Below are 57,302 nucleotides of genomic sequence, written 5' to 3'. Positions count from 1 at the left end.
TCGGCGGAAGATCAAAACGAATAGCCACGTCAGAAGGCAGATACTCGCGCAGTGCCGCTTCAATGGCCACGTTCAGATTGATGAGCGTGGTATCAGAGGCAACGGCGGGCGCCGTTGGAATTTCATCATCAGCAGTTGAATCAGTCATGTTCAATCTCCATTACGAAAGTGAAAATCATCAAACCACACGCCCCATCTTGGCCAACTCGCGTTGCAGCGCGCGATCGATATGTTTCTGCCCGACGTACGGTGCCTGCTGCTCCGCGGCAAGCCAGCTCGCCAGTAACGCGATATTGCGGATGTTCGCGCCGGTAATCTCGGCGCGTCGTGCGAGCGCAGAAAAGTCCACCTCTTCGGCCACCGTCACCTCTGCAGGCCAAATTGCCTGCCACATCCGCTCACGCAGGGCGGCATCCGGGAAAGGAAAGCGGATAATAAAATTGATCCTGCGGGTAAATGCATCATCCAGATGCGAGCGGTTGTTGGTGGCGAGAATGACCAGCCCTGAATAACTTTCCAGGCGCTGTAACAAATAGGAAATCTCAATATTGGCGTAACGATCGTGAGAATCGCGGGTTTCACTCCGTTTACCGAACAACGCATCGGCTTCATCAAAAAAAAGCAGACCGGAATCCCGCTCAGCGGCATCAAACACCCGTGCCAGATGCTTTTCTGTTTCACCGATATATTTGTCTACCACCGTCGCGAGATCGATTTTGATCATGTCCACGCCCAGCGTCGCCGCCAGCACTTCAGCCACCAGCGTTTTACCGGTACCGGAATCACCGTGAAATAACGCACTGATTCCGGTTCCATATGCGATTTTTTGCTCAAAACCACGCGCCAGAACCTCTTCACGAAAACGCGCCGCGACCAGCACCTCTTCCAGTTGTCTGCCCAGTCCCTCAGAAATGATCAAATCAGCAAAAGTCCGTTTAGGTTCAATGCGGGTAGCAAGCCCGCCGAAAGCCTGTTGCGAACGCTGACGAAACGCCTTATTCAAATCCTCCGCAGAAAGCCCCGCCGCCCCCCTTAGCCGTCGATAGGCATCCGCATCGCTTAAGGATTGTAAAAGCGTGTCAGAAGCGGGCCTGAAGCGACGCACCAGCATGGACGGGTCGACATCGGGCTCCAGTTGATAAGGTTTCAACAAACTGATGAGCAACCGGGTATCGTCCAGGGGAGTGCTTTTTGGCATCTCAAGGGTAACCTGAGAAATACCGGCTAACGGCGTTAATGGCGTATCGGGCTGAATCAGCCCAAACAGAGGGAATGTATGTGCAACCAGACGGTCATTGATCCAATTTTGCAATGTCGGATAGCGTTCCCAGGCGTCATGCAAACCCGGCAGGACCAGGCATGATGCGTACAGCGTCGCCTCCCTCAACGCCTCCACAAAACAGAGACGAAATGGATATTCCTCTTCCGGCGCTTGCGCCATGTCAAACACCAGCAACTTACAGCCTGCGGTACTGGCCGCATGCGCCAGTGCCATTTTCCGTACGCCTTCGGTCCCTCCGCTCAGTGAAACCAACAATCCTGAACAGGGGTTACGCATGCTCATCAGTAATTGCTGCGTTAACTCAGGAAACAGATCCCCCTGTGCAGGCGCCTCCAGCCAGCGGCACGAAGCCTGCCCAAGCGAGGAGTCCCTCCCGCACAGATAGCGAAAGATATGCGGGCTGCCATGCAGAGAGTAAGACCATCCGTTTTGGCTGCGATCGGGCCCAGAGGTTTGAACTAATGCATGCTGAACCAACGGGGCGGCACCCGACAAACGGACCTCCATTTCCAGCCTGTCGATGTTGTTCCGACACAGCAGATTCAGTATCAGCTCCGGCTTTATCCCGTTATCCTGGGCATCGTGTTGCAGGCAAGCAAATAACAACCCGGCGTTGCTGTTAGCGAGTGGCATAAGTGTCAGCAACAGCGCGTCGCGTTCGAACGGATCCAGACCAAAACGCGCAATCAACATGCCGAGGCGGCTGTCGGCGGGAATATTCGCCCGGTCAGCTTCACGAAAACTCTGACGGCACAGGGCAATATCGCAAGCCGGAATTTTGGTTTGAAAACGGGCAAGCATATCCATTTGCAACAAGGCGGCGTCTGTTTCTGGTTGCTGGCTCTGCTGCGAATACTCCTGTACCCGCTGGCGCACCACACGGAGATAGCGTTTGAGCATCTCTTCGATCCGCTCAACTTGTTGATGTAGCACGTTATAGTGCCAGTCCTCTTCTTGCGTATTCAAAAGTACATCGGCAATTTCTTCTGTCATATTCACTGTTGCTCTCTGAAATAAGAAGCGCGTTAATTTAGACACAACCGATCATTTGGCCCGTGAATTAGCGGTCAACAGAAAAATAAATGTAAAAGACAGGCTGCCGCCCTCCCTGCGTTATTTAGACATCAGAGAATTTCATGTTTTCACAATAAAGGACGCTCATTAATCAAAAGCTAGGCTTTACCGATGAAAATTACAAACCGACTGGCGTTGCGATATTGCAACCTAATTCTTTGGTTTTTTAGCGGATAGAGAGTGTATTATTGAGACGTCACCTGTTTGTATTAATTAGAAAAAACAAAAAACAGTACGACAATGATTTTTAAAAACAGGCGAATTCAGAATGCCAATAAATGCTGCTGGCGGAATATGAATCTTTGTATATTCAAGCAGATATAAAAAGCCGTGAAAAATCCCATTCATTCCACCTCAGGCGCATACCCGACTGAATGAATATTCTTAACGGCAATAACCCCTAAATAAATGTGCCCGCGCGGGGTAGCAGAGCAGATGCGCAGCACACCTTTTACTCACAGAAAGCGGGGCAACAGCGTAACGGGTGCGGCCAACGTTAAGACTCAGTTCACAAAACGGAGGACATCGTTGCAAAGGACTACCCTGATCTACCGTGCTGGTGATAACGTATCGCGTGCAGAAATCCCCGTAACGAGCTGTACTTTTCGAAAAAAGTCAGACGGTTAGTTTGCGCAGTAACGTAAGGATAACGTGAAAGCAGTATTACGATGAGATAAAAGAAGTGGCGGAGAGAGGGGGATTTGAACCCCCGGTAGAGTTGCCCCTACTCCGGTTTTCGAGACCGGTCCATTCAGCCGCTCTGGCATCTCTCCGTTCAGACAGTTGCCATGATGCCAGGTTATTTGGCATTTTAACAGACCCTGTCCCGCTAATTTGGTTCAAGTGGCGAGTTTGCGAGCAAAGCGATGATTAAGTGGCCCTGGAAAACAAAGGACTCCCTGGATGACGCAGCTTTCCCCTGGGAAGACGCGTTGAACGCCCCTGTACTGGCGAATCTTTCTGCGGATGAACAGATCAAACTGGTTCAACTTGCAGACCGTTTTTTGCAGCAAAAACGGCTGGTTCCGCTACAGGGATTTGATTTAGACGCGCTGAAAAGCGCGCGCATCAGCCTGTTGTTCTGCCTTCCGGTCCTGGAATTAGGCCTGGAGTGGCTGGACGGTTTCCATGAAGTGCTGATCTACCCCGCCCCGTTTGTGGTGGACGATGAGTGGGAAGACGATATCGGACTGGTGCATAACCACCGCGTGGTGCAGTCTGGTCAGAGCTGGCAGCAAGGTCCGATTGTGTTGAACTGGCTGGATATCCAGGATTCGTTTGACGCCTCCGGTTTTAACCTGATTATCCACGAAGTGGCGCACAAGCTCGACACGCGTAACGGCGATCGCGCCAGCGGAATACCGCTGATCCCCCTTCGGGAAGTGGCTGGCTGGGAGCATGACCTGCACGCCGCGATGGATAACATCCAGGATGAGATCGATCTGGTCGGTGAAAGCGCCGCCAGCATTGATGCTTACGCCGCAACCGATCCGGCAGAGTGCTTTGCCGTGCTGTCAGAGTATTTCTTCAGCGCGCCGGAGCTGTTTGCGCCACGTTTCCCGGCGCTGTGGCAGCGTTTCTGCCAGTTCTACATGCAGGATCCGTTAAGCCGCCTGCGCAACCAGGCGGGCAGCTATGGCGAGCGCGCCAACTCACTGCATTAACGTACTGTTGCGCTTTAATTCGCCATTTGAATCAGTACGTTAATTTTAGTGTTGACACAAAAGTACGGGGCCAGTAGTATGCGCCCCGTTCACACGATTCCTCTGTAGTTCAGTCGGTAGAACGGCGGACTGTTAATCCGTATGTCACTGGTTCGAGTCCAGTCAGAGGAGCCAAATTTAAGAAGCCTGCTTTCAAGCAGGCTTTTTGCTTTTCTGTCTCCTGCATAATGCCGCCTTTCTCTCCACCCTGCGTCAGTCAACCTTTTCAGGTATTAATATGCACTTTGCAGTAACGCCGCTTCCAGACAGTGGGGGTCAGCCCGGTGTGCTTGCGAAAGCGTTGCCGAAAGTAGCCGACATCATTAAATCCGCACTGCGTGGCAACCTCGGTGAGCGAAACCGTATGACTGAGCAGTAACTTCTCTGCGGCGCGGATGCGCTGGCGGTGGATGGCCTCAGTCAGCGTTAAATGAAAAACCCGCCGAAAGACGCGCCCTAAATAATCTGCATTACAGTGCAATTCCTTCGCCAGCAGCGAAGTGGAAAGCGGTAAATGAAAACGGCTACGAATTAACTGTTGTGCTTTCCAGGCAATAGCTTCGCCCATTTCTGTTGGCTGTTCGTCGTGCCTTCCCGCTTCGGATATTTGTTGAAGAATAAGCAGGACGATTAATTCCAGCGCGACAGTTCGCTGCAATTTTTCCTGCTCGTTTAAGAATTGCCTGAACAAAGAAATAAGGTACTGAGGATCCCCCACCTTGCTATGCTGGGGTATTAAAAGCGGCGCTATATTTTCTGTCGTTACTAGTGTTTTCTGACGTTCAAAGTGTAGCCAGTAAAAGGTTAAATCCGGCGGAAAGTCCAGCGTGCCCACATGCCGTCGCTGCGGCCAGAGCAGCAACGTTTCGCCCGCATTTACCACAAACGGAATGCCCTCTTCTTCGATCGTTAATGTCCCTTTTTCAACATAAATGATCTCCCAGGAGTGTAGCTTTCGCGCCGGATGCCTCCCCACCCCGCGAGAAATAAATAACCCGCCATTTTGTACCTTAATCGGAAGCACCATGGATAATTCAAGCATAAATATGTATTTTCTCACTCTGTTACTGCGAAATAATCGATTTAGATTTTGATTATTAATGAAATAATACAAATCATCCGGATCTAAATCACATTTTCATAACCAGGTCGGAATCCTCACCTTTTTATACTTTTCCCTTCCCTTGTCGCGCCTTTCTTTCAGTGCAGAATAAATTGGGTACCTTGCTCAGACCTTATAAAAATTCAATTAATGAGGCGTTACTCAATGACTTCCACTCCGATTACACAACGTGAGCTCGCGCAGCAGACGGTGAATGACCGCCTTTCTGTGCGCGAAAAAATAGGCTACGGCCTGGGCGATGCGGGCGGGACAGTGATCACCTGCCTGATCATGAATTTTCTGACATTCTTCTATACCGATGTCTTTGGCCTGACCCCGGCGCTGGTCGGCACGCTGTTTTTAGTGCTGCGTGTCTTTGACGCCATTTCCGATCCGGTGATGGGGGTGATTGCCGATCGCACCCAAAGCCGCTGGGGACGTTTTCGTCCGTGGCAATTGTGGGTAGCGCTGCCGATAGGGATCATTGGCGTACTCACCTTTACCGTGCCAGATGCCGGGATGGGGGTAAAAATGGCCTGGGCTTTTGGCACCTATTTGCTGCTTTCGGTAGGCTATACCGCCATCAATGTGCCTTACTGCGCGCTCATCAATACCATGACAACCCGGCATCACGAAGTGCTCTCCTGCCAGTCCTGGCGCTTCGTGCTGTGCGGGGTGGCCGGTTTTCTGGTGTCAGTCGGCCTGCCGTGGCTGGTCGCCATCCTCGGCAAGGGCAACACGGCACAGGGGTACCAGTGGGGTGTCGGTGTACTTTGTACCCTGGCGGTCATGATGTTCCTGTGTTGTTTCTTCTGGGTACGTGAACGTGTACCGCTGGCGCTGATGGGGAAATTCACCCTGCGTGAACACCTGACCGGGCTGCGTAACAACGACCAGTTGTTGCTGATGCTGGCGATGTCGTTCCTGCTGATCAACGTCTTTAATATTCGCGGCGGCGGCTATATGTATTTTATTACCTATGTGCTGGAGGGGAGCACCGCCTACATCTCGCTGTTTTTCACCATGGTGACCTTCGCCGCCATTCTGGGTGCCGTCATCGTCAATCCGCTATCGCGGCGGATCGACACAGTTAAGCTTTATTACTACACCAATTTGCTCCTCGCCGTGCTGGCGCTGGGAATGTGGTTTTTACCGACTGGCCCGCTACATCAAACGTTGTGGCTGATCGTTATTCTCAGCAATGGCATTGTGCTCGGTTTTACCCTGCCCCTGCATTTCTCATTGATGGCCTTCGCCGACGATTACGGTGAGTGGAAAACCGGCGTGCGTTCATCCGGAATGAATTTCGCGTTCAATCTGTTCTTTATCAAGCTGGCCTGGGCCTCCAGCGCCGGCATTATCAGCCTGGTGTTTATTTTTGTCGCCTACCACCCTGGCACGGGTCATCAGACACCGGCCTCATTGCACGGGATCACGACGATGGAAACCCTGTTGCCAGCCCTGTTCCACCTGTTGCTGGCGATGACCATTCGCTGGTGCAAACTTAGCAACCCCATGATGGCGCGCATTGCCACCGACCTGCGCCAGCGCCATGTTCAGTCCTGAGGAGAGAAAGATGTCTGTTATGGAACCCGACCTGCATACACTGAAAATTAGCGATCCGTTTCTTGGCCAGTACCAGCAACTGGTACGTGACGTCGTGATCCCCTACCAATGGGAGGCACTGAACGATCGCATTGCCGAAGCGGAGCCGAGCCATGCCATTGCCAACTTCCGTATTGCGGCCGGTCAGCAAGAGGGGGCGTTTTACGGCATGGTTTTTCAGGACAGCGATGTGGCGAAATGGCTCGAAGCCGTGGCCTGGTCCCTGTGCCAGAAACCGGACGCTGAACTGGAAAAGACTGCCGATGAGGTGATTGACCTGATCGCCGCCGCCCAGTGTGCAGACGGCTATCTGAATACCTATTTCACCGTGAAAGCCCCCGGTGAACGCTGGACGAACCTGGCCGAATGCCATGAGCTTTACTGCGCCGGGCATATGATTGAGGCCGGGGTAGCCTACTTCCAGGGCACCGGCAAACGCCGCTTGCTGGAGGTGGTCTGCAAACTGGCTGATCATATCGATAGTGTATTCGGCGCAGGGGAAAACCAGCTTCATGGCTATCCCGGCCATCCTGAAATTGAGCTGGCTTTGATGCGCCTGTATGAAGTCACTGCAGAACCACGCTATCTGGCGCTGGTACAATATTTTGTTGAGGAGCGTGGCAAACAGCCGCACTTTTATGACATTGAGTACCAAAAGCGCGGCAGAACCTCTTACTGGCACACTTACGGCCCGGCATGGATGGTTAACGATAAGGCCTACAGTCAGGCCCATCTGCCGCTGTCCGAGCAATCCGTTGCAACAGGCCACGCAGTGCGTTTTGTCTACCTGATGGCAGGCGTGGCACACCTTGCGCGTTTAAGCGCTGACGAAAGCAAACGTCAGGACTGCCTGCGGCTATGGCGCAATATGGCGCAGCGGCAGCTCTATATTACCGGTGGCATTGGTTCACAAAGCAGTGGTGAAGCGTTCAGCAGTGATTACGATCTGCCCAATGATACCGTTTACGCTGAAAGCTGCGCGTCCATTGGTCTGATGATGTTCGCACGCCGGATGCTGGAAATGGAAACCGACAGTCACTACGCCGACGTAATGGAACGCGCGCTCTATAACACGGTGCTGGGCGGGATGGCGCTTGACGGAAAGCATTTCTTTTACGTGAATCCACTCGAAGTGCACCCGAAAAGTCTGCCCTTCAATCATATCTATGACCACGTTAAGCCGGTGCGTCAGCGCTGGTTCGGCTGCGCCTGTTGCCCGCCCAATATTGCCCGCGTGCTCACGTCGCTCGGGCATTACATTTACACCGCGCGACCAGAGGCCCTGTTTATCCATCTCTACGTCGGTAACAGCATGCAACAACAGGTCGGCGAGGAGACACTGCAACTCACTATCAGCGGCAATTATCCGTGGCAGGAAGAGGTTGAAATCCGTATCACTTCCCCCGTCGCGGTAGAACATACGCTGGCACTGCGCTTGCCAGACTGGTGCGAAAACCCGCAGGTCACACTCAATGGTGAAGCGGCAGAGGGCGAAACAAAACGCGGCTATTTTCATTTAGCCCGCCGCTGGCAGGAGGGGGATGTGCTGCGGTTACGCCTGCCAATGCCGGTACGTCGGGTCTATGGCAACCCACGGGTGCGCCAGCAAGCCGGGAAAGTGGCGATCCAGCGTGGCCCACTGGTGTACTGCCTGGAAGAGGCAGACAACGGCACCAATCTGCATAACCTGAGCTTGTGCGAGCAGAGCACATTCCGCACGTTTGAGGGGAAAGGTCTGTTTGCCCACAAAGTGCTGATCCAGGCCGAGGGATATCAGCACGCTGCAAGCGATTCTGAAACGCAGCCGCTCTGGCAGTATGATCGCAAACCGGCAACGCAGATGCGCAAAACCCTGACGTTTATTCCGTGGTTTAGCTGGGCTAACCGTGGCGAGGGGGAAATGCGAATCTGGGTCGACGAGGCGTAATGCAACGCACCAGACGTGCAGCATAAAAAATAGCCGCCCCCTGGCAAGGGAAGCGGCTAGCTCTCTGTTTACGCGGTGAAAGTGACGGCGAAAATACCGTCGCGATGGCGGTAACGTCCCTGTTTCACTTGTCGCAGGGACGTATTCGCGGTCAGGCAACGTGCTGCTGGACGCGTTCAATACTGCTGCGGAGCGCCTGTTCAATGTCTGCTTCTTGCCACGAGGCCAGTTCAGATGAGAACGGTTCGAAAGCATAAACCCCCTGATAACCGCGCGATTCAAGCGCTGCAATCTGCCCAAGGGTATCCAGACGATCGCCCGGCGTCAGCATGATGCGCTCCTCATCGGTAAGCGCATCGATTGGGCCTGTGGCTTCTACACCGGAAAGATGCACCAGCCCAATCATGTTGATATCGACCCCGTCAAACTCGCTAGCGGCTGCGGGATAAAGCGCATGGTGGAACGTGTCAATAAGCAGCTTAAACGGAACACCGGCATCGCGGATCAGGGTTTGCGCCAGCGCGGCGGATCGCAACGAGCTTTGCGGGAAGCCGAGCGGCTCAACCAGCCCCTGAATGCCGTAGCGCTCAAACAGCGGGGAAAGCGTTTGAAGTGCGGTCATCGTTTTTTCGTTATCAATAACCGTTCCGTCATTCAACGGGCAAAGCACCAGCGCCCCCGCCCCCACCGCTTGCGCCTCTTTTAACAGGGATTCCGTTAAGGAACAAACCGCCGACGTAGGTCGGTTAAAGGGATACACCGCGTTAATGGTGACGATCTCTAAGCCATAACGCTCCGCAAGATCGCGTACCTGCTGGTGACTCAACGCATCGGTTACTTTTCCGCCGGGCATATCATTGCGCAGCTCAACTTTCGTGAGCCCTAAGCGGTTCACCAGTTTAAAAAATGAAGGAATATCCAACCCGGGGGCGATTTTACGGTTAACGCAGAAGCGGTGCAGTGCAATGGTCATCTTACTCTCCTGAAAGCAACGAAATGAAATAGCCAGCCTGCTTTTAATCAAAACATTTATTTCATAATTAGCAATATTCGAAAATGCACTTCTTTGATCAAGCTCGCAAAAAAACGCGGCGCTAAAGGTTCCACGCTCAAAAATCATCACATTCCCTTGCGAAAACAAGGCAACAGAAAGTACCCGTCGGGATGTTCTGCCCAGGCGGTGCGCGTAAATGCGACGCTGCTCACTAAAATAAAATTTCATTAAATGATTTATTGAAATATTCATTTCATTTAACCAGGATGATGACAGGCACTTTCTTCGTGAGCCGTCACGGCTCCGGCATTGACCCCCTCCAGACGACGAGGCTAAGCATGAATATCACAGGAAACTTTATCGGCGGGAAAATCTGTCTCAGTAACAGCAACCAGACCCAGGCCATCTATGACCCGGCGACAGGGAAAGCGGTGCGCGAACTCACGCAATCCACGTCCGCGGAAGTCTCGGATGCGATTCAGGTCGCACACGAGGCATTTACCGGCTGGGCAAACACGACGCCACTGCGCCGTGCACGCGTGCTGTTTAATTTCAAAATGTTGCTCGAGAAACATGCGGAAGAACTGGCGGCAATTATCGTCAGCGAGCATGGTAAGGTCTGGTCGGACGCGCTGGGTGAACTGACCCGTGGCACCGAAGTCGTGGAGTTCGCCTGCGGCATTCCGCACCTGATCAAAGGGGAATACTCTTCGGATGTCGGTACCGGCGTCGATAGTTTTTCACTCATGCAGCCGCTTGGCGTGGTCGCGGGGATCACGCCATTTAACTTCCCGGCGATGGTGCCGATGTGGATGTTCCCGATTGCGCTTGCCTGCGGCAACAGCTTTGTGCTGAAGCCCCCGGCGCTGGCACCGACCGCGGCGGTACGTCTTGCTGAACTTCTTAAAGAGGCCGGATTGCCAGACGGTGTATTCAACGTGGTGCATTGCAGCAACGAAGATGCGGAACAGCTCTACACCGATCCCCGTATCGCAGCAGTTAGCTTTGTTGGCTCTTCCGGTGTGGCTGAGCACATTTACAAAACGGCCAGCGCCTACGGCAAACGCGTGCAGGCATTTGGCGCGGCGAAAAACCACGCCATTGTCATGCCAGACGCCGACCTCGACGCAACAGTGAATGCCATTATGGGCGGTGCCTTTGGTTCAGCGGGCGAGCGCTGCATGGCGTTGCCGATTGTGGTCGCGGTGGGTGATGAAACAGCCGATAAGCTCATCGCACGGCTGACGCCTCGCATTGAAGCATTGCGTATCGGGCCGGGGTGTATGCGCCGCTCGGAAGAAAATGAAATGGGTCCGGTGGTGTCCGACGTCCATCAGCAAAAAGTGCTGGGCTATATTGAAAAAGGGATCAATGAGGGCGCGAAACTGGTGGTCGATGGCCGCCGCTTCACCCTCCCCAACTATGAAGCAGGCTATTATGTCGGCGGTACGCTGTTCGACAACGTCACTCCAGAAATGGTCATCTGGCGGGAAGAGATCTTCGGGCCGGTGCTGGGCATTGTTCGCGCGCCGGATTACGCCAGTGCGTTGGAACTCATCAACAGCCATGAGTTTGGCAATGGCAGCGCCATTTTTACCAGCAATGGCCATGCGGCACGCGAATTCGTGCATGATGTGCAAGCCGGCATGGTAGGGGTAAACGTGCCGGTACCGGTACCGATGGCGTTCCACAGTTTCGGCGGCTGGAAGCGTTCCGTGTTCGGGGCGCTGAATGTTCACGGTCCAGATGGCGTGCGCTTCTACACCCGCATGAAAACCGCCACGGTACGCTGGCCGCAGGGGCAACAAACCGTCTCTGAATTCAGCATGCCGACGTTAGGTTAATCTTTATTCCAGGAGGAGCCATGTCGTTACTGGCAAAGGCGCAGCACAATGCGCGCCAGATACAACACATCACACCGGAAAGCGCCGGATGGCGCTATATCGGCTTTGATGTCTGGATGTTGAAAAAAGGCGAAACGGTAGACTTTGACAGCGTCGATCGCGAGTTCTGCCTGGTGCTGGTGGCGGGTTTTGCCTCGGTAAAAACCCGTACTGCGGATTTCCCAGGGTTGGGCGGGCGAATGTCACCGTTTGAACGTACGCCGCCGTGGTCCGTCTACATTCCGCCGGGAGAGACCGTTCGCGTAACGGCGGATTCCGATCTCGAACTGGCGTTATGCAGTGCGCCGGGCAGCGGTGCGCTGCCCGCCCGGGTGATTGCCCCTGAGGATGTTGGCGTTGAGCATCGCGGTAAAGGGCGTAACCAGCGTCAGGTGCACAACATTCTGCCGGACACCCATCCGGCGGAATCGCTGCTTGTCGTTGAGGTTTACACCGACGAAGGGGCCACCAGTTCGTGGCCCGCCCACAAGCATGATACGCCCGTGCCGGGCAAAGAGACGCAGCTTGAAGAAACCTACTATCACCGTTTCGATCCGCCGCAGGGCTTCGCATTCCAGCGTGTCTATACCGACGACCGCAGTCTGGACGTCTCCATGGCGCCCTACAATCAGGATGTGGTGATGGTTCCACGGGGTTATCACCCGGTGGCTGCTATAGCCGGTTACAACAGCTATTACCTCAATGTGATGGCCGGGCCGGAGCGCAAATGGCTGTTTAGCTGGGAAGCGGATCACGCCTGGATCAACAGCGACGACTATCCGCGACGTTAATCCTGAGCAAAAAAACGGCCCTTGCGGGCCGTTTTTTATTGCGTTGAATAACTACTGTGGGGTTTTGGTGTTGCCGAGCGCCAGTGAGACGGCCAGCGTCTGGGCCAGGCAGAGCGACGCCACCTGAGAACGGAAACCATCCACCTGTGCTTCGCGCACCACAAAGCAAACATCGCTGAAGGCAGCAAGCGGGCTGACCTGGCTGTCGGTGATCGCAATCTGTCGCGCTTTGCGCTGCGCGCCCAGCTCCACCAGCTCCACCACTTCGCGCGAATAAGGCGAGAAACTGACGGCCACCACCAAATCCTTCGGCCCCACCAGACTGAGTTGCTCAGTGAACATGCCGCCCAGCCCGTCAATCAGGAACGCTTTACGATCGAGATGGCGCAGCGCATAAGTCAGGTATGAGGCGACACTGAAGGAACGACGCAGCCCGATAACATAGATATTTTCCGCCTCTGCCAGCAAGGCCACTGCCCTGTCCAGGTCCTCTGGCGCAATCTGCACCGCCAGTTGCTGCAGTGCCTGGGTATTGACCATGGTAAACATGCTGAGGATTTCGCCCGGCGTTTCCGGCGCTGTGGCCTCTTCGCTGGCGGTCTGGCGGAACAGGCGTGCGCGTTCGGTATAGTTCGCGGTTTCCTCCATCAGATGCTGCCTGAACATCTGTTTCATTTCGTTAAAGCCACTGAATCCGAACGCGTTAGCGAAACGAATCAGCGTTGAAGGCGGCACATCCGCCTGCTTGGCAATCGAGGCAACAGTATCGAACGCTACGCTGTTGCTATTATCCAGAATGTAGCGCGCCACCTGTTTCAGGCGTTTGCTAAGTTCATCATAACGGCGACGAATGTCATCCTGCAGAATGGAGAGCTGGGTTGGGTTATTTGCCATGTATCGCGCCTGAAAAATGGAGAAAAAAAGGAAACGGATGTCAGTGTATCAAATGAAGCGAATTTTTCATTTTTCGCAATGAAATACGCGATTCATTTCACGAAGCAAAAAGACGCAGGATGGCACAGCCATCCTGCGCGGTGATTAGCGGCGGGCTTCGCGCCAGAAACCGATAAGGGTCAGGTAATTAGTCTTCACCTCACTGATAAGTGCATTATCATCGAGTTCCCCCTGCATCCAGCGGCGCGAAGGCTGGCCGAAAATCGTCCGCCCCACCGCAAAGCCTTTGATGATAGGGTGCATCGCTGCTTCGGCAAAGCCTTCGCGCAGTTGCGCCTGCGGCGCGTCGAGGCCCAGTAACAAAATACCGCGACACCAGGGATCTTCGCGGGCAATCAGCTCGCCGATATTCTGCCAGTGTAGGCTAGTTAGCGGCGGCAACTTCCACCAGTCCGGTTTGATACCAAGCCGGTAAAAATGAGCCAGCATATCATGATAATGCTGCGGATCTTTCAGCGGCCCGTTCTCCGGCTGGATCACTTCCAGCAGCAGCTCATGGCCCGACTGGTTACAGGCTCGCCACACTTCAAGCAGCAACGCATCCTGCTCTTCGCGCAGCGACGCCGGATCGTGCGGATGATAAAAGACGAGGCATTTGACAACATGCTCCAGCGGCCAGCTCGCCAGTTGTGAGCCGATATCGCCATGTTCCAGCCGAAGCGGTAGCGAACCGGGCAGTTCAATCGGCCGACCTATCCACCATCCCTGACCGGTAATGGCGTTAAGCGCGCGCTGGCCATAGGTGCTGTCCGCCAGTATGCCGCTACGCCCTTCCAGCCCTGCTTCTTGCGCCGCTTCTTTCGCCGCCTGCAACAGCAACTGTTTCAGTCGCGGAATGCGTGTTTCATCGCAGCCCGTTTCCTGCGCCAGATCGGCCAGTTGTTTACGGTGATCGAAAGCAAAAATGCACAATTCCGGCCATGCCTGGCGTCGCGACGTAACGCGATGCAGGTGATTCAAACGTTCATCAAGATCCGGCCGGGGCACCGAGGCGTCACGGCTCAGGTAGTCATCCAGCTCTGTTCGGGTCGGCATGGCCGGAGCGCAACCGTGTCGCGACACCACCAGCGCTCCGCAGGCATTGGCGTAACGGCAGGCCTGTTCCCAGCCTTCATCATTCAGCCAGCCGCGTAACAGACCGGACATAAACGCGTCGCCCGCCCCCAGCACATTGAGCACGTCAACACGTACGCCCTGATAAAGCGGCATCGCTTCCCAGCTATCCGGCACTGCACCTTCAACCACCACACAGCCAATCGGCCCCCGTTTGCACACCAGCGTGGCGTTGGTAGCATTGCGCACATTTTTTAGCGCCGTCAGGGTATCGGTGCTCCCACCGGCAATGTGAAACTCTTCCTCTGTGCCCACCACCAGATCGAAAAGGTGCAACACCTCCTGCAACTGGCGCGTCACCTGCTCCGACTCGACGTAACGCGTTTCGCCATCGCCGGGGGAGGTCAGTCCCCACAGCACCGGTCGATAATCAATATCCAGCGCGGTGCGCAGCCCATGACGGCGCGCATACTCCAGCGCTTTTAGTACGGCGGCGCGCGTGTCCGGATGGGAAAGGTGCGTCCCGGTAACGGCCACCGCACGCGAGGAGGCAATATAGTCCTCGTTGATGTCATCAGGCGTGAGCGCCATGTCAGCGCAGTTATCGCGGTAGAAAATCAGCGGGAACGTCTCCTGATCTTTAATGCCGAGCATCACCAGCGCTGTCAGACGTTGCTTATCGGTGATCAAATACTCGGTATCCACCCCGGCCCGCTGGAGCGTTTCACGCAGAAAACGCCCGTTATGTTCGTCGCCCACGCGGGCCAGCATCGCCGACTTCAGCCCCTGGATGGCGGTACCAAAAGCTACGTTGCCCGAGGAGCCGCCGAGATATTTGGCGAAACTGGAGACATCTTCGAGTCGGGCGCCGATCTGCCTGGCATAGAGATCCACGGCAACCCGGCCAATACAAATTACATCGAGCCGCTTAACTGCTGCATTCATCGCTACGGTTTCCTTTTGCATGCCTGCTTCACGAGAGGGCCGGTACGCCGGCAGCACGCCCGCAAGCAGCCTGAGGGTGAACGGTTGAACGTAGTATGAGAAATAAATATTTCATTTACAAATTTATATGAAATTTAAAAACCAAAAATGTGAAGGCTATTCCACTCTGTGTTTGTCAAAACGCCGCGCTCATATCCGTACTTTACCTTGCCTGTACACCTGCCTCCGATAGAAGAAAAGCATAGTAGTTAAAGGGTTATCTGACGATACCGTGTTGCCGGTTTTCACCGTTTCGCGATCCCCTCCACAGAAAACCCGCCAGGATGAAACAGAGTATGATTGCCCTCACAAAATGAAACATTTCATCTGTATTCCGCTTTTATGGAAAATATGTTTGCCTATAATCCAGACAGATTCCGGTAGGCGAGAGGCCTGAAGACAGACCGTTCAGTGCACGCCTGCATGACATTGGCTGATAAAGGAAGAGAAAGATGGGCAAGCAGAGACTGACAATGGCGCAGGCGCTGGTGAAGTTTCTTGATAACCAGTATCTGGAAGTGGATGGCGAAACCGTCAAATTCGTCAAAGGCATTTTCGCCATTTTCGGGCATGGCAACGTACTGGGGATCGGCCAGGCACTGGAAGAGAACAGTGGCGAATTGCGCCTCTTCCAGGGGCGCAACGAACAAGGTATGGCGCATGCCGCTACCGGTTTTGCCCGGCAATCGCTGCGCAGACAGATCCTCGCCTGTACCTCTTCTGTCGGCCCTGGCGCAGCCAATATGATCACCGCAGCCGCCACCGCCACGGCAAACCGTATTCCCCTGTTGCTGCTGCCCGGTGATGTGTTCGCCACCCGTCAGCCCGATCCGGTGCTGCAACAAATTGAACAGAGCCACGATTTAAGTATCAGCACAAACGACGCATTTCGCGCCGTCAGTAAATACTGGGATCGCATCACCCGGCCGGAGCAACTCATGAGCGCCTGCATTAACGCCATGCGCGTCCTGACCGATCCGGCCGAAACAGGCGCGGTCACGCTGGCGTTACCGCAGGATGTGCAGGGCGAAGCGTGGGACTATCCGGACGCCTTCTTTGCCAGACGCGTGCACCGTCTTGATCGCCGCCCGCCTTCCGCTTCGCAGCTGGATGATGCCGTTGCTGCCATTCTGGCAAGCCGCAAGCCGCTAATTATCTGCGGCGGTGGCGTGAAATATGCCGCCGCGGGTGAAGCGCTCGCCCGGTTTGCCGAACACTACCAGATCCCGTTTGCTGAAACCCAGGCTGGCAAAGGCACCCTGCTCTCCTCGCACCCGTTTAATGTGGGCGGCGTGGGTGAAACCGGCTGCCTGGCGGCGAACCTGCTGGCGAAAGAGGCCGATTTGGTGATTGGCGTCGGAACCCGTTTCACGGATTTCACCACCGCATCGAAATGGATTTTTCAGCACCCGTCGGTGCGCTTCCTCAACATTAATGTCAGCAACTTTGATGCATGGAAACTGGACGGCATTCCGCTGCTGTCCGATGCGCGCGAAGCGCTGACGTCGCTGGATGCTGCGCTCAGTCATAAAGGCTGGCTGGCAGGCTGGGGCGAACAAATTGCCTGCGTACAGGATAGCCAGTTGAAAGAGACGCAGCGGGTATATCAGGCCACGTGGCAGGAAAAAGCCTTTATCCCTGAAATCGATGATCACCTCGACCGGGAATCGGTCTATCGCGAGTTTCGCCAGCTGACGGACTCAACCCTGACCCAGAGCAGCGTGCTGGGCGTGCTCAACGAGCGGCTACCTGAGAATGCAGTGATCGTTGCGGCGGCCGGTAGCCTGCCAGGCGACCTGCAACGTGTCTGGCGTACCCGCTCCACCAATGCGTATCACGTTGAATACGGGTACTCCTGCATGGGCTACGAGGTGAACGCCGCGCTGGGCGTCAAGCTTGCCGAACCGCAACGTGATGTCTACGCGCTGGTGGGCGATGGCGCTTTCATGATGCTCCATTCCGAACTGGTGACCTCCCTGCAGGAGGGGGCAAAAATCAACGTGGTGCTGCTCGACAATATGGCTAACGGCTGTATTAACAACCTGCAAATGGAGCACGGCATGAACAGTTTCGGCACCGAATTCCGCTTCCGCTCGTCTGAAAACGGGCAACTACAAGGCGGGCTGGTGCCGGTGGATTTTGCCGCCATCGCGGCCGGTTACGGCTGCAAAACCTGGCGCGTGACCACCCTTGATGAACTCAAACAGGCGCTGGAAGCCTCGCAGCACGCAACGGTGAGCACCCTTATCGACATTAAAGTCTTGCCCAAAACCATGGTGCACAAATATGGCAGCTGGTGGAACGTGGGTGTCGCACAACAGGCGCTGTCCGCACGCATTCAGCGGGTTGCGCAGCACATTAACGAAAAACGCGCCCAGGCGCGCAATTACTGAAGCCGGGCAATGCCAACACACTTTTACCTCAACCCTGATATTCCGGAGATTATTACTATGTCGCTTAAATTAGGCGTTATTGGCGCAGGCGCCATTGGCAAAGAACATATCCGCCGTTGCACCCAGGTTTTGCAGGGAGCACGCGTGGTCGCCGTGTCTGATATTAATCTGGATAACGCTCACGCCGTGGTCCGTGCGTTAGGACTGGAAGCCGAAGTCTACGCCGACGGGCAGGATGTGATTAACGCGCCGGACGTTGAAGCGCTGATTGTCACCTCCTGGGATCCGACCCATGAAGCCTTTACGCTGGCGGCTATCGAAGCGGGTAAACCGGTATTTTGTGAAAAGCCGCTGGCGATGACCGCTGAAGGCTGCCGCCGCGTGGTCGACGCGGAGATGAAAGCGGGTCGCCGACTGGTACAGGTAGGCTTTATGCGCCCTTACGATGAAGGTTATCAGGCGCTGAAAGGGGTTATCGACAGTGGCGAAATCGGTGCTCCGTTAATGCTGCATTGCGCACACCGCAACCCGGAAGTCGGCGAGAATTACACCACCGACATGGCGATCACCAGCACGCTTATCCACGAACTGGACGTACTGCGCTGGCTGCTTAACGATGATTACCGTTCCGTGCAGGTTCGCTTCCCGCGCGCCACATCGCATACCCATGCCCAGCTTAAAGACCCGCAAATCGTGATGCTGGAAACCCGTAAAGGCACACTCATTGACGTCGAGATCTTCGTGAACTGCCGTTATGGCTACGACATTCAATGCGAAGTGGTGGGCGAAAACGGCGTTGCCCGCCTGCCTGAGCCGTCATCTGTGCAGATGCGCCATACCGCAAAACTCTCCACCACCATCCTTACAGACTGGAAGGATCGTTTTATTAAAGCCTACGACGTTGAGTTGCAGGCGTTTATTCGTGATGTACAAGCAGGTGAACTGCGCGGCCCGTCGGCCTGGGACGGTTATGCCGCATCAGTGGCGGCAGATGCCTGCCTGAAAGCGCAGGAAAGCGGCGCGCTGGAGCCGATCAGTCTGCCAGAACGCCCGGCCTTTTACCTGCGCTAAACGTGGCGCTGTACCCACGAATCCGACGGAGTTTTACCATGAAAATCGCTTTTGACGTCGATGTTATCAAGGATCTCGGTATCAGCCGCATGGTCCACCAGGTCGCCGATTGGGGATATAAGTACATCGAACAGTCGCCGCACCCACAAATCAATCCGTTCTATAAACATCCCAAAGCAAGCCGTGAAGTAATGGCGGAGTATAAAAAGGCGCTGCGTGAAACGGGTGTTGAGATCTCGTCGTTTATTTGCGTTTACCGCTGGTCCGGCCCGGATGAACTGCGCCGCCAGGCGGCGGTGAAAAACTGGAAGCGGTTAATCGAAATCATGCTGGAAATGGATGTGCAGGTGATCAACACCGAGCTTTCTGGCGACCCGAACCAGCCCGAAATTTGCGAAGAGATGTTCTACCGATCCATGGAAGAGCTGTTACCGATATTTGAGCGTGAAGGGATCCGCGTGGAAATCCAGGCCCACCCGTGGGATTTCTGCGAAGAGAACAACGAAACCGTAGATATCGTGAAGTCGTTTCGCAGCGATAACGTGAAATACGTTTACAGCGTGCCGCACACCTTTTTCTATGACAAAGGCAAAGGCGAAGTGGAAAAAATGCTGCGCTATGCCGGGGACGATTTATCCCACGTCCTCATTGCCGACACGATGAATCACACCAAACACTGCCGCTACATTATGAACCCTCCCGGCGTGGATGCTGCCATCCACCAGCACGTTGGCGTGGGCGAAGGTGAGGTGGACTTCCCGGCGCTGTTCAGCACCCTGCGCGAGATGGGCTTCGCCCGCCAGACCTTTAAGGTTGGCGGCGAACCCATTGTGGCGGCATCGCTGTTTGGCTACCCGGAAAAAATGAAATATCAGGCAGTTGAAACCCGTGAACTGATTGAACGTGAGCTGCTCGGCCATTAAGCCGCAGCCGCTTGCGACCACAGAGGCGCACTATGAATAAGCAACATGTCAGGCTGGCCATCGCACCGATTGGCTGGACAAACGATGATATGCCGGAACTCGGCAGCGAAAACACCTTTCAGCAAACGGTCAGCGAAATGGCATTAGCGGGCTTCACCGGCAGCGAGGTTGGCAGCAAATACCCACGCGACCCTGAAATCCTTAAACCGATGCTGGCGATCCGCGGCATTGAAATTTGCAATGCCTGGTTCAGCACCTTTTTTGCGGCGGGCGAGCGGGAAAAAACGCTCGATAGCTTTGTCAATCATATGAACTTCCTGCACGCGATGGGTGCGAAGGTGATCGGCTGTTCAGAACAGAGCGGCAGCATCCAGTGCACTACGCTGCCGGTTATGGGGCCGGATAAGCCCTGCTTTACCGAGGAAGAATGGGCGCGCGTGGCAGAGGGCTACAATACGCTCGGGCGTCTCGCAGCTGAAAAAGGGATGCAGGTCTGTTTGCATCACCATATGGGCACCGGTATCCAGACTGCGGCGGAGATCGATAAATTTATGTCGCTGGTCGATGATTCGGTATTCCTGTTATTCGATACCGGGCATGCCTGGTATTCCGAGGGAACTGAAGCGGCGATGCTAGCTATTTTGGAAAAACACCTGCCACGCGTGAATCACGTCCACCTGAAGGATGTTCGACCGGACGTGATCGCTGAGGTCCAACGTGAAGGACTCTCTTTCCTGGCGGGCGTCAGAAAAGGCACCTTTACCGTGCCCGGCGACGGCACGATCGATTTCCAGCCGGTTTTCGAAATGCTGGATAAGGCAGGTTACCGTGGCTGGATGGTGGTGGAAGCAGAGCAGGATCCTGCGTTGGCTAACCCCTTCGAATACGCTGTTAAAGCGCGTCATTACCTGCGCGAAACCGCCGGTATCTGACGATTAACCGCGTATGCAGGCGGTACGATGGTGCCGTCTGCACAGGTGATCATGCCACAGCTCTGCTCTTTCACGCAGAGAAAAAATGAAAACAATGTTTCATTCCATATGCCTTTGGTGCAGTCTGCGCTACGGGCATCACTGCCCTGCCCGCTTTACATTTGCATTCCGGCTTTTTTATCAATTTATTTTTAAATCAAACAATTAACTATTAATTCTTTTTCTTTCATGATCGCAGACTGACCAAAGAATGCATTCCTGCGTGCCGGTTATCACAAATCGATAACAAAACATGACACATCACTCAAAACTTAAATTTCATTGTTTATGCAAATGAAATATTTGATCTAAATTAATCAAGGTGAATATATCACCAACAGAGTCCGGCACTCATGAAGAGCGCCCTCTTATTTCCCTGAACGGCAGGTTACTGGAGTCTTTTATGACTAAAGAACAATATCTCACCCTTAACAGAGCATCAGGGCCTAACAGCAACGCGCCGACGTCGCCGTTTGTCAAAGTGATTGCACTGATCGCCACGCTCGGCGGTCTGCTGTTTGGTTACGACACCGGCGTTATCTCCGGCGCGCTGCTGTTTATGGGCCACGAATTGCATCTCACCCCGCTCACTACCGGCCTTGTGACCAGCTCACTGCTGTTTGGCGCTGCCTTTGGCGCGCTGCTGTCCGGGCATATGGCGAACGCTGCGGGACGAAAGAAAATCATCATTTACCTGGCGGTCATCTTCGCAATCGGCGCCATTGGCACCGCGATGGCACCGGACGTGTCGTGGATGATTTTCTTTCGCCTGGTGCTTGGCGTAGCGGTGGGTGGTGCTGCAGCGACGGTTCCGGTCTATATCGCCGAAATCGCACCGGCGCACAAACGCGGACAGTTAGTGACACTACAGGAACTGATGATTGTCTCCGGGCAATTACTGGCCTATATCTCTAACGCCGCATTTCATGAATTGTGGGGTGGGGAATCGACCTGGCGCTGGATGCTGGCAGTGGCAACGGTACCGGCGGTGCTGCTGTGGTTCGGTATGATGTTTATGCCTGACAGCCCGCGCTGGTACGCCATGAAAGGCCGTCTTGCTGAAGCCCGTCGGGTACTGGAGCGCACACGCCGCCCGGAGGATGTGGACTGGGAATTAATGGAGATTGAAGAGACGCTGGAGGAGCAACGCGCCCAGGGGACACCGCGCCTGCGTGAACTGCTGACACCGTGGTTATTTAAACTCTTCCTGATTGGCATTGGTATTGCGGTTATCCAGCAGATGACCGGCGTTAACACCATTATGTATTACGCGCCCACGGTGCTGACTGCCGTCGGTATGTCGGACAACGGCGCGCTGGTCGCTACCGTTGCCAACGGGGTAGTTTCCGTCGTCATGACGTTTGTCGGCATCTGGATGCTGGGCAAAATTGGCCGCCGTCCGATGACAATGATTGGCCAGTTTGGTTGTACGGCCTGCCTGATTTTTATCGGCGCCATCAGTTATATTTTGCCGGAAACAGTCAACGGTCAGCCGGACGCGTTGCGCGGTTATATGGTGCTGGCTGGCATGCTAATGTTTCTCTGCTTCCAGCAGGGTGCGCTGTCACCGGTGACCTGGTTGCTGCTCTCTGAGATTTTCCCCACCCGTCTGCGCGGTATTTTTATGGGCGGTGCGGTCTTCGCTATGTGGATTGCCAACTTCCTGATTTCGCTTTTCTTCCCGATCCTGCTCGCCTGGGTGGGGCTCTCCGGCACGTTCTTTATCTTCGCGGCGGTCGGGCTGGTGGGTGCGACTTTTGTCATCAAATGCGTACCGGAAACCCGCAATCGCAGCCTTGAACAGATTGAACACTATTTGCACGACTGGCTGGATAACAGCCCGGAGGGGCAGCGCCGGGCGCAAAAACGCAAAGCCTACAGCGCCGAGATGAACAAAGCACGGCTATAACACGCTGAACGGATAAAGCCGTCATCTGACGGCTTTACTTGTCTGTTAATGCAAGGCAATCCTCGCTACTTAGCGGCATCTGTTTCATCACATTGCGCCACTTCCGGCAGGCGACATGTGCGTTATTTTATGGTCTGCAGATCGATACCTGTCGCATTCGGCAGGCACAATGCAGCAGCAATCCCCAGGCAGTAGGCGACAATGGCAAGCGTCCCCATCGCATACCCCAGGGGGAACCAGGACGATGCGATCCCCACCAATGCAGGCATTAGCGAGCCAAAACCACGACCAAAACTGGCGCAAAAACCTGCCCCGTTGCCCCGGATATGGGTAGGATAAAGTTCAGAAAATGCGGGGGTAAGACCAGACGCCAGACCACCCTGAAATATACCGAGTATGCCTCCCAGCCCAAGCGTGACAGCCAGGCTGACATGCGCAAACATATAAATGCCGACTACCGTTATTTGACACAGCAAAAACAGAATGATGGTTTTCCAGCGCCCCAATTTGTCACTTAGCCTGCCATAAATAAACGGGCCAAGCAGAGAGCCCACAATATTTATCGCCAGGTAGCCAGACATAGAAACCACAGGCAGCCCTAATTCCATACGCAAATAAGTGGGTAGCCAGGTGATCATAATATACGCACCACCAAATATACCGCTGGCCAATAATGTTGCGGTTACGGTAATTCGTCGGTGCTTAACCTGAAATATGGTCGTTAAACCACCGCTCCTTTTATTTAAAGAATGTGTGGCAAATACCTCGGATTCCGGAACCAGACGACGGATAAACCACACAAGAATGGCTGGAATAATGCCAATAAAAAAGAATACTTTCCATGCCAGTGCCGGGGCGAAATAATGCAACAAAATCGGCAAAACGCTCAGGGAAATGGCATACCCAATGGCGTATCCACTCTGAATGGAGGCCCCTACGCGACCACGATAGCTGGCACGAATAACTTCGCTGATCAATACCCCGCCTACTACCACCTCGCCACCATAACCAAGGCCCTGCAAAAAACGCACAACTAAAAACTGCCAGAATTCGCCACACAACGCCGTCAGCGCGGTAAAACAGGCTACCCACAAAACGGTCAGCTGCATAACCCGTATGCGCCCCCATCGATCTGCCAGCATACCTGCGCTCCAGCCTCCCAGCGCACTCCCTATTAATGACACCGAACCTAAAATGCCGGCTTCTGATTTTGTAATAATGGCCAGGCTTAATAATATTGGCATCACTAAGGAAAAAATCGTGCTGTCCATTGAATCGAGGGCAAATCCCCCAAGGCATGCCCACCAGGTCTTTTTTTCTTTTCCGGTCAGTTCACTATACCATCCTGTTTTCATGTTCTTACCTGCGAATCGTGATCAGCAATAAAAGTGAGGCATCGTTTCTGGCAGCATCATTTATTTAGCCATGCGCGGTATTAAACGGTGCGTATATTCCACGACGAACGCTGACAGCGTGGGATGAAGGATTGCGGGCACGACGGCATTTACGTGCCCGCAAGGCGTGAGGTTTTACAGGTACTGTTTACTGCAAACGGTCAAACGCGTGCGGCCAGTAAAAAGGGATCAAATCGCTATAGCGCAAGCCGTGTTCAGCCATTTTTGCCGGCAGTGCCGCCTGAACATATTGCGTTGCCTGGCTCATGCGCGCTGTTATACCGGCATCTTCTAAGGTTTTAACAACCTCAGCCATTTCCTCTGCGCGTCTCACGCCATGCTCGGCAACCCGGCTAATCAGATAGTGTGGCAATGCGTCGTTCCACCCCAGCGAAGGAAAACTCGCATGTAATGAGGCCAAAACAGCCTCTTCGACACCATAGTGCCGCGCCGCGCTCAGACATTCGGTGGTTAATGCCTCCAGCCCTTTGATCATCACGCTGCGACACATTTTTATTGCCGAAACATCGCCAATGTTTTTACTGGCAGCGCGGGCATTACAGCCCAATGCACACAATGTCGGTGCGACTATGTGAGCGGCCGCGCCGCCTAGCAACAACGGCGTGCCGAGCCGCTGGGGAGGAACAGGCGCCATGACGGCCACATCAAGATAACTCCCGGCACCCGCCTCTATCGCGCTGGCCGCTGCGCGTTTGGTTTCAGGCGCCACCGAATTAAAGTCAAGCAAGGTCTGGTCTTTTTCCAGCAGCACCGCCGCCTGTTGAGCAACGGAGAGTGCGCTGGACGCGGTCACCAGCGACAATATTAGCGTGGCGCCATCCAGTGCCTCAGCCAGTGAACCGGCAGGATGTACCCCCACACGAACAGCGTGCTCACGCAAAGGATTAGCCTGCTCAAGAAGAAACTTCGTATCCCATACGCGAATGTCTGCCTTTTGCGCTAACTCGCTGGCATAGATTGTTCCGGCCTCGCCAAAACCGATAATCGCAATACGCATTGTTGTCTTCTCCTTAGTTGCCGCCCCATAGCGAACCCGCAATCGCCACGCGCCCGTCAAACAACAGACGTGCGGTGCGTATCAGCCCACTCTTAACCACGTTGCCTGCAGCGTCACGAGTCAGCATGACGCTAAATTCACCTCCCGGATGTTCCACTGCCAGCCGCTGTTGCCGCTCGTTACCAATCTTTGCCAGTCCTTCGGCGACTGTGCCGGGGATCAGACAAGCGGTGGCGACGCTGACCGCGCCCAGGACGCCAATCGATGCATGGCAGCGGTGAGGAATAAAAGTACGGGTTGTAATGGCGCCGTGTTGCGTCGGCGCGGCAATCAGGGTCATTTTCGGCACCGTGCGCTGTTGCACATCACCGAGCTGCATACGTGGTCCCGCCTGAAGACGTATTGATTCCAACCGCGCTTTCAGCGTAACGTCGTTATCCAGTTGCTCGCGTGACTCCAGACCGCTGCGTTGCAAGTCGGCAGCCCTGATCAACACGACCGGCATACCGTTATCAATGCAGGTGACATCCACGCCATCAAAGTTGTCTCGCGCATTGCCGGTCGGCAGTAATGCACCGCAACTTGATCCGGCAATGTCCTCAAACGTCAGTATTTGTTCGGCCGCACAACCCGGCACGCCATCAATGCGCGCATCGCCTTCATACTCCACCGCGCCGTCAGGGGTGGCTATTTGCGCTTCTGCGATTTGCCCGGTGTTGACCATAAAAATTCGTACCCGGGTTACGGGACCCTGCACGGTGACAAGGCCTTTCTCAATAGCGAAGGGAGCAACGGCGGCAAGGATGTTGCCGCAATTTTGTCCGTAGTCGACCCGTGCATTATGGACATCGACCTGCGCGAACAGGTAATCCACATCGGCATCCGGTCGGGTGGAGACGGAAACTATCGCCACTTTACTGGTCAGTGGATCGCCGCCACCGATACCATCAATTTGTCGGGCGTCTGGCGACCCCATTACCGCCAACAACACGCGGTCCCGGGTATCGTGATCCACAGGCAGATCTGACGCGAGAAAACAGGCAGCTTTCGACGTACCGCCACGCATGAGTACACAGGGAATTAACGTCTGTTTCATGATCAAAGTGTCTTGAGTTCATCCAGAGAGTCAACGTAGCGCAATCCTTTTGCCGCCAGCGCTGCCCGCATCTGATAGATATCCAGCCCCAATTCCCCGGCGGCGAGTCGTTGCCGTTTACCCTCTTCGGCAGCAATGCGTTTTTGTGCCGCCGCATCTACCGTTGCAGCCTGTTCTCGCGGCACAATCACCACGCCATCGTCATCAGCCACAACGATATCGCCAGGGTTCACCAATTGCCCGGCGCAGATCACTGGCACATTGACCGAACCAGGCGTCTCTTTAATGGTGCCCTGGGCATAAACCGCGCGCGACCAGACAGGAAAATCTATCTCACGCAGTGTCTGGCTATCGCGGATCCCGATATCGCCGACAAGCCCAATCACACCGCGTGCCTGCAAAGAGGTCGCCAGTAAATCGCCAAAAAAACCGTCGTGGCAATCAGACGTGGGGGCCACCAGTAAGATATCGCCTGGCTGGCACTGCTCCACCGCAACGTGAAACATCCAGTTATCGCCAGGCGTGACCAGCACGGTTACCGCGCTACCGGCAATGGCGCGATTTTGTTGCACCGGTCGTACTCGTACATCAAGCAAACCGCAACGCCCCTGCGCTTCATGGACTGTTGCCACGCCATATCCGGCAAAACGCTCCACCAGCTGGCGATCGGCCCGGGAAATGTTTCGCACGACCAGGCCTTTTTTATTGACCAGACTCATGACAAATCCTCCGTCACGCGTGGAAACAGGCTCTGGTAACCTTCGCCGTGGGTGATGACGTTTGGCGAGGCGATGCCGACATTACGCTTGGCCTGCACACCGCGCTGTAAGGCCACGCGGGAGTAGTATTCCCAAAGATGTTCCTGACCCGCCATGCACTGAATTGCGGCATATTTTTTCTCCCAAACGGCCGTAATATCCAACAACACGTCGGGTTTCCAGTTGCACTGTTCCGGTTGGTGCGGTTCAAAACAGTAAACAGGTGGTGCGCCAATAATGGGCTCCCCCGGACGGTAACCTTCTGCCTGCGCAATAATGCGTGCTTCCTGTGTCAGGTTGGCCGCCAGAGGATGATCGTAGTTATACGGATCCTGAACCGAATGCGTCAGCACAAAGTGCGGCTGTATTTTGCGAAATACGTCGGCAAGGCGAAAGAGCGTCTCATTATCGGCACGTAGCGGATAGTCCCCCAAATCAAAGAACTCAATGCTGGCACCGAGAATTTCAGCTGCAGCTTCCGCTTCTTGCTGCCGGGTCTGCTTGACGACAGCTTCCGTCATGTTGCCTTTGCGCCATAACCTGGCTGATTCACCACGCTCGCCGAAGGAGAGGCACACCACATGCATGTTGTAACCCTGCGCAGTATGTAAAGCGATTGCGCCACCGGCACGCCAGACAAAATCAGCGGAGTGGGCGCTAACGACCAAAGCACTTTTTTTTGTGTTCTCTTTCATCATCTCATCCTGCGTTTTGCTGTTTTTTTCATCCTGACACGGGGAGCAAACCTGGAATAATGCCTTTCATTGCGTTAGCTATGCATTTTATTTATGTTGTGATTTTGCGCTCATCCTGTTCATCGAAATTATGAAAAATAATGAAGAAGAAAATTCAATAAAAATCATGCAAATAAGGTCATTTTGCATGATTGCAGAACGCGGCACAGTTTCAGAAGCGGCAAACAAATTATTTCGTACCCAGTCGGCAATCACCCGCTCCATACGTGATCTTGAACACACTTTAGCCACGCCGCTGTTCGAACGTCATGCCAGCGGCATGATGCTAACGGAAATGGGAAAATGCGTTCTGCCGCGTGCGCAACGCGCCATTCATGAGCTCCATCAGATCCCGCCCCTGCTGGGTAAATTAAAACGACACTCCATGCACAATGAGGTTGAGCCAGTCTGGTTGTTCAACCTGCGTCGCCTGCAAATTTTCCTCGCCCTTTACCGGTTGCATCACACCCAAAGCGTGGCGAATTCACTCGGCATCAGCCAACCGGCAGTCAGCGCTGCACTGAAAGTCCTGGAAAAAGGTGCCAATGGCGCGCTCTTTCAGCGCACGCCAAAAGGCATGATGCCGACCCCTATAGGACGCGAAATGGCCCCGTTCATCAGTCGTGCGCTGAATGAAATTCGCCATATACCTGAAGATCTTGCCGCACAGCGTGGGGTGTTGACCGGTACTGTGCATGTTGGGGCACTCCCGCTGTGTCGCAGCAGTTTGCTGCCCAGGGCTATCGCGCAACTGGTAGCGCGCCATCCCGGCGTTAAAGTGGTAACCAACGAAAGCGCATTTAACGCACTGGTGACGGAGTTACGCGCTGGGGATATTGATTTTATTCTTGGTGCACTGCGTCAAAACGATGCCGTGCCGGACATACATAACCAGGTGTTGTTTGAGGAGGAGCTTATCTTACTGGCACGCCCGCAACATCCCCTTGCCGGACGGGAGCTGGTGCCTGACGAGTTGGCGCACACACAATGGATATTGCCACGCGATAATACCCCTGCGCGCCATCTGCTCGATCGTGCTTTTCACGCCCTGGGAATGCTGCCTCCCCAGCCGGTCGTGGAAAGCGGCGATTTAGCAATAGTACGTGGTCTACTACTGAATTCGGATATGGTTGCAGCAGTTTCTTCCCATCAGCTTGATTACGAATTGTGCACCGGAGCCATTACACCACTCAGGTTTACCTTGCCAGATACGCGGCGAGAAATTGGATTAACCTTTCGCCAGGGTGCGCTACATTCACCGGCTGCGAAAGCGCTGTTGCGCTGTATCAGTGAAAGCATATCCACCCTCACCTAAAAAAAATTCATATAAAGTCTTCATTTATATAGCGTCAGAACGTCTGGCAAAGGCACTCTGACGCTCTTTTTTACACGTCATAACATTGTTAAACGCATCACAATATAAAGCTAACTCATACCTCTAAAAGCCTTTTTTGACAGACACTGCTTTCCACCCCGCTTAACTTGTTACTGGATTGTTACCTTCCTCTCACCACAACGATAGCTGCCGCTTATGGCATAAAAGACAGAAGAGAGCGTACCCGATGACAGTAAACAATATGGTTAACATTAAAGAGTGGATTGATGCTCGTCCCATCTCGCCCTTTCAATGGCGTGTACTGGCGCTGTGCCTGATTATCATTATGTTTGATGGCTATGACGCTGCTGTCATGGGCTTTATTGCCCCCGCGTTAATAGAACAATGGGGTATCAGTCGTGCCGCCATGGGATCGATTCTTGGCGCAGCCATGTTTGGCGTGGCGCTGGGTGCACTCATCGCCGGCCCGATTTCTGACCGTTACGGCCGCAAGCGAGTGATTTTATTGTCGGTATTACTCTTTTCCGCTTTCAGTCTTGCCTGTGCATTTGCGGCCACTCCCACGCAAATGGCGCTGCTACGTTTTATAGCCGGACTAGGCCTGGGCGCGGTGATGCCCAACTGTGTCACCCTGCTGTCGGAATATATGCCGGAGCGACGAAAAGGGGTCATGATCACCCTGATGTTCAGCGGTTTCAACATCGGCTCAGGGCTCGGTGGATTTATCGCTGCTGCGTTGCTGTCACATTATCACTGGCCTGCTGTTCTGGTTTTTGGCGGCGCATTACCGCTTCTGTTGCTGCCTCTGATGACCTGGCTGTTACCGGAGTCCACGCTAAATCTGGTGGTTCGCAACGCGCCGGGTGAACAAATCGCCACCCTGCTTAATCGCATGGGGGGGACATTCACTGCCACAACCCTCTTTACCCTCCACTCTCCCGCAGTAAAACACCACGGCACCATTACTGAGCTGTTTCGTCATGGCTTCGCCCGCGGTACTGTCATTTTGTGGTTGACCTATTTTATGGGCCTGTTCGTCATTTATCTGCTGAATGGCTGGCTACCCACTATCATGCGTTCGGGGGGCATTTCACTGGAACAAGCCGCCATCATTGCCGGGATGTTTCAATTAGGCGGGCCGTTGGGCGGAATCATCGTCGGCGCGCTGATGGATAAGCTGCATGCCAAATGGGTGATTGGCGTAGTCTATTCTCTTGGCTGCGCCTGCCTGGTGATGCAGGGGTTCTTTACCTTTACCGGCGTGGCGCTCGGCGTGGTTATATTTATTACCGGTATGTGCATTAATGGTGCACAAAACGGCCTGCAGGTGTATTCGCCTGCGTATTATCCGACGGCCATTCGCGCCACAGGCGTAAGCTGGATGCACGGCATTGGCCGCACCGGCGCTATTCTGAGTTCAACCCTTGGCGGAGTCCTGATGGGCGCGTTTCCGGGGCAGTCTTCCATCTTCTTTATCCTTGCCCTGCCGGCGCTGTTCGCTGCAGTGTGCATTGTTTTACATCGTAACCATCAACTCACCCAGACCATAAAAAGCGCAGGGCACGGCGACATGCCTGCACTGTCGCACACCTTAAATAACCGATAAGTGGAGCTAGCGTTATGGCGAAGATCATTGGCGGCCTGGCCGTTTCTCATACCCCAACCATCGGCTTTGCCGTCGATCACAACAAACAACATGAAAGCGCCTGGGCGCCGATTTTCGAGAGTTTTGCCCCCATGCAACGCTGGCTTGCCGAGAATAAACCCGACGCAGTCGTCTATATCTTCAACGATCATGTGACATCGTTTTTTTTCGATCACTATTCGGCCTTCTCACTGGGGATCGATCACCAGTACCCCGTGGCTGATGAAGGCGGTGGCGCGCGTGATTTGCCCCCGGTAAAAGGCGATGCCGCGCTCTCACGTCATATTGGCACAAGCCTGATGAGTGATGAGTTCGACATGTCATTCTTCATGGATAAGCCGCTCGATCACGGCTTGTTTTCGCCACTCTCAGCATTAATGCCGTGTAAACCAGAGTGGCCGACACGCGTAATTCCGTTGCAGGTAGGGGTGTTGCAGTTTCCTATTCCGTCAGCGCGACGTTGTTATAAACTTGGCCAGGCGTTGCGTCGCGCAATTGAAAGTTACCCTGAAGATATTAACGTGGCGATTATCGCGACCGGGGGATTATCGCATCAGGTGCATGGTGAACGCTGCGGTTTTAATAACGTAGAGTGGGACCAGCAATTTATGGAACTGCTCGTGAACGATCCGCAAAAACTGACGGAAATGACCATCGCGGAATATGCCGAACACAGCGGCGTAGAGGGAGCAGAAGAGATCATGTGGCTGGTCATGCGCGGCGCATTGTCGTCGAACGTGGTAAAAAAACATCAGGCTTACTATTTGCCCTCAATGACGGGTATCGCCACGCTGATCCTCGAAAATCAGGCGGGGACATTGCCGGTCAATACAGTAAAACGTCACCAGCAGAAGATGGACAGCCAACTGGCAGGCATTGAAAAGCTGAGCGGTTCTTATCCTTTTACGCAGGCGCGAAGCCTCCATGCGCTGCGCCTGAACCGTTTTTTACATCAGCTAATTCAGCCCGGGCCTCGCGAACGTTTCCGCCAGGATCAGGAGGCCATGTTTGCCGAAGCCAGCCTGACCGAAGAGGAGTGCGCCATGGTACGCAACCGGGAATGGCGTAAGCTGATTCAATATGGTGCCAGCTTTTTCCTGCTGGAAAAATTAGGCGCGGTGATTGGCGGCTCTAATCTGGATATTTATGCTGCAATGCGGGGCGTTTCCCTTGAAGAATTTATGAAGACGCGAAATCAACAAGTTACCTACTCCGTGGCAGGCAAAGAGAAAGTGAACTAACCAGTATGGGGTGGGATCCCGCCACCCCTTCATTATTTGAGAATGCGCACGCCATTTGAGAAACAAGACACACGGCAGGGTTTCGCTTATTTTTATCGCCAGCCTAAAATCAACCTGTGTGCAATAACATCACCCGCAATTTTATATTTTGGCTATAGCAAACTGCAGCACTGCCCCCCTTCAGACAGGAAAACAAATCGTGGCGAAAATTCCCGTTAGCTATCCGTCAGCAATATTATGGCTTGCCTGGCATGCGGTTTAAATTTGATAATCAATCACCGTTTCATCCGGCTCCATCACCTGCCGTTTAATATCGTCAACCGACAGCCCGGCGTTGCACAGTTCGATAAAGCGCCAGACATAATTGCGCTGCAACTGACCACGCTTGAGGCCGAGCCAGACGGTATTGGCATCAAACAGGTGTTGCGTATCCAGTCGAACCAGTTTCCCTTCTTCGTTTTCACCGCTGGATTGTTCCGCTACCAGCCCGACCCCCAGCCCCAGCTCAACGTAGGTTTTTATCACATCCGAATCCTGCGCGCTTAACACCACATCCGGGATCAGCCCCTTACGGCCAAACGCCTCATCAATGCGCGAGCGTCCGGTGATGCCCTGCCGGTAAGTAATTAACGGCCAGCGGCTGATCTCTTCCAGCGTCAGCGGCGAACTTTGCGCCAGCGGGTGATCGCTGGGCACCAGTAAACTGTGATGCCAGCGGAACCACGGGAATGCCGCCAGCGCGCTGTCATTGCTTAGCCGTTCACTGGCGATGCCAATATCCGCGCCACCATTATGCAACAGCGACTCTATTTCCTGCGGCGTGCCCTGGATTAACTCAAGACGCACTTCCGGGAACAATGCGCGAAACGCTTTGATCACCGATGGCAGGCTATATCGCGCCTGGGTGTGGGTGGTGGCAATGGTCAGCACACCTGAGGTGTCGTTAGTGAAGAGGTCAGCGAGCCGGCGAACGTTACTCGCCTCATTGAGAATGCGCTCGGCAATCACCAGCAGTGCTTTGCCGGGTTCCGTCATGCCGAGCAGCCGCTTGCCGCGACGGATAAAGATCTCTATCCCCAGCTCTTCCTCAAGCTCGCGGATATGACGACTTACACCGGATTGCGAGGTGTAAAGCATATTGGCGACTTCGGTCAGGTTGTAATCCCGCCGCGCCGCCTCGCGGATAATTTTTAATTGCTGGAAATTCACCCTTCCCTCCAGACCCATCAGACATGACGCTATTGTTAAAGTCTGTGGTCTGGCAGAACAAATAATAAAAACCAGCATCTTATTCCATTAAGGAATAATCCTTAGCTTACCAGTTGCAATTCGTGGCTTTCCATTGCCGGTCTGCTCACCAGCGACAGCAAAATATCTTTCACGGCCTGCGCTTGCGGCGACAGCGAACCGCGTGCTGAGACGTTGAGCGACAGCGGCAGGTTCATTGACGGGGTAGTAATGCGCGACATCCAGCCGTTGGTCGCGCTGCACAGCGAGCGTGCGGCGGACTCCGGCAACACGGTTCCCCCCATGCCGCTGGCAATGGCCGCGGTTAAGGTGGCGATAGATTCGATTTCGCCGATGATTTTTGCGGTCAGTCGGCGCAGCGAGAAAGCTTCATCCACGCGCAGGCGCACAGCGCTGTAATCACGCGGCAAAAACAGGTTCATCTCCGCCACCGCCGCCAGATCCACGCTCTGCCCAGGGCAGTCGCGCGTCCCTACCAGATAGAGATCTTCTTTTAACAGCGGCAGGCTGTTGATCCCCGCACCGGGCGCACGTTCATAGAGCACGGCCATATCAAGCTGGCCGCTCAGCAGTTTATCATTCAGCACCGCACCGCTGTTCTCGTGGAGATAGACTGTTACGTCCGGCAATTCATTACGCACCGCCTGCAGCAGCGGCATGGTAATCGACGAGGCCGCCGTACCGGGCGCAAGACCGATGGAAACCTGACCGCGCAGCGACTGCCCGACGTTATTTACCGCCATTTGAGCCTGTTCGCACTGGCGCAGGATCATCCGCGCATGGGTATAGAGAATTTTCCCGGCTTCGGTGGGCGTCACGCCCCGTTTGGTCCGGATCAATAATTGTTGATCCAGCTCACCTTCCAACGTGGCAACTTGCTGGCTCAGCGCCGGCTGTGCAATATGCAGGACTTCAGCTGCCTGGGTCAGGCTGCCAATATCGACGATTTTTACGAAGTATTTCAGTCGCCTTAAGTTCATTTTGCCTCCTGTTACGGATTACCGGGCCAACACCGGATGTTATGTCGTCGGAGGAGTTGCAATATGCTTGCCAGTTTTTTACGACGCAATAAATCCTGCCTAACAGGCTGGATAATAAGAGTTTCTAATTACACCTGCGGTAATTATTACTGAAACAGTGGTTTGGGATCTGCCCCATAAGGGGTAATTTGCACCATAACAGTGCAAATACTGGCGTAAGTGCTTATTGGCGCAACAGATTGCCGAAATTGTCAGCAAACGATCGGGTTAGGGCAATCCAGCCTTTGACAAGCCCGGTGCCCGCCGTTAATATGCGCCCCGTTCACACGATTCCTCTGTAGTTCAGTCGGTAGAACGGCGGACTGTTAATCCGTATGTCACTGGTTCGAGTCCAGTCAGAGGAGCCAAATTTAAAAAGCCTGCTTTCGAGCAGGCTTTTTGCTTTATTGACCCCTGCCCCAGGCCACAACTTCCACGTCCAGCCACGCGATAAACCGACTGACTGCCGGTTTTTTCTCTGCGTGCAGTGGCGTCACTTGCCAGTAAGACAAGGGATAATGTGTACTGAAGTCGATAAGCTGTACCCGTTCTCCACGGGCAATGGCACCCTCAATCCGAGAACGCCGCACCTCCCCATACGAATGGCAATATCCACGAGCCCCTGATAAAAGTTGACCACTGCCTGGCTGGTCATCAGGCGCACAGTCATGTGTGGATGACGCGCACAAAACCTGGCCAGCCCCGGAACCCGTCAATGGCTGGCGAAAGAGGGCAACGTCGCAACGGTTAGCGCCTCAGCCCGCGGTTTCACCTGCAATAACCGGGTGGCGTCTTCAATACGATTCACTGCCTCGCGCCTCTGCAAAGCATGCAAGCGTGTGTAACCGGGTCTTGAGCCAGTTGGTGGCCCCCCGCTTACCGCTGCGTTTATGTGAATAGATTTTCACTTCAAAGGGCGGTACGTAAAACGGCAACGGGAAGATGCGAATTTTCGCCGCCTGCGCCAGCTTTTCCGCGGCAGAGCGCGGCAGCGCCATCAGCATGTCGCTGTCGGCAATCATAAAGGGCGCGCTGAGCATTGAGGGCGTTTTTATGGCGATCTGCCGTGTGTAACCCATCCGCGCAAGTTGCGTATCAAGCACGCCCTGCGCCTCGTTCCATGGTGTGATCACCAGGTGTCTGGCCGCCAGATATTCCGCAAGGGTCAAGGTTTTTCTGGCGAGATGGCTAATGGCGACATACTCATCGGCGCACCAGTTTATCTCATCAAGTTCCGGGTGCCGTTCATCCTCTTCGGCGCTGAACCCCAGCGCCAAATCGACTTCCCCCGCCAGTAATTCAGTCAGTGCCGGGCTGTGCGGCAGATAACGCAACTCAAAGCGCAACCCCGGTGCATCATGCTGTAACTGCTGCATTAGCGCCGGGAAAATAGTAAATGCGGTGAAATCGGTAATCGCAATCTGCAAACAGTCGCTGCTGCTGGCCGCGTTGAACTCCGCCTGTGGCGCCAGTTCCTGATTAAGAAACTTCAACGACGAGGCGATAGCTGGCGCAAGTTGCGTAGCATAAACGCTGGGGCACATGCGGTGCCCCTCGCGGTAAAACAGTGGATCGTTTAACCCACTGCGTAAGCGGGACAGAGCATGGCTTAACGCCGAGGTGCTCATTGCCAGTTCCTCTGCCGCCTGGCTTACCGAGCGATAGCGATATACGGCATCAAATACCAGCAGCAGATTGAGGTCGAGGCGTCGTAAAGCAGAATGCATAATATTCAACGTCCGGTGATTTCATTGCACTTAATTCTTTTTACGATAGCGCTTATGCTGGTCGCCATCAATTGACTCCCGCATAACAGAAGGCACGAAACCATGAGTATTACCCTCCGCCAGGCGCAGCCGGAAGACGCAAGCGCGATTTACGACATGATTTATGAACTGGCGGTCTATGAAAAAGCGCCACAGGAAGTGGTCACCACCCCGGATGAAATTCGCGCAACGCTGTTTGCTGCAGACAGCAACACCGAAGCCTTAATGTGCGAAATTGACGGTCAGATCGCGGGCTATGCGGTATTTTTCACCAGCTACTCCACCTGGCTTGGGCGTAATGGCATTTACCTGGAGGACCTCTATGTTTCGCCAGAATTTCGCGGTAAAGGTGCTGGACGGGCACTGCTGAAGCGGATTGCGCAGTGTGCAGTACAACGAAAATGCGGCCGTCTGGAGTGGAGCGTCCTCGACTGGAACAAACCCGCTATCGACTTTTATCTCAGTACTGGCGCACTGCCACAAAGCGAGTGGGTACGCTACCGTCTTGATGGCGAAGCGCTGGTGAATTTCGCCGGCTAAGCCCCGCGCGCCGCGCTTGCGCTTAAAGTTTGTGCAAAAAATGCCGATAAGATGGTGCAGCTCTGATTTACGCTGCTATCAGTTTGTTTTGTTCCATAACTAAAGGATGACTGAATGGATCCAATTCAAATCGCTTCATTAGCCAGTAGCCTTGACTCTTATCAGCTCGATAATCAGGTCAACACGCTGGTCCTGAAAAAAGCGCTGGATAGTCAGAAATCGATAGCGACCGATCTCATCCAGCAGATCCCGCAGTTGCCATCGAACCCGGCAATCGGTCGTAACATTAACACCACGGCCTAATCCGGTTTGCCCGCTGGCGCTTCGCGACATCGCGTCATCCGGTTAAACAGTGCCCAGGCCCGCCTTAGTGCGGGCCTTTTTATTTCCCTTCGCTTGCTTAGCATTCCGGTTCATCGTACCCTTATCATAATTAAAACCGATCGGTCTAAATGATGAATGGCGTAACAGAGACAATGCAAAAACCCCGGCGTGGGCGGCCGCCGAAAGTTGAACGCGCGTTCACCGACACCCGCGAAGAGCTGATTCGCTCGGGGCTGGCAGTGATCACCGAAACCGGTTATCTCTCGGCGGGCATTGATGCGGTGATCAAAACCATCGCGGTTCCCAAAGGATCGTTCTACCACTGTTTTAAGAGTAAAGAGGCCTTTGGGCTGGCCGTACTGGAAGCGTATGGCGCGTTCTTTGCCCACAAACTCGATAAGTTTTTACTTGATACGCAGCGCTCTCCTCTGCAACGGCTGGAAGCCTTTGTGCACCATGCCGGGCAGGGCATGGCGAAATACGACTTTCGCCGGGGTTGCCTGGTTGGCAACCTGCTGCAAGAAACACCGCTTCTGCCGGAAACTTTCCCCGCGCAATTGAAAGCCATCCTCAGTGACTGGGAAACCCGCGTCGCGCGCTGCCTGGATCTCGCCTGCCAGCAGGGCGAACTCGCGCCCGATACCGCCACCAAAGCGCTGGCGAGGATCTTCTGGTCCGGCTGGGAGGGTGCCGTCATGCGCGCCAAGCTTTACCGCTCCGTAGAGCCGCTCAATCAGTACTGGGCGTTTTACTGCTACAGCATAAAAAAATCCCCTGACGCACACGCCAGCAAGGGATAAAGCACCTGCACAGGACGGCCTGACACGCCGAAACTCAACCTCATCCGACGAGGAAAACGCAGTCATGAAAGCATTAGTTCTGGAACAGAATGAGAATCAAACCCTGGCGGAAGTGAAAGACGTCGACCTGCCCGCACTTGCCGACGGTGATGTCCGGGTCGATATTGACTGGTCCAGCCTGAATTACAAAGACGCGCTGGCGATCACGGGCAAAGGCAAAATCATCCGCCAGTTCCCGATGGTACCTGGCATTGATTTTACCGGGCACGTGAGCGAAAGCCGTGACCCGCGCTTTACGCCAGGCCAGGCGGTGATCCTCACCGGCTGGGGCGTAGGCGAAAACCACTGGGGTGGCCTTGCCACGCAAGCCTGCGTCAAAGGTGACTGGTTAGTACCATTGCCGGAAAGCTTAAGCGCCCGCGAGGCGATGATCATCGGTACGGCGGGGTTTACCGCAATGCTGTGCGTCATGGCGCTGCAAGACGCAGGCGTCACGCCTCAGCACGGTACGGTCGTCGTGACGGGCGCCAGCGGCGGCGTCGGCTGTACTGCCGTCGTATTACTGAAAGCGCTGGGCTACCGCGTGGCGGCGGTGACCGGCCGTGAATCGACCCATGACTTCCTGCGCGAGGCAGGCGCTGATGAGATCCTGCCACGCAGTGATTTTGAACAAACCCGCCCGCTGGAAAAACAGCTTTGGGCGGGTGCCATCGACACGGTGGGCAGCCATGTGCTGGCCAAAGTGCTGGCGCAGACCAATTACGGCGGTTGTGTTGCGGCCTGCGGCCTGGCCGGCGGTTTTGATCTGCCTACCACGGTCATGCCGTTTATCCTGCGCAATGTCCGTTTGCAAGGGGTGGACTCAGTCATGGTGCCTACTGCCCAGCGCGGCGCCGTCTGGCAGCGTCTGGCGGACATTCTGCCCGCGAGCTACTACCAGCAGGCAGCCACGGAAATCTCCCTTGAACAAGCCCCTGCCACCGCGGCTGATTTCCTGCAAAACAAGATCCACGGTCGCACGCTGGTGAAAATCAACGGCTAACCCCCGCCCGGTGCGCTGGCGTGCCGGGTTCTTGCTTTCCCCGTTTTCTCTGAATCCCTGGCATGCGGCTTTTGTTTCACAATCCTGTGACATACTATCGGGAACAGCCGTAGAGCAGACAAGGAGATAACGATGGATAATCAGGGTACAAATTTGACCCCGCAACAGGCACTGGATCAACTGGAGGCGCTGTACGACCGCTCGGTCACCGCCCTGCGTGATGCCATCGGCCTGTATATTGAAAACGGCCAGCTTCCCGACGTCGAAGCCCGTGCCGGGGGGTTGTTCGTCTACCCGCAACTGTCGGTAAGCTGGAACGGCAGCGCAACAAACCCGCCGAAAACCCGTGCTTATGCACGCTTTACCCATTCCGGTTGCTACACCACCACGGTTACCCGCCCGTCGCTGTTCCGTCCCTATTTACTTGAGCAACTGACGCTGCTGTGCCAGGACTACGGCGCGCACATTGAGGTGGGTCTGTCCGCACATGAAATTCCTTATCCGTATGTGATTGACGGTTCAGCCCTGACGCTGGACCGCTCGATGAGCGCAGGGCTGACGCGGCACTTCCCGACCACGGAACTGGCGCAAATTGGTGACGAAACGGCGGATGGCCTGTTTCACCCCACGGAGCTTTATCCGCTGTCGCATTTCGACGCGCGTCGCGTGGATTTCTCGCTGGCGCGCCTGCGCCATTACACCGGTACGCCGGTCGAACATTTCCAGCCGTTTGTGCTGTTTACCAACTATACCCGCTACGTCGATGAGTTTGTACGTTGGGGATGCAGCCAGATCCTCGACCCGGACAGCCCTTACGTGGCGCTCTCCTGCGCGGGCGGAAACTGGATCACTGCCGATACCGAAGCACCGGAAACCGCCGTTTCCGATCTGGCATGGAAGAAGCACCAGATGCCGGCATGGCACTTAATTACCGCCGATGGTCAGGGCATTACGCTGATCAACATCGGCGTCGGGCCGTCCAATGCGAAAACCATTTGCGACCACCTGGCGGTGCTGCGGCCTGATGTCTGGCTGATGATTGGTCACTGTGGCGGCCTGCGCGAGAGCCAGGCAATCGGCGATTATGTACTGGCGCACGCTTACCTGCGCGATGATCACGTGCTGGATGCCGTTCTGCCACCGGATATTCCCATTCCAAGCATTGCTGAAGTGCAGCGTGCGCTGTATGACGCTACGAAAGAGGTGAGCGATATGCCGGGCGAAGAAGTAAAACAACGCTTGCGTACCGGTACCGTTGTCACCACCGACGATCGCAACTGGGAGCTACGCTATTCCGCCTCAGCGCTACGCTTTAACCTGAGTCGTGCAGTCGCGATTGATATGGAAAGCGCCACCATTGCTGCCCAGGGCTACCGCTTCCGCGTGCCCTATGGCACGCTGCTGTGTGTGTCTGACAAGCCCTTACACGGCGAGATCAAACTTCCCGGCCAGGCGAACCGCTTTTATGAAGGGGCAATTTCTGAACATTTACAGATAGGCATTCGCGCGATTGATCTGCTGCGTGCGGAAGGCGACCGCCTGCACTCCCGCAAACTGCGCACCTTTAACGAACCGCCGTTCAGATAACCCTAAAAGGATTTCACATGCACACTCCCTCTCCACTTCAGGCTTTGCGCGACCAGCTGGTTGCGCGGGATCTGGACGGCATCATCGTTCCGCGCGCCGATGCTCATCAGAGCGAAGATTGCGCCCCGCACGACAATAAGTTGCAATGGCTGACCGGTTTTACCGGCTCCGCCGGGCTGGCGCTGGTGCTGCGCGACAGCGCGCTGCTGTTTGTCGATGGGCGTTACCAGGTTCAGGTGCGCAACGAAGTGGATCTCAACGCGTTTGCTATTCACCATTTGCATAACGAACCGCTGGATCAGTGGCTCAACACTTCACTGCCTGCGGGCAGCCGTATTGGCTTTGAGCCGCTGTTAATGGTCAACAGCCAGTACCAGGCCTTAGGTGCCACGCACTGCAAGCTGGTCGCGCTCGACGCCGATCCGTTCGAAGCCATCTGGCACGATCGCCCGGCGGCACCCTGCGGGGTGATCCGCGAAATGCCGGTGGCGATAAGCGGTGAAAGCAGCGCTGACAAACGCGCCCGTATTGCACAGGTACTGGCGGAAAAGGGGGTGGATTATCTTGCCATCACCCTGCCGGATAATATCGCCTGGCTATTGAATATTCGGGGTGCCGACGTTGCAATGAACCCGGTGGCACACGCGTTTGCGCTGCTCAGCCGCGACGGCGCAGTCGAGTGGTTTGTTAACCCACAGAAAACGGCTTCGCTCTCTGCGCAACTGCGCTCATCGCTAACGCTCAGCGATTTCGACGCCTTTCTGCCCCGCTGCCAGCAACGGGCTGCCGGGAAAAAGCTCCTTCTTGACAGCGACTTCGCGCCGGTGGCACTGCGTTTTGCTATTGAGCAACACGGCGGTACCGTAGTGTGGGGCGCGGATCCTATTACCTTTATCAAAGCGCATAAAAACGAGACAGAACTGGCCGGTTACCGCGAATGCCACCAGCAGGATGGCGCAGCCTGGGTGAACTTCCTCGCCTGGCTGGCGCATGAAGTCCCTGCGCGCGAGGCAGCAGGCAACCCGGTAACCGAACTGGAAGCCCAGCAAAAGCAACTGGCATTCCGCCAGCAGCAACCGGGGTTTATTGAGCAGAGTTTCAGCACTATTTCCGCCGCAGCGAGCAATGCGGCAATGTGCCATTACCACAGCAGTGAGCAGACCAATAAGGCGCTGAGCCGCGATAATTTCTATCTCAACGACTCTGGCGGCCAGTACCAGAACGGCACCACCGACGCCACACGTACCCTCTCCTTTGGCCCGCTGGATGCGCAGCAGCGCCTGCACTACACGGCGGTGCTGAAAGGCTTTTTGTCGATGTTCACCCTGCAGTTCCCCAGCGGTACGTGCGGTCATCAACTGGATGCTTTTGCCCGCCGCGCCTTATGGGATTTAGGTCTGGATTTCGATCACGGTACCGGCCATGGCGTCGGCCACCAGTTGCTGATCCACGAGCAGCCGCAGCGTATCGCGAAAAAAGTGAATCCGTGGCCGCTGTCTGCGGGCAATATTATGACCATCGAACCGGGTTACTACCTGGCGAATCGTTACGGCATTCGCATTGAAAATCAGGTTGAAGTGGTGGAGAGCCAGCCAGGCTTTTGTCGCTTTGCGTCCCTGACGTTGATCCCTATCGATGTCAGCCAGGTGGAGTGGAGCCTGCTCAGCGATCAGGAGCAGCAGTGGCTGGATGATTACCACCAGCAGGTACGCGACACCCTGTCGCCGTTGGTTAGCAGTGAGGCTCGCCCCTGGCTGTTCGCCGCAACCGCGCCGCTGCGCGTTCACGCAAGCTAATGCGCCCCTCGCCGCCACTTTTCGCGTGGCGGCTATTTTACGGTTTACACACTCTCACCCGACGGCATGCGGGTTGCAAAAGCGTGACAGATTACGGCATGGTGTGAGGAGAGAACGAAAACACTCCTGCGGAACAGAAAAAACCGGCCACAGGATAAGAAGCCCGACAGGCGGGTGAAGAAAAGGTACGTAATGAAAACCGTAAGCGTAAAAAATTTACTGATTGGCGAAGGCGCGCCAAAAATCATCGTCTCACTGATGGGTAACGATCTTGCCAGTATCCGTTCGGAAACCCAGGTTTACCAAAACGCCGACTTCGACATCCTTGAATGGCGCGTCGACCATTTTGCCCATGCGACCTCCGTTGACGCAGTACTGGAGGCCGCAGCGATCATCCGGGCGGCATTCCCCGACAAACCGCTGCTGTTTACTTTCCGTAGCGCTAAAGAGGGTGGCGAGCAGGCGCTTGCGGCTGAAGATTATATTGCACTCAACCGCGCCGCGGTCGACAGCGGACTGGTAGATATGATCGATCTTGAACTGTTCACCGGTGATGCGCTGATTAAACCTGCCGTGGCACAGGCCCAGGCGAAAAACGTGCGGGTCGTGATGTCCAGCCATGATTTCCAGACCACGCCGCCTGCGGAAGAGATTGTTGTGCGTCTGTGCAAAATGCAGGAACTGGGCGCGGATATCCCCAAAATCGCGGTGATGCCCCAGAGCAAAACCGACGTGTTGACGCTGCTTAGCGCCACACTGACGATGCAGGAGCAGTACGCTGATCGGCCAATTATTACGATGTCGATGGCAAAAACCGGGGTGATTTCGCGCCTTGCAGGGGAAGTGTTTGGGTCTGCTGCCACGTTTGGCGCAGTGAAAAAAGCCTCTGCACCGGGCCAGATCGCCGTGGACGATTTACGCGCGGTGTTATCTATCCTCCACCAGGCCTGACGGCCCCAGGCCGGATGCGGTGATCCGGCCTGGGCACGGCTCCCGGTTAGCCCGCTACTTAGACGGTGAGGATCGCATCCACATCGCCGTCAGGGCGGAGAGCAAACACCCTACCATCAGGTAAACTGCTACCGAATGCCACTCACCGCCAGAGAAGGTTAATAAGGCCGCGGCAATAAACGGGGTAAACCCGCCGCCCACTACGCTGGCGACCTGATACCCCACGCCTGCGCCGCTGTAGCGGTAACCTGCGCCGAACATTTCGGTAAACATTGGCTGCTGCACACAGACCACCATATCGTGAGCGATATTAGCCAGCATGAGCGAGAAGATCACCACGCCCAGAATCGAACGGGCTTCCAGCGCCATAAAAAACGGAAACGCGCTTAATGCCCCCACCAACGCACCGGTGATATAGATGCGCCGACGCCCGTAGCGGTCTGCCATCCAGGCAAACAGGGGGATGGTCAGGCAACTGATGCCGCCAACCAATAAACCAATATTGAGAAACAGTTCGCGCGGCATGCCGAGATTCTGAGTGGAGTAATTAAGCGCAAAGGCCGTCACGATATACATCGTGAGCAGCTCACACAGACGCAGGGCAATGATCTTCAAAAATGCCCCGGGGTGACGCACCAGCGCTTCAAACACCGGCAGGCGTTTTTTCGCTTTCGGCACCTGCTGGCCTTGCGCCTCTTCAAATTCAGCAGACTCTTCCATGCCGTTTCGCACCCACAGCGCGCCAAGTACCAGCACAATGCTGAACAGGAACGGCAAACGCCAGCCCCAGCTCAGGAACTGCGCGTCGGTGGTAAGCGAGCTGATTAACGACACCAGCCCGGTAGAGAGCAGCAATCCCACGCCATAGCCCACCTGCACGCCGCTGCTGTAAAACGCTTTTTTGCCCGCAGGCGCACTCTCCACTGCCAGCAACGCCGCCCCGCCCCATTCGCCGCCGACGGCGAAGCCCTGAATGGCGCGCAGCATTACCAACAGCGCAGGTGCCCACCAGCCAATGGTCGTAAAGGCAGGCAGAATGCCGATGCAGGCAGTGGCAATGCCCATCATCCAGACGGTCATCATCAACATTCGCTTGCGGCCCAGCCGATCGCCAAAATGACCGAAAATAATGCCGCCCAGCGGACGGAACAGGAAGCCCACGCCAAAGGTGGCAAAGGCCGCCAGCGTGCCCATCGCCGGATCGATCTGCGGGAAAAATTCGCGGTTAAAGACCAGCGCGGCGGTAATGCCGTAGAGTAAAAAATCGTACCAGTCGACGACTGCTCCGGCGAAGCTGCCCCAGGCAGCACGTCGGGCGCGATGAAGTGAAGGTGTCTCCTCATGAGGGCGGGGTGTAACGAGCGTGGAGTCCATAGTTGTCCTGTCCGTTTAAATTCCGAATTTTTTAGTTATTAATATTGGAAGAGGGTTACTCACATCGTGCGCGGCAAAATAAAAGCCGCAACTGAGACTACAGCGACAACCGCCTGCTGAAAACCCTTTTACAGGTACGGAAGCAGGAAAGGGGAATTTCACTCAGGGAAAGTGGATGGGCAGAAGATTATCCGGCCGCAGAAAAGCAAAAAGCCTGCTCAAAAGCAGGCTTTTCAAATTTGGCTCCTCTGACTGGACTCGAACCAGTGACATACGGATTAACAGTCCGCCGTTCTACCGACTGAACTACAGAGGAATCGTGTGAACGGGGCGAATATTAGCGGCGCCCCTGGCCCTTGTCAAAGCCTGATTTCACATTTCAGCGCGTTTGCCGAATTATTCTCCATTCTGTGCAGAACCAGCGCGTTGCAGTGGCGTTTTCTGCGGCCTGGGGTACTTCCACAACCAGCGGCCGCTGACCATACGCCAGTAGAACAACACGCCGCGTACCGCCCAGTCGAGGAACATCCCCAGCCAGACGCCAATCACACCCATGCCGAGCATGATGCCTAATACGTAACCGGCCACCACGCGACAACCCCACATGCCAATCATCGACACCCACATGGCGAAACGGGCGTCGCGCGCGCCTTTCAGCCCGGCGGGTAATACCCATGATGCCGCCCATATTGGCATAAACGCGGCATTCAGCCACAGAAGCACTTTAACGACCTCTTTTACATCCTCTTCCTGGGTGTAAAACGAAGCGAACAGCCCGGCAAAGGGGGCGGTGCCCCAGGCAATGGCAGTCAGCAAAAGGGTCGACAACCAGAACACATGCCGCAGTTGCCGTTCGGCCTGCGCGATTTGGCCTTTACCCAGCCGTTTGCCGGTAATGATCGTTGACGCGGATCCCAGCGCGTTGCCCGGCAGGTTGATAAGCGCCGCGACCGAAAAAGCAATAAAGTTACCGGCAATAACGTTGGTGCCCATGCCGGCCACGAACATCTGGGTCAGGAGTTTACCACCGTTAAACAGCACCGATTCGATACTGGCCGGGATGCCAATCCCCATCACTTCCCAGATGATGCCGAAGTTGAGCTTTTCGAAATAGCTCTTCAGCGAAATACGCAGTGACGGGTTAAAGCCAATCATCAGCACCCAGATAATCGCCACCGCGCCAATATAACGCGAGATGGTCAGCCCCAGCCCGGCGCCGGCAAACCCCATCCCTTGCCAGCCGAACAACCCGTAGATCAACACGCTACTGATCAAAATATTCAGGATATTCATGCCGCCGTTAATCAACAACGGGATTTTAGTGTTTCCCGCACCGCGCAGCGCCCCGCTGCCAATGAGCGCAATCGCGGCCGCCGGGTAGCTGATGACCGTCAACTCAAGGTAGGTGAGCGCGAGCGCTTTCACTTCCGCCGATGCCGCACCGGCAATAAAGTCGATGATTTCCGTGCCGAAATAGTGGATCACTGCTGCCAGTACAATGGCAAACAGGGTCATGATTACCAGCGACTGGCGCGTTGCCGCCCTCGCCCGCTCCGGATCCAGCTTGCCAAGACTGAAGGCTACCACCACCGTGGTACCGAGATCGATCGCCGCGAAAAAGGACATCACCACCATATTGAAGCTGTCTGCCAGGCCAACGCCCGCCATCGCCTCTTTGCCGAGCCAACTGACGAGGAAGGTGCTGAGCACGCCCATCATCAGAACGCAGGTGTTTTCCAGGAAAATAGGTACGGCAAGGGGGGTGATTTCTCGCCAGAACAGAACGCGGTAGCTGTTACGTTTTTTATACCAGGGGGTACGCATGGCGGCCTGGCGAAGGGATGTGACGAGGTTCAAAATTTTCCTTAGCCGTGAATGATGAAACCACATTTCAAATAATGGGGGAGAAACCCTGATCGTGCAAAGCTTTTCCTTAAAATTGGCGGCAATAGCGGCAAACTGTCGACGGAATCGGCAGTCAAGCGCGCGCGGCTAAAATGAGGTTTGACAAATGTTTTTTCGCCGCTAAGATAAGCCTCCACACGATTCCTCTGTAGTTCAGTCGGTAGAACGGCGGACTGTTAATCCGTATGTCACTGGTTCGAGTCCAGTCAGAGGAGCCAAATTTAAAAAGCCTGCTTTCGAGCAGGCTTTTTGCTTTTCTGCACGCCCTTCACGCCCTGGTTCAGGTAGTTGCGAGCCGCATCACGAAACCGTATGTTATGCCTCTTCTCTCCCGTTGGGTGATTTTTGCTGTACGCATTGAGGAAAAATGGACGCTTTATTTGTCTACGGTACGCTTCGTCCGGGCCAGTCAAATGCCCATATTCTGGAAAGCATCGGCGGCGAGTGGCTACCCGGTTATGTAACCGGTACGTTTTACGAACGCGGCTGGGGCGCTGCGGCGGATTTTCCTGGCATCGTGCTGGATAAAGACGGTGCAAAAGTACCGGGCTTTCTGTTTCTGTCAGCCAGACTTTCGGAACACTGGGCCATGCTGGATGCGTTTGAAGAGGGCTACGATCGGGTCGCGGTTGAGGTCACGACTGCCGATGAACGGCAGATCACGGCATGGATTTATCAGCTGCAGCCCCGTCGCGAGATACCGTAACCATTAACGCGGCGGAAAGTCTTTTTCATAGGCCTGCAAATGGTGGCGAAAAAAGGTTTCATAGATTTGCGCCGAGCGGACTAACGCCGTGACTTCAATGCAGGTTTCGCCCATTTCGGCGGAGTAATCGATGACGGCTATGGCCTGGCAGGAGACCTCTTCATGGGTGTCGCAGGTGTAGAGTTGATACACTGCATCAGACGCACCTGGCGTATAAAACGACGTCGGCTCCATGGCGCCATGCACGAAGCCCATTGGCGGATCGCCGGACTCAAGGGCGGTGTAACCAATAATATTTTCGCCGTGTTTAATCGCGTACTGCATGAGCCTCTTCCCGTTATTCATAAGGTTCAAAGCGGTAACCGCGTTTTATCGATTGCGGCTACTGTAGCTAAATCACTCTCTGAAGCATAAAGTGGCAGCCACTTATGCTATTTCCAGGGACGATATATGAAACGTTTACTCTTAACACTGTTGCTGCTTTCGCCCGCGGTGCTTGCTGATGAAACCTTATCCGCACCCGTCACTGCCGCGCTTAAATTTAATCAGTGGTATATCGGGCAGATTGAACAAGATAACTCACCGCTGGTTGATCCTGCTGCGCTGAAACCCTACGTCACACGCGATACGCTGCGGGCGATAAAAACACTCTATTCCGGCGACAGTAATGATAAAGACATGCCGGATATGGATATGTTTACCAAATCGCAGGATTTTGGCGAGGACTGGCGGCAGGTGAGCTTTGTATCCTCTGATTTTGACCCGACCTGTATCCATGTTTACGTTGCCTTTGGCGAGAAAAAAGATCACATCGTGGCCGACTGCATGGTGCAGGAAGACCATAAATGGAAGATCCGTTCGGTGACGTTGATCAAGTAGCACGCCGGGTGAACAGCCGCGTAGCGCCAGTTATTGCGGCTTGTCGGCTTGATGGCGTAACCCGCTTGCAAGCAGGGTGAAGACCTCAATCACCTTTGGCAGCGTTTGCTGCGGATCGTCGCTGGTGGCGATACAAAGGGCCGCATTCAGCGCAGCACTGTTTAACAGATGGGCCGCGACACTGGCGTCCACGGCTTTAATTTCCTGGCGTTCAATCAATGTTGTCAGCGTCTGACGCGTGGACGCAAGGCAGCTATTCTGGCTGGGCCACTGCGCGGGGTCGCCCAGAAACGCGGGGCCATCCAGCAACACGATACGCTGCACTTCCGGGTCCAGCGCCATTTTGATGTAGGCAATCCCCTCCGCCAGCAGACGCGCCCAGTCATCACTCGCACTGGCGGCTGCCGCTTTCGCACGTTGCGCCATTTCCCCGTCGACCTGAGCCACCACAGCAGCGAGTAGCCCTTTTTTATCGCCAAAGTTGTGATAAAGCGCGCCCCGGGTCAGCCCTACGCTGGCGGTCAGTTCATCCATTGATGCTGCGGCAAAGCCTTTTTCGGCAAAGGCTTTTCGCGCTGCCGCGATCATTCTCGCGCGATTCGCTTCCATCGTTTCAATGCGGCGTTTAGCAGCCATACGTCCTCCTGTGGGCAAAATGGGCCAGCTCATTTGACATACGCGGCGTATGTGATATCTATTTAACATACGCCGTGTATGTTAAATCATTTGGCGGCGTCACGCTTATCGAATTCAACGCTATTTGACCAAAGGAAGCCCTATGATCCCTCGCGAACCCGTTTTTCCTGCCAACCGTCACGCGCTGTATGAGGCACATGGTTACTCTGCTGCAATCCGTTCCGGCGACTTGCTGTTTGTTTCCGGCCAGGTCGGCAGCCGCGCCGATGGCTCACCGGAGCCTGACTTTGCCGCCCAGGTGCGGCTGGCCTTCGATAACCTGCAAGCGACACTGGCAGCCGCTGGGTGTACGTTTGACGATTTGATTGATGTCACGACCTTTCACACCGATCCGCAACAGCAGTTTCCTACCATTATGGCCGTGAAACAGTCCCTTTTTCCCCAGCCTCCTTATCCAAACTGGACCGCCGTGGGCGTCACCTGGCTTGCCGGTTTCGATTTTGAAATTAAGGTGATTGCCCGCATTCCCGCCGGGCAAAACTAAAGGCGTAACGCCTGCCAGGCTTCTGAAAGGCATAGCACGGGATGTAGAGATACCAGACTCACAGGAAAATCATCGTGAGTCTGGATTGCATCAGAACGACCGGGTCAGAGAGGTAACCTGCAAATCAGCGATACCTTCAAGCGCGCGCACCAGTTCCTTAAAGGGCGCGGCCTGGGCGTGGTTTTCGAGCATGCTGGTGGAGGCCCAGCGCTCAATCATCACAAACTGATGATCGTTATCGCAATTGAGATGCAGCTGATACTGCTCGCAACCCGGTTCCCCCTGAACATCCCGTTCAACCGTTTTCAGCGCCTGTAACACCTTTTCACGCGCGCCGGGATGTGCGGTGATGGTGGCAACAATGGTGATCGCATTATGCATGTGGGTATTCCTTTGATGGATAAACATAAGACAAGCATACGCTCACAGCCGGGACAGATAACCCCTCTTTTTTGGCTAACACCTTAACCCCGGCAGTGAAAATGTGGTCATTGCGCCTCAGCAACCGCTGAGAAACCTGCTGTGGTTTGCCAGGAACAGAGATCAGGGTCTACGGGCAAAAAAAGGCGGGGAAAGGCCTGTTCCCCGCCTTTATATTGACGACAGTATCAGCTGCCGCGATAGGTGGAATAACCATACTGGCTGAGCAACAGCGGGACGTGATAGGTCGTCGAGGTACTGGTGATATGGAACTCAACCGGAATTTCAGGGAAGAAACTCGGTTGTTTTTGATCGGCGAAGTATTTGCCGGTTTTAAAAATTACCCGGTAATCCCCCGCTTCGAAAGGTTTTTCCGGCCATAACGCCTGAACACGGCCATCCTGATCTGTGCTGGCCGTATTCAGCACCGTCCAGTTTTCCCCCTGCTTCTGCTCGAGCGTTACCGCAACGCCTGCAGCCGGGGTGCCTGTTTGCTGGTTCAGTACATGGACGCTAAGCGGGTTTTTTGCCGCGGCAAGCGTAATGGCAGGGGCAGCAAGCAGTGTGGCAAGGGATAAAGCCGCAACAGTGTTTTTCATCTTAGATTCTCCTGTGTTAATGACCCCGCTGTTATACCTGCCCGGTTACCTGTATTGCCTGTCAGCAAGATGACGATATTGTCATCTGGCGCTGAAACACTGGGGCAGCCAGAAATTTCGTGGCACACTGCCGCCATGAAACTGTTACTGATTGAAGATAACCAGAGAGCCAGCGCCTGGGTGCGGAAAGGGCTTGAAGAAGCGGGCTATATTGTTGATCACACTGCCGACGGGCGGGACGGCTTACATCTGGCGCTGTCGCACCCTTACAGTCTTGTGATCCTGGATATTATGCTGCCCGGTATGGATGGCTGGCAGGTACTGCAAACCCTGCGCACCGCCAGCAATACGCCGGTCATTTGCCTGACGGCCAGAGACTCTGTGGATGATAGGGTTAAGGGGCTGGAACTGGGTGCGAATGATTATCTGGTTAAACCCTTCTCCTTTGCGGAACTGCTGGCACGGGTCAGGAATCAGCTCCGGCAACAGACACCACACGGTACCACGCTGCGCGTAGCCGATTTGGTGATGGACTCGTCGCGCTTGCAGGTGACGCGAGAGGGTAAGCCTATCGCACTGACGCGCAAAGAGTTCATGTTGCTGTGGCTGCTCGCCAGCCGCCACGGTGAGATCCTGCCGCGAACACTGTTGGCCAGTGAAATTTGGGGGGTTAATTTCGACAGTGAAACTAACATTGTCGATGTTGCTATCCGCCGACTGCGCCGTAAAGTCGATGATCCCTTTTCGCATAAGCTCATCATGACGGTAAGAGGTATGGGCTATTGTTTGTCTGAAAAGGGGTCTGGTGATGTATAGCCCTTCACTGACGCTCCGCCTGACGGCCATTTTTACGCTGATTATGGCGCTGGCCTGCGGCGGCATTAGCCTGCTTCTGTATAACGCATTACGCAGCGAGCTGGTGTGGCGCGACGATCAAACGTTGATCAACCGGGCCGCACAATTAAGACAACTGCTTGAAGATGGCGCACAACCTGGCGATCTGCCGCTCTATTTCAACCGTATGGTGGATACCCGCCAGGATATTCTCAGCATCCGTTCGCAGCACGTGCAAAACGTCAGTATCAATCACACCGGTGTGACGATACCTCCTCTCGCCGCGGTGCCGGTAAGCAGCCCACCGAATGAGAAACAGCTACACCGTTGGATCAATGCTGACGGCACAGAAGCCTCGGCGCTAAGCCTGCAGGCCCGTTCACCAACAGGGCCGGTGATCATTACGCTTGCCCGTGTTGCGCGGGAACGCGCCGTAATGCTGGAGCGCTATCGCCAGCAAAGCATTCTGGTTTCCCTGGCCGCCCTTTTGCTGTGTGCCGTTCTCAGCCCGTTACTGATCCGCCGGGGGCTTCGCGCTATTAGCCGGTTGAGCCACATCATGGCGGAAACCGGCAGCGATCGGTTAAGTCAGCCGGTGCCGCTGCCCGCCCTACCAAAGGAACTGCTGCCGCTGGGAGCTGCACTCAATACCATGCGCCAACGTTTGTCGACGGACTTTATCCGTCTGACCCAGTTTGCAGACGATCTGGCGCATGAGATCCGCACGCCGATCAATGTCCTGTTAGGCCAGAATCAGGTAGCGCTGGGCCATGCGCGTTCCGTTGCGGAATACCAGACCCTGCTGGAAGGGAACATTGAAGAACTGGAGGGGCTGTCGAGGCTGACGGAAAACATTCTCTTTCTTGCCCGCGCCACGCATTACAATATCAAGCTCAATAAAGAGACGTTCTTACTCTGTGACGCGCTGGAAACGCTGATCGATTTTCTTGAACCGCTGGCGGAAGAGCGGGAAATGCAAATAGCGCTTAATGCCGAAGGCAGCCTCAGCGCAGACAAAATGCTATTCCAGCGAGCCATTACTAACCTGCTAACCAATGCTATTCGTTATTCGCAAGGCCCAGGGATGATAACGGTCAATACGCGTCATCACACTGAATGCGTAGTGATTGAGATAGCAAACCAGGGCGCTGCTCTGGCCGAGCCGGATAAGGTTTTCGAACGGTTCTGGCGTGGCGACAATGTGCGCCACACGGCCGGAAGCGGGCTGGGGCTGTCGCTGGTGAGCGCCATCGCCACCTTGCATGGCGGCGATGCGTATTACCGGCACGAGAGTGGACACCATATCTTTGGCCTCAGACTGCCTGTGTGAGGTGACGCTGCGGGCAAACGCGCAGGCGGCGGACGAAATGGGTTACATACACCCCTCCTTCGCTGACAAGTCATGTCGTTTACAGGTTTACGTGTTTATTGTCTGCGGTGAAAATTCCAACACCCCTTTGTCATTTTTCTTTTCGGATAATCCTGTACGGGTTACCGCCCTCCTCACCCAAACCTGGTAACTTGAGGAATTTTGCAGACCTGTGTACCCTCATTCAGGGCCCGTGCTGCCCGCCGCTCGCTTCCTTCCGGGAAAAGGTGAAAGCATGTTTGTTCTCAACCTCATTAATTTTATCACTCTTGATGGTCGGGATGCGGTAATGCGAGCGCCCTCAATGCCTGACGCCAGGAGGAAATATGTTTTCTATCGAGCAAGCCAAACAAATGGCGGCAAAATTAAAAGCCTCGCTTGCGTTGCGCGAGCATAAGATTTCTTATTCCATCGCGCTTGAAATGGTTGCACACCAGTTAGGCTTCAGAGACTGGAATACCGCTGCAGCCACGTTGTCCCCAGAGATCTCCCCTTCTCAAATTCACTTCAATACATCCATACCGATATTACGGATTTTTGATGTTCGAAAAGCACAGGAGTTCTACCTTGAATTTCTGTCCTTCAGCGTTGAATTTGAACACAGGTTTGAACCCAACTTACCTTTATATATGGGCATTACCCGCGGGGGTTTGCAGTTACATCTTTCTGAACATCACGGCGACGCCAGCCCAGGCGCAACGATATTTATCCCAATGACGAATATTGCGTTATTCAGAGATGAACTGCACGGCAAACAGTATGGATATGGCCGCCCGGAAATAATTAAACAGGATTGGGGAGACGTGATGGAAGTCCATGATCCGTTTGGCAACCGGCTCCGCTTCTGCCAGAGCTAGTTCGTCCGGCTTAAACGAGGAGACCGCAAGCAGGCGGTCCTTGGTGAGCATAAAAAGCCTTGTCCGGTTTGGCACAGAGCGTGCGGTCAGTCTGGTCTGTTGTGCAGGCGTGGCATGACGGCCAAACTAAAAGCCAGGCCTCTCCGGGTTCTTGATCGGGTGGAAACAGTAAAACAGGTGCAGCAGACCGACATCGTGCCGAACGGGTTAAGAACGGGATTTTTAAAACTGCCATAGATTAAGATCTACAAAGACTTTACCGTGATACCGGCAGACAGGAGTATGCCAATGAAGCTCAGTTCGAAGAGCGTCAGAATCATTAACCTTTCACATTTCCTCAACCCGGGATAGGAAAGGATGACATTTCCCGTACTGAATGCTGTCACAAACATTCCCAACGATGAAGCCGCCAATAGGCTTCAGAACATAACCGGATTCCAGTCGGGCCCTTTTAATTCCTCTTGCTTCAGAACACCAGCCATAACGACCGACTGTAAGATCCCAAGCGCTATTAATCCGGATGTTTCATTAGCGATTTTGCAGTAATGGGATAAAAATACCTTAAAGCTACGCAAATTACAGAAAAGCACTACTTTTTTGAAGTTAATCATCGAGATATCCCTTTGCCGATTGACGCTTTATAATTGGTGCTTTTAAGCGTATATGAATGCGATAATAATATATATTTTCGCCTTTCAAGGCATGACTCTAAAGAATATCTTAGGGGGGCATAATTCATTTGAACTCTCTTTCGATAAGATGGATTTTACCCTCTATTTTAAGAAATATTTCAAACACTTTAATGTATTTATCCGCATTTGGATTTTCAATGATTTGATTTTTTAATTCTTCAAAATCCCTTACCTCTTGACTTTTCCCTGTATCAATCCAGTATACAATATTTATGTTCACTTTATGACTTTTTGCAAAATCAATAAGAATATTTGTACAGCTCTCACAAGGGATCCGTTCTGTTATCATCAGGACAGTATCAAAAATAAATAGGTTATCTGTAATCACCTGATGTAGTACATTGAATAGAATCCTTTCAGAGTCATGAAGGCGGTTATTTTCACCACTGTAAAAAGGTGTAACTATCAAACAATCATTTGAAGGTGGCGGCGGAAAAACACAAATTTTATCTGTAGATTTATGACGAAACCTTTTCTCAACACCACTGCCGATCAGCGATGCAATATAGCTTGGAATAGTTGAACCGTCAAAATATGAGTTAAATTGCTTCTCTCTTACCTCATCTCGACATTTCATGCTGGCGGCAATGAAACTGTTACTTATTACAACATCATCTTTGAACAAACTGCAGATTGCTATATTACCGACCAGGGCTTTTTTTAAATTATTTTTATTTACCACCCCCGAAAAATCAGGAACAGTCTTGCTAATCTCGTCCTCATAGTTTCTGTATTCCAGTATATGATTGAAACCATTGACCAACTCTTTATAATAACGTTCACTAAACATTACGAGTCCCTTTTTGGAAAATTTTTTTCGGCCCAGGTTTTCTCTTCATAAGCCAGGCCATTAAATTACAACCTGGAATCTAAAATGTATAGCCAAATCCGCCTGGTAAGAGGTTTGTTTTCAGACGTAATATGGGTTGATGCTTAGAGGCCTCCAATGATGCGGAAAATCAAGCATCACTATCTCTGATAACGATATATCCCCCGCACTCCATTGGAAGCTACGGTGCTGATCCGTAATGATGAATATTTATTTAGCGTTGTCGATCTACACGCTTATATCAAAGCATCATCCCTTATTATTGCAGCAGACCGGCATCTTCCCAGCCCGAGAAAGCAAGATTGCCGATGCTGCATGTTCTCCATCAGAGGCTGTAATCAATGTCGCAAGGGCTTGCCTACGCCGTATCGGGCTCAGATCCACTCTGGAGTACCAGCGCTATAGCGTTCACCGAATGCCCCGTCAGGCAGTATCCGTGATATCTCGTCAATATCTTCCTGTGTGAGAGACAACTCAGCGGCCCGGATATTTTCTACGAGACGATCCTGACGACGGGTGCCGGGAATGGGCACAATGTCATTCCCCTGCGCAAGCAACCAGGCCAACGCGAGCTGGGAAACCGAGGCCCCTTTCTGTCTGGCAAGCACCGTCAACTGTTCTACTGCGGCACGGTTTTTCTCGAAATTACCCGGTTGCCAGCGTGGGTCGAAGCGTCGGCTGTCAGTCTCGTCATACTCTGCAGCAGGCCTGACGTCTGCAGTCAGGAACCCCCGGCCAAGGGGGGCGTAGGCGACCAATCCGATCCCGAGTTCACGCGTTACGGGCAGGATTGCCTCTACATCACGCTCAAAGACCGAATATTCCGTCTGCAGAGCGGCAACTGGCTGGACCGCATGCGCCTTGCGGATGGTTTGGGGCCCGGCTTCACTGAGGCCGAAATATTTCACCTTTCCTTCCTGAATCAGGTCCCTGACCGCACCAGCAACATCCTCAATCGGAACGTTTGGGTCGACCCGGTGCTGGTAGAGGACGTCAATGTATTCAACACCAAGATAGCGAAGGCTGTTTTCAGTCACTTCACGGATATGCTCCGGCCGGCTGTTCATGGTGCACTCGCGGGTCAGTCCGAATTTGGTAGCGATGACAACATTTTCGCGGATCCCCCTGAGGGCACGCCCCACGAGTTTTTCGTTGTCACCCCATCCGTAGACTTCGGCGGTGTCGAACAGGGTCACGCCAAGATCATAAGCGCGCCTGATCGTTTCTATACCCTGTTGCTCATTACTCGGCCCGTACCAGAGGGTGATACCCATGGCGCCGTAACCCATTGCAGAGACTTCGGGGCCGTGTTTGCCCAGTTTGCGCTTTTGCATTTGTCACTCCATTCGCTCTAAAGCATGAAGCGTATGGCACCAGAGCGATCCCCGCGATACCTGATAATATCGAAAGATTGCCCGATCCTGCCTGAGGCTTGACAGTAATGCACAAGCAGCGTGGAATGTCATAATGACACCCTTAGATGCTCTCTGCGCCACGGCGCTCCACCATGCCGGGGAGGCCTGGTCACCACTCCCAGGACTGAAGATCTCTTCGTTGGACGCTCCGACGGAAATGATTCCGCTTGTCTATAAGCCAGTGGCCTGCCTTGTTCTCCAGGGAAAGAAGAGAACGCTCATCGGCAATGAAGTACTCGAATATGGCCCGGGTGATTGCCTGATTGTGGCAGCCGAATTGGCTGCGATGGGACAGATCACTGAAGCCAGCCCTGATAAGCCCTTTCTTGTTGCGAACCTGTCTCTCTCCCCGTCACTTATCTCCTCTCTTATGGTAGACGTGGCAGCGGTCCCCGAACCGTCAATGCCTTCGGGCTTTAACCTGGCGATGGCCTCACCACTCCTCCTTGAAGCATGGCGACGACTGGTTGAACTCCTGGATCGCCCGCATGAGATACCCATTCTGGCCTCGCATATTGAATATGAGCTGCTCTACAGGCTGTTGACAGGAACACAGGGGGGACTTCTCAGGCAGATGGCTGCCGTGGATTCGAGTCTTACGCAGATTCGTCGGGCGATGGAATGGATCCGCAAGCGCTATGCAGTTCATCTTAGTATTGAGGAGATGGCGGAAGTCGCAGGGATGAGCGTATCGGCCTTTCACCGGCGCTTTAAGGCCGTTACCGGAATGACTCCTCTCCTTTATCAGAAGCATGCCCGCCTTCATGAAGCCCGAAGGCGCATTGTGGCTGAGAATGCAAAGGCTGCAACGGTCGCGTTTGAAGTCGGATATGAAAGTGTTTCTCAGTTCAGTCGGGAATACAAACGGATGTTTGGAGATCCACCGCGCCGGGACGCGGCAAAAATCCAGTCCGTTGGCGCTCGCTGACACCAAAATATTTTTATCTTACCCATGGCTTATCGTGCCCGAACCCTGGCTGATTAACGCAACCTTTATCGTCAACCCAAAAATTAGGGGTAGAGTAACCTTCCTTCAACACGCTAGTCTGCGTACGGCCAGTGACGTTAACATTTTTCCAATGCGCTAATTTTGAGGAGAAGGTATGCCCACACTGTCTGGAAACATACAGCTGTTCTATCGTGAAGAAGGAAACGGGCCCTTAGTCATAATGCTTCATGGCCTTCTGATGGACGGGCAGTGCTGGATAGATAACGGTTTTGTATCCGCTTTTAGCTCGTCATTCAAAGTGGTAGCCCCAGATTTGCCTGGACACGTGACCTGCTCCCCATTGATTAATACACATCGATGTTAGTAATGTCTTCATAAGC

At 54.3% G+C, this 57,302-nt stretch carries 49 protein-coding genes, 5 tRNA genes and 1 pseudogene (1 of these 55 running past the window's edge); 30 read left to right on the top strand and 25 right to left on the bottom strand.

What is annotated here, in order from left to right; all coding sequences use genetic code 11:
* From RTX30_RS21080 to RTX30_RS21070, 3 genes are all read right to left on the bottom strand, one after another.
* Positions 1–148, bottom strand: the start of a protein-coding gene (locus RTX30_RS21080; protein WP_312692507.1) for a Pvc16 family protein. The gene continues 500 nt to the left of window position 1, outside the view; the window shows 148 of its 648 coding nt (coding positions 1–148); it begins with the start codon at positions 146–148; the stop codon falls past the left edge of the window.
* Between the two features lie 30 nt (positions 149–178).
* Positions 179–2,275 carry an AAA family ATPase gene (locus RTX30_RS21075; RefSeq protein ID WP_312692517.1) on the bottom strand — a complete coding sequence of 699 codons (2,097 nt, stop codon included), beginning with the start codon at positions 2,273–2,275 and terminating at the stop codon, positions 179–181.
* A gap of 764 nt (positions 2,276–3,039) precedes the next feature.
* A tRNA-Ser gene (locus tag RTX30_RS21070) sits at positions 3,040–3,129 on the bottom strand.
* Positions 3,130–3,222: 93 nt separating this feature from the next.
* Between RTX30_RS21070 and mtfA the strand changes: the two genes are divergently transcribed.
* Together mtfA and RTX30_RS21060 are read left to right on the top strand one after the other, a co-directional pair.
* The gene (gene mtfA, locus RTX30_RS21065; protein WP_312692504.1) at positions 3,223–4,020 is read left to right on the top strand and encodes a DgsA anti-repressor MtfA; all 798 of its coding nucleotides are present in this window, start codon (positions 3,223–3,225) and stop codon (positions 4,018–4,020) included.
* A 98-nt stretch (positions 4,021–4,118) separates the two neighbouring features.
* A tRNA-Asn gene (locus RTX30_RS21060) sits at positions 4,119–4,194 on the top strand.
* Between the two features lie 91 nt (positions 4,195–4,285).
* Here RTX30_RS21060 and RTX30_RS21055 read toward each other — a convergent pair.
* A complete protein-coding gene (locus tag RTX30_RS21055) occupies positions 4,286–5,101 on the bottom strand; it encodes a helix-turn-helix transcriptional regulator (RefSeq protein WP_312692515.1) in 816 nt (271 codons plus the stop codon).
* Between the two features lie 225 nt (positions 5,102–5,326).
* Between RTX30_RS21055 and RTX30_RS21050 the strand changes: the two genes are divergently transcribed.
* Together RTX30_RS21050 and RTX30_RS21045 are read left to right on the top strand one after the other, a co-directional pair.
* Positions 5,327–6,727, top strand: a complete 1,401-nt coding sequence (locus tag RTX30_RS21050) for an MFS transporter (protein ID WP_312692502.1) — start codon at positions 5,327–5,329, stop codon at positions 6,725–6,727.
* Positions 6,728–6,737: 10 nt separating this feature from the next.
* Positions 6,738–8,693, top strand: a complete 1,956-nt coding sequence (locus tag RTX30_RS21045) for a glycoside hydrolase family 127 protein (protein ID WP_312692500.1) — start codon at positions 6,738–6,740, stop codon at positions 8,691–8,693.
* A 151-nt stretch (positions 8,694–8,844) separates the two neighbouring features.
* Here RTX30_RS21045 and RTX30_RS21040 read toward each other — a convergent pair whose 3' ends face one another.
* Positions 8,845–9,666 (bottom strand): TIM barrel protein, encoded by an 822-nt coding sequence (locus RTX30_RS21040; protein WP_312692498.1) that lies wholly within the window; start codon positions 9,664–9,666, stop codon positions 8,845–8,847.
* Between the two features lie 359 nt (positions 9,667–10,025).
* On the opposite strand from RTX30_RS21040, the gene RTX30_RS21035 reads away from it, so the two are divergent.
* Entirely contained in the window at positions 10,026–11,531 is a 1,506-nt protein-coding gene (locus tag RTX30_RS21035) for a CoA-acylating methylmalonate-semialdehyde dehydrogenase (protein ID WP_312692497.1), read from the top strand.
* 20 nt (positions 11,532–11,551) lie between these two features.
* On the top strand, positions 11,552–12,361 hold the full coding sequence (gene iolB / locus RTX30_RS21030) for a 5-deoxy-glucuronate isomerase (RefSeq protein WP_312692495.1): 810 nt from the start codon (positions 11,552–11,554) through the stop codon (positions 12,359–12,361).
* 51 nt (positions 12,362–12,412) lie between these two features.
* Here iolB and RTX30_RS21025 read toward each other — a convergent pair whose 3' ends face one another.
* Positions 12,413–13,255, bottom strand: coding sequence for a MurR/RpiR family transcriptional regulator (locus RTX30_RS21025; RefSeq protein WP_312692493.1), 843 nt, complete (start codon positions 13,253–13,255; stop codon positions 12,413–12,415).
* 144 nt (positions 13,256–13,399) lie between these two features.
* Entirely contained in the window at positions 13,400–15,313 is a 1,914-nt protein-coding gene (gene iolC / locus RTX30_RS21020) for a bifunctional 5-dehydro-2-deoxygluconokinase/5-dehydro-2-deoxyphosphogluconate aldolase (protein WP_312692513.1), read from the bottom strand.
* A gap of 491 nt (positions 15,314–15,804) precedes the next feature.
* Between iolC and iolD the strand changes: the two genes are divergently transcribed.
* From iolD to RTX30_RS20995, 5 genes are all read left to right on the top strand, one after another.
* A complete protein-coding gene (gene iolD / locus RTX30_RS21015; protein WP_312692491.1) occupies positions 15,805–17,745 on the top strand; it encodes a 3D-(3,5/4)-trihydroxycyclohexane-1,2-dione acylhydrolase (decyclizing) in 1,941 nt (646 codons plus the stop codon).
* A 57-nt stretch (positions 17,746–17,802) separates the two neighbouring features.
* Positions 17,803–18,816, top strand: a complete 1,014-nt coding sequence (locus tag RTX30_RS21010) for a Gfo/Idh/MocA family oxidoreductase (protein ID WP_312692489.1) — start codon at positions 17,803–17,805, stop codon at positions 18,814–18,816.
* A gap of 38 nt (positions 18,817–18,854) precedes the next feature.
* On the top strand, positions 18,855–19,739 hold the full coding sequence (locus tag RTX30_RS21005; protein ID WP_312692487.1) for a sugar phosphate isomerase/epimerase: 885 nt from the start codon (positions 18,855–18,857) through the stop codon (positions 19,737–19,739).
* Between the two features lie 32 nt (positions 19,740–19,771).
* A complete protein-coding gene (iolE, locus tag RTX30_RS21000; protein ID WP_312692485.1) occupies positions 19,772–20,671 on the top strand; it encodes a myo-inosose-2 dehydratase in 900 nt (299 codons plus the stop codon).
* A gap of 442 nt (positions 20,672–21,113) precedes the next feature.
* A complete protein-coding gene (locus RTX30_RS20995; protein WP_312692483.1) occupies positions 21,114–22,619 on the top strand; it encodes a sugar porter family MFS transporter in 1,506 nt (501 codons plus the stop codon).
* 122 nt (positions 22,620–22,741) lie between these two features.
* Here the strand turns inward: RTX30_RS20995 and RTX30_RS20990 are convergent, their stop codons facing one another.
* The 5 genes from RTX30_RS20990 to RTX30_RS20970 all read right to left on the bottom strand — a co-directional run bounded on the left by RTX30_RS20990 (position 22,742) and on the right by RTX30_RS20970 (position 27,580).
* The gene (locus RTX30_RS20990; RefSeq protein WP_312692481.1) at positions 22,742–23,974 is read right to left on the bottom strand and encodes an MFS transporter; all 1,233 of its coding nucleotides are present in this window, start codon (positions 23,972–23,974) and stop codon (positions 22,742–22,744) included.
* 187 nt (positions 23,975–24,161) lie between these two features.
* On the bottom strand, positions 24,162–25,031 hold the full coding sequence (locus tag RTX30_RS20985; protein WP_312692479.1) for a DUF1932 domain-containing protein: 870 nt from the start codon (positions 25,029–25,031) through the stop codon (positions 24,162–24,164).
* 13 nt (positions 25,032–25,044) lie between these two features.
* Positions 25,045–26,127: a 4-oxalomesaconate tautomerase gene (locus RTX30_RS20980; RefSeq protein WP_312692477.1), complete on the bottom strand. Its 1,083-nt coding sequence runs from the start codon at positions 26,125–26,127 to the stop codon at positions 25,045–25,047.
* Between the two features lie 2 nt (positions 26,128–26,129).
* Positions 26,130–26,846, bottom strand: coding sequence for a 4-carboxy-4-hydroxy-2-oxoadipate aldolase/oxaloacetate decarboxylase (locus tag RTX30_RS20975; protein ID WP_312692475.1), 717 nt, complete (start codon positions 26,844–26,846; stop codon positions 26,130–26,132).
* Entirely contained in the window at positions 26,843–27,580 is a 738-nt protein-coding gene (locus RTX30_RS20970) for a PIG-L deacetylase family protein (protein ID WP_312692473.1), read from the bottom strand. The genes RTX30_RS20975 and RTX30_RS20970 overlap by 4 nt, the downstream gene beginning before the upstream one ends.
* A 130-nt stretch (positions 27,581–27,710) precedes the next feature.
* Here RTX30_RS20970 and RTX30_RS20965 point away from each other — a divergent pair, with 130 nt between their 5' ends.
* From RTX30_RS20965 to RTX30_RS20955, 3 genes are all read left to right on the top strand, one after another.
* The gene (locus tag RTX30_RS20965) at positions 27,711–28,934 is read left to right on the top strand and encodes a LysR family transcriptional regulator (protein ID WP_312692471.1); all 1,224 of its coding nucleotides are present in this window, start codon (positions 27,711–27,713) and stop codon (positions 28,932–28,934) included.
* 247 nt (positions 28,935–29,181) lie between these two features.
* Complete coding sequence (locus RTX30_RS20960) at positions 29,182–30,561, top strand: aromatic acid/H+ symport family MFS transporter (protein ID WP_312692469.1); 1,380 nt, start codon at positions 29,182–29,184, stop codon at positions 30,559–30,561.
* Positions 30,562–30,575: 14 nt separating this feature from the next.
* Positions 30,576–31,841 (top strand): gallate dioxygenase, encoded by a 1,266-nt coding sequence (locus tag RTX30_RS20955; RefSeq protein ID WP_312692467.1) that lies wholly within the window; start codon positions 30,576–30,578, stop codon positions 31,839–31,841.
* A gap of 258 nt (positions 31,842–32,099) precedes the next feature.
* Here RTX30_RS20955 and cbl read toward each other — a convergent pair whose 3' ends face one another.
* Complete coding sequence (gene cbl / locus RTX30_RS20950) at positions 32,100–33,050, bottom strand: HTH-type transcriptional regulator Cbl (RefSeq protein ID WP_312692465.1); 951 nt, start codon at positions 33,048–33,050, stop codon at positions 32,100–32,102.
* Positions 33,051–33,151: 101 nt separating this feature from the next.
* Complete coding sequence (gene nac / locus RTX30_RS20945) at positions 33,152–34,069, bottom strand: nitrogen assimilation transcriptional regulator NAC (protein WP_312692463.1); 918 nt, start codon at positions 34,067–34,069, stop codon at positions 33,152–33,154.
* Between the two features lie 331 nt (positions 34,070–34,400).
* Between nac and RTX30_RS20940 the strand changes: the two genes are divergently transcribed.
* Positions 34,401–34,476, top strand: a tRNA-Asn gene (locus RTX30_RS20940).
* A gap of 426 nt (positions 34,477–34,902) precedes the next feature.
* Here the strand turns inward: RTX30_RS20940 and RTX30_RS20935 are convergent.
* Positions 34,903–35,835 carry a LysR substrate-binding domain-containing protein gene (locus RTX30_RS20935; RefSeq protein ID WP_312692461.1) on the bottom strand — a complete coding sequence of 311 codons (933 nt, stop codon included), beginning with the start codon at positions 35,833–35,835 and terminating at the stop codon, positions 34,903–34,905.
* A 102-nt stretch (positions 35,836–35,937) separates the two neighbouring features.
* On the opposite strand from RTX30_RS20935, the gene RTX30_RS20930 reads away from it, so the two are divergent.
* The 7 genes and pseudogenes from RTX30_RS20930 (at position 35,938) to aroD (ending at position 42,914) form a co-directional block, all read left to right on the top strand.
* On the top strand, positions 35,938–36,414 hold the full coding sequence (locus tag RTX30_RS20930; RefSeq protein WP_312692459.1) for a GNAT family N-acetyltransferase: 477 nt from the start codon (positions 35,938–35,940) through the stop codon (positions 36,412–36,414).
* A 114-nt stretch (positions 36,415–36,528) separates the two neighbouring features.
* Positions 36,529–36,717, top strand: a complete 189-nt coding sequence (locus tag RTX30_RS20925) for a YjfB family protein (RefSeq protein ID WP_312692457.1) — start codon at positions 36,529–36,531, stop codon at positions 36,715–36,717.
* 152 nt (positions 36,718–36,869) lie between these two features.
* Positions 36,870–37,581: pseudogene (locus RTX30_RS20920) on the top strand (TetR/AcrR family transcriptional regulator); the annotation flags it as partial.
* 21 nt (positions 37,582–37,602) lie between these two features.
* Positions 37,603–38,580 carry an MDR family oxidoreductase gene (locus RTX30_RS20915; protein WP_312692511.1) on the top strand — a complete coding sequence of 326 codons (978 nt, stop codon included), beginning with the start codon at positions 37,603–37,605 and terminating at the stop codon, positions 38,578–38,580.
* A gap of 132 nt (positions 38,581–38,712) precedes the next feature.
* Positions 38,713–40,167: an AMP nucleosidase gene (locus RTX30_RS20910; protein ID WP_312692455.1), complete on the top strand. Its 1,455-nt coding sequence runs from the start codon at positions 38,713–38,715 to the stop codon at positions 40,165–40,167.
* Between the two features lie 17 nt (positions 40,168–40,184).
* Complete coding sequence (locus RTX30_RS20905) at positions 40,185–41,963, top strand: aminopeptidase P family protein (RefSeq protein WP_312692453.1); 1,779 nt, start codon at positions 40,185–40,187, stop codon at positions 41,961–41,963.
* A gap of 192 nt (positions 41,964–42,155) precedes the next feature.
* Positions 42,156–42,914 (top strand): type I 3-dehydroquinate dehydratase, encoded by a 759-nt coding sequence (gene aroD / locus RTX30_RS20900; RefSeq protein ID WP_312692451.1) that lies wholly within the window; start codon positions 42,156–42,158, stop codon positions 42,912–42,914.
* Positions 42,915–42,968: 54 nt separating this feature from the next.
* Here aroD and shiA read toward each other — a convergent pair whose 3' ends face one another.
* The 4 genes from shiA to RTX30_RS22415 all read right to left on the bottom strand — a co-directional run bounded on the left by shiA (position 42,969) and on the right by RTX30_RS22415 (position 46,330).
* Positions 42,969–44,288, bottom strand: coding sequence for a shikimate transporter (gene shiA / locus RTX30_RS20895; protein ID WP_312692449.1), 1,320 nt, complete (start codon positions 44,286–44,288; stop codon positions 42,969–42,971).
* Positions 44,289–44,528: 240 nt separating this feature from the next.
* Positions 44,529–44,604 (bottom strand) — tRNA-Asn (locus RTX30_RS20890).
* Positions 44,605–44,684: 80 nt separating this feature from the next.
* Positions 44,685–46,178 (bottom strand): EmmdR/YeeO family multidrug/toxin efflux MATE transporter, encoded by a 1,494-nt coding sequence (locus RTX30_RS20885; RefSeq protein ID WP_312692447.1) that lies wholly within the window; start codon positions 46,176–46,178, stop codon positions 44,685–44,687.
* A complete protein-coding gene (locus RTX30_RS22415) occupies positions 46,154–46,330 on the bottom strand; it encodes a DUF5951 family protein (protein ID WP_409429838.1) in 177 nt (58 codons plus the stop codon). Before RTX30_RS22415 ends, RTX30_RS20885 begins: the two co-directional genes overlap by 25 nt.
* Before the next feature lie 5 nt (positions 46,331–46,335).
* On the opposite strand from RTX30_RS22415, the gene RTX30_RS20880 reads away from it, so the two are divergent.
* Together RTX30_RS20880 and RTX30_RS20875 are read left to right on the top strand one after the other, a co-directional pair.
* Positions 46,336–46,411: transfer RNA gene (locus RTX30_RS20880), tRNA-Asn, on the top strand.
* Positions 46,412–46,560: 149 nt separating this feature from the next.
* Entirely contained in the window at positions 46,561–46,899 is a 339-nt protein-coding gene (locus RTX30_RS20875) for a gamma-glutamylcyclotransferase family protein (protein ID WP_312692445.1), read from the top strand.
* A 3-nt stretch (positions 46,900–46,902) separates the two neighbouring features.
* Here RTX30_RS20875 and RTX30_RS20870 read toward each other — a convergent pair whose 3' ends face one another.
* The gene (locus RTX30_RS20870; protein WP_312692443.1) at positions 46,903–47,223 is read right to left on the bottom strand and encodes a hypothetical protein; all 321 of its coding nucleotides are present in this window, start codon (positions 47,221–47,223) and stop codon (positions 46,903–46,905) included.
* A gap of 126 nt (positions 47,224–47,349) precedes the next feature.
* On the opposite strand from RTX30_RS20870, the gene RTX30_RS20865 reads away from it, so the two are divergent.
* On the top strand, positions 47,350–47,778 hold the full coding sequence (locus RTX30_RS20865; RefSeq protein ID WP_312692441.1) for a DUF3828 domain-containing protein: 429 nt from the start codon (positions 47,350–47,352) through the stop codon (positions 47,776–47,778).
* 30 nt (positions 47,779–47,808) lie between these two features.
* Here the strand turns inward: RTX30_RS20865 and RTX30_RS20860 are convergent, their stop codons facing one another.
* Complete coding sequence (locus RTX30_RS20860; protein WP_312692439.1) at positions 47,809–48,414, bottom strand: TetR/AcrR family transcriptional regulator; 606 nt, start codon at positions 48,412–48,414, stop codon at positions 47,809–47,811.
* 142 nt (positions 48,415–48,556) lie between these two features.
* Between RTX30_RS20860 and RTX30_RS20855 the strand changes: the two genes are divergently transcribed.
* A complete protein-coding gene (locus tag RTX30_RS20855) occupies positions 48,557–48,958 on the top strand; it encodes a RidA family protein (RefSeq protein ID WP_312692437.1) in 402 nt (133 codons plus the stop codon).
* Between the two features lie 90 nt (positions 48,959–49,048).
* Here the strand turns inward: RTX30_RS20855 and RTX30_RS20850 are convergent, their stop codons facing one another.
* Both RTX30_RS20850 and uraH read right to left on the bottom strand, forming a co-directional pair.
* A complete protein-coding gene (locus RTX30_RS20850) occupies positions 49,049–49,339 on the bottom strand; it encodes an antibiotic biosynthesis monooxygenase family protein (RefSeq protein ID WP_312692435.1) in 291 nt (96 codons plus the stop codon).
* Positions 49,340–49,566: 227 nt separating this feature from the next.
* Positions 49,567–49,977 (bottom strand): hydroxyisourate hydrolase, encoded by a 411-nt coding sequence (gene uraH, locus RTX30_RS20845; RefSeq protein WP_312692433.1) that lies wholly within the window; start codon positions 49,975–49,977, stop codon positions 49,567–49,569.
* A gap of 135 nt (positions 49,978–50,112) precedes the next feature.
* On the opposite strand from uraH, the gene hprR reads away from it, so the two are divergent.
* From hprR to RTX30_RS20830, 3 genes are all read left to right on the top strand, one after another.
* Positions 50,113–50,793 (top strand): response regulator transcription factor HprR, encoded by a 681-nt coding sequence (gene hprR, locus RTX30_RS20840; RefSeq protein ID WP_312692431.1) that lies wholly within the window; start codon positions 50,113–50,115, stop codon positions 50,791–50,793.
* A complete protein-coding gene (locus RTX30_RS20835) occupies positions 50,786–52,141 on the top strand; it encodes a heavy metal sensor histidine kinase (RefSeq protein ID WP_312692429.1) in 1,356 nt (451 codons plus the stop codon). The genes hprR and RTX30_RS20835 overlap by 8 nt, the downstream gene beginning before the upstream one ends.
* A 365-nt stretch (positions 52,142–52,506) precedes the next feature.
* Entirely contained in the window at positions 52,507–53,037 is a 531-nt protein-coding gene (locus tag RTX30_RS20830) for a glyoxalase superfamily protein (protein ID WP_312692427.1), read from the top strand.
* A gap of 735 nt (positions 53,038–53,772) precedes the next feature.
* On the opposite strand, the gene RTX30_RS20825 is transcribed toward RTX30_RS20830, so the two are convergent.
* Together RTX30_RS20825 and RTX30_RS20820 are read right to left on the bottom strand one after the other, a co-directional pair.
* Complete coding sequence (locus tag RTX30_RS20825) at positions 53,773–54,519, bottom strand: deaminase domain-containing protein (RefSeq protein WP_312692425.1); 747 nt, start codon at positions 54,517–54,519, stop codon at positions 53,773–53,775.
* 413 nt (positions 54,520–54,932) lie between these two features.
* Complete coding sequence (locus RTX30_RS20820; RefSeq protein WP_312692423.1) at positions 54,933–55,892, bottom strand: aldo/keto reductase; 960 nt, start codon at positions 55,890–55,892, stop codon at positions 54,933–54,935.
* A 133-nt stretch (positions 55,893–56,025) separates the two neighbouring features.
* On the opposite strand from RTX30_RS20820, the gene RTX30_RS20815 reads away from it, so the two are divergent.
* Positions 56,026–56,901 (top strand): AraC family transcriptional regulator, encoded by an 876-nt coding sequence (locus tag RTX30_RS20815; protein WP_312692421.1) that lies wholly within the window; start codon positions 56,026–56,028, stop codon positions 56,899–56,901.
* Positions 56,902–57,302: the final 401 nt, after the last annotated feature.

The organism is Kosakonia sp. (genome assembly GCF_032052965.1).
GTDB lineage: Bacteria > Pseudomonadota > Gammaproteobacteria > Enterobacterales > Enterobacteriaceae > Kosakonia.
The sequence above is the reverse complement of the archived record's forward strand: the minus strand, read 5'-3'. Positions and strand labels throughout refer to the sequence as shown.

What these genes read in the sequence shown, in the direction of transcription:
- RTX30_RS21075 (WP_312692517.1), bottom strand. Translation starts at nt 2,275, where the DNA reads ATGACAGAAGAAATTGCCGATGTACTTTTGAATACGCAAGAAGAGGAC.
- mtfA (WP_312692504.1), top strand. Translation starts at nt 3,223, where the DNA reads ATGATTAAGTGGCCCTGGAAAACAAAGGACTCCCTGGATGACGCAGCT.
- RTX30_RS21055 (WP_312692515.1), bottom strand. Translation starts at nt 5,101, where the DNA reads ATGCTTGAATTATCCATGGTGCTTCCGATTAAGGTACAAAATGGCGGG.
- RTX30_RS21050 (WP_312692502.1), top strand. Translation starts at nt 5,327, where the DNA reads ATGACTTCCACTCCGATTACACAACGTGAGCTCGCGCAGCAGACGGTG.
- RTX30_RS21045 (WP_312692500.1), top strand. Translation starts at nt 6,738, where the DNA reads ATGTCTGTTATGGAACCCGACCTGCATACACTGAAAATTAGCGATCCG.
- RTX30_RS21040 (WP_312692498.1), bottom strand. Translation starts at nt 9,666, where the DNA reads ATGACCATTGCACTGCACCGCTTCTGCGTTAACCGTAAAATCGCCCCC.
- RTX30_RS21035 (WP_312692497.1), top strand. Translation starts at nt 10,026, where the DNA reads ATGAATATCACAGGAAACTTTATCGGCGGGAAAATCTGTCTCAGTAAC.
- iolB (WP_312692495.1), top strand. Translation starts at nt 11,552, where the DNA reads ATGTCGTTACTGGCAAAGGCGCAGCACAATGCGCGCCAGATACAACAC.
- RTX30_RS21025 (WP_312692493.1), bottom strand. Translation starts at nt 13,255, where the DNA reads ATGGCAAATAACCCAACCCAGCTCTCCATTCTGCAGGATGACATTCGT.
- iolC (WP_312692513.1), bottom strand. Translation starts at nt 15,313, where the DNA reads ATGAATGCAGCAGTTAAGCGGCTCGATGTAATTTGTATTGGCCGGGTT.
- iolD (WP_312692491.1), top strand. Translation starts at nt 15,805, where the DNA reads ATGGGCAAGCAGAGACTGACAATGGCGCAGGCGCTGGTGAAGTTTCTT.
- RTX30_RS21010 (WP_312692489.1), top strand. Translation starts at nt 17,803, where the DNA reads ATGTCGCTTAAATTAGGCGTTATTGGCGCAGGCGCCATTGGCAAAGAA.
- RTX30_RS21005 (WP_312692487.1), top strand. Translation starts at nt 18,855, where the DNA reads ATGAAAATCGCTTTTGACGTCGATGTTATCAAGGATCTCGGTATCAGC.
- iolE (WP_312692485.1), top strand. Translation starts at nt 19,772, where the DNA reads ATGAATAAGCAACATGTCAGGCTGGCCATCGCACCGATTGGCTGGACA.
- RTX30_RS20995 (WP_312692483.1), top strand. Translation starts at nt 21,114, where the DNA reads ATGACTAAAGAACAATATCTCACCCTTAACAGAGCATCAGGGCCTAAC.
- RTX30_RS20990 (WP_312692481.1), bottom strand. Translation starts at nt 23,974, where the DNA reads ATGAAAACAGGATGGTATAGTGAACTGACCGGAAAAGAAAAAAAGACC.
- RTX30_RS20985 (WP_312692479.1), bottom strand. Translation starts at nt 25,031, where the DNA reads ATGCGTATTGCGATTATCGGTTTTGGCGAGGCCGGAACAATCTATGCC.
- RTX30_RS20980 (WP_312692477.1), bottom strand. Translation starts at nt 26,127, where the DNA reads ATGAAACAGACGTTAATTCCCTGTGTACTCATGCGTGGCGGTACGTCG.
- RTX30_RS20975 (WP_312692475.1), bottom strand. Translation starts at nt 26,846, where the DNA reads ATGAGTCTGGTCAATAAAAAAGGCCTGGTCGTGCGAAACATTTCCCGG.
- RTX30_RS20970 (WP_312692473.1), bottom strand. Translation starts at nt 27,580, where the DNA reads ATGAAAGAGAACACAAAAAAAAGTGCTTTGGTCGTTAGCGCCCACTCC.
- RTX30_RS20965 (WP_312692471.1), top strand. Translation starts at nt 27,711, where the DNA reads ATGAAAAATAATGAAGAAGAAAATTCAATAAAAATCATGCAAATAAGG.
- RTX30_RS20960 (WP_312692469.1), top strand. Translation starts at nt 29,182, where the DNA reads ATGACAGTAAACAATATGGTTAACATTAAAGAGTGGATTGATGCTCGT.
- RTX30_RS20955 (WP_312692467.1), top strand. Translation starts at nt 30,576, where the DNA reads ATGGCGAAGATCATTGGCGGCCTGGCCGTTTCTCATACCCCAACCATC.
- nac (WP_312692463.1), bottom strand. Translation starts at nt 34,069, where the DNA reads ATGAACTTAAGGCGACTGAAATACTTCGTAAAAATCGTCGATATTGGC.
- RTX30_RS20935 (WP_312692461.1), bottom strand. Translation starts at nt 35,835, where the DNA reads ATGCATTCTGCTTTACGACGCCTCGACCTCAATCTGCTGCTGGTATTT.
- RTX30_RS20930 (WP_312692459.1), top strand. Translation starts at nt 35,938, where the DNA reads ATGAGTATTACCCTCCGCCAGGCGCAGCCGGAAGACGCAAGCGCGATT.
- RTX30_RS20925 (WP_312692457.1), top strand. Translation starts at nt 36,529, where the DNA reads ATGGATCCAATTCAAATCGCTTCATTAGCCAGTAGCCTTGACTCTTAT.
- RTX30_RS20915 (WP_312692511.1), top strand. Translation starts at nt 37,603, where the DNA reads ATGAAAGCATTAGTTCTGGAACAGAATGAGAATCAAACCCTGGCGGAA.
- RTX30_RS20910 (WP_312692455.1), top strand. Translation starts at nt 38,713, where the DNA reads ATGGATAATCAGGGTACAAATTTGACCCCGCAACAGGCACTGGATCAA.
- RTX30_RS20905 (WP_312692453.1), top strand. Translation starts at nt 40,185, where the DNA reads ATGCACACTCCCTCTCCACTTCAGGCTTTGCGCGACCAGCTGGTTGCG.
- aroD (WP_312692451.1), top strand. Translation starts at nt 42,156, where the DNA reads ATGAAAACCGTAAGCGTAAAAAATTTACTGATTGGCGAAGGCGCGCCA.
- shiA (WP_312692449.1), bottom strand. Translation starts at nt 44,288, where the DNA reads ATGGACTCCACGCTCGTTACACCCCGCCCTCATGAGGAGACACCTTCA.
- RTX30_RS20885 (WP_312692447.1), bottom strand. Translation starts at nt 46,178, where the DNA reads ATGTGGTTTCATCATTCACGGCTAAGGAAAATTTTGAACCTCGTCACA.
- RTX30_RS20875 (WP_312692445.1), top strand. Translation starts at nt 46,561, where the DNA reads ATGGACGCTTTATTTGTCTACGGTACGCTTCGTCCGGGCCAGTCAAAT.
- RTX30_RS20870 (WP_312692443.1), bottom strand. Translation starts at nt 47,223, where the DNA reads ATGCAGTACGCGATTAAACACGGCGAAAATATTATTGGTTACACCGCC.
- RTX30_RS20865 (WP_312692441.1), top strand. Translation starts at nt 47,350, where the DNA reads ATGAAACGTTTACTCTTAACACTGTTGCTGCTTTCGCCCGCGGTGCTT.
- RTX30_RS20860 (WP_312692439.1), bottom strand. Translation starts at nt 48,414, where the DNA reads ATGGCTGCTAAACGCCGCATTGAAACGATGGAAGCGAATCGCGCGAGA.
- RTX30_RS20855 (WP_312692437.1), top strand. Translation starts at nt 48,557, where the DNA reads ATGATCCCTCGCGAACCCGTTTTTCCTGCCAACCGTCACGCGCTGTAT.
- RTX30_RS20850 (WP_312692435.1), bottom strand. Translation starts at nt 49,339, where the DNA reads ATGCATAATGCGATCACCATTGTTGCCACCATCACCGCACATCCCGGC.
- uraH (WP_312692433.1), bottom strand. Translation starts at nt 49,977, where the DNA reads ATGAAAAACACTGTTGCGGCTTTATCCCTTGCCACACTGCTTGCTGCC.
- hprR (WP_312692431.1), top strand. Translation starts at nt 50,113, where the DNA reads ATGAAACTGTTACTGATTGAAGATAACCAGAGAGCCAGCGCCTGGGTG.
- RTX30_RS20835 (WP_312692429.1), top strand. Translation starts at nt 50,786, where the DNA reads ATGTATAGCCCTTCACTGACGCTCCGCCTGACGGCCATTTTTACGCTG.
- RTX30_RS20830 (WP_312692427.1), top strand. Translation starts at nt 52,507, where the DNA reads ATGTTTTCTATCGAGCAAGCCAAACAAATGGCGGCAAAATTAAAAGCC.
- RTX30_RS20825 (WP_312692425.1), bottom strand. Translation starts at nt 54,519, where the DNA reads ATGTTTAGTGAACGTTATTATAAAGAGTTGGTCAATGGTTTCAATCAT.
- RTX30_RS20820 (WP_312692423.1), bottom strand. Translation starts at nt 55,892, where the DNA reads ATGCAAAAGCGCAAACTGGGCAAACACGGCCCCGAAGTCTCTGCAATG.
- RTX30_RS20815 (WP_312692421.1), top strand. Translation starts at nt 56,026, where the DNA reads ATGACACCCTTAGATGCTCTCTGCGCCACGGCGCTCCACCATGCCGGG.